Below are 57671 nucleotides of genomic sequence, written 5' to 3' on the forward strand. Positions count from 1 at the left end.
GATGTCGGCTCATCACATCCTGGGGCTGAAGTAGGTCCCAAGGGTTCGGCTGTTCGCCGATTAAAGTGGTACGTGAGCTGGGTTCAGAACGTCGTGAGACAGTTCGGTCCCTATCCATCGCGGGCGGAAGAAACTTGAAGGGGGCTGCTCCTAGTACGAGAGGACCGGAGTGGACGAACCGCTGGTGTACCAATTATCCTGCCAAGGGTACAGTTGGGTAGCTACGTTCGGGACGGATAAACGCTGAAAGCATCTAAGCGTGAAACCAGCCTTGAGATGAGGTTTCTCATAGCGTAAGCTAGTAAGATCCCATGTAGACGACATGGTTGATAGGCCAGGTGTGGAAGAGCTGTGAGGCTTGGAGCTGACTGGTACTAATAGATCGAGGGCTTTACTTAAAATAGTGAACCAAATTTACAGAATTGTAAATGGAAGTTACTACTTTGTAGCGAATATAGCAAACTTCAATAAATAGAAATTATCTAATGTGTAACTTACAAACATCTACACTTCTATGTGGTTTTCAGAGTACAAGCTCTGACAGATTCAGTGGCGATAGCTACGAGGGTCCACCTGTTCCCATCTCGAACACAGTAGTTAAGCTCGTAAACGCCGAAAGTACTTGGCTGGAAGCGGCCTGGGAGGATAGGTAGTCGCTGATTAATAAAAGCAAAAGGGTCATACCAAAAGGTATGGCCCTTTTGCTTTTACTGATGAGGTACTATGTACCTCATCAGGCTAGCGTTCAGCCAATATTGTAGAGGTAACTCAATCGGTATTAGTAGAATAGAAGCGGTCCTGGTATGCAGAGAGCATAATTTATAGGAGCAAAGCAACACATAAATTATTGCGATAAGTAGTGAATTGATTTTTGAGGACCACAGAGACGAAAAAATGAATGAATCACTTAGGTCGACAATTAAAGATTTACGAAGTAAATCCTGTTAGTCGAGCAGAAACCTTTGTTAGCGTAAGATTTCTCGAAGAGAAATCCACAGCAACCGAACGGACGCATTTAAATGTAAGTGGGAACTGTAAGCAGAGCGACGCACAAACATGTGTGAATCTTTTAGTTCGCAGCGTAAAATTCTTCGAAGAAGAATTCACAGCTGACGAACAGATAGGGAAGAATATGGTATTTTAGGACTTGTATCACTATGTACCTCATCAGGTTAGCGTCCAGCCAATATTGTAGAGGTAACTCAATCGGTATTAGTACAATAGAAGCGGTACTGGTATGCAGAGAGCATAATTTATAGGAGCAAAGCAACACATAAATTATTGCGATAAGTAGTGAATTGATTTTTGAGGACCACAGAGGCGAAAAAATCAATGAATCACTTAGGTCGACAATTAAAGATTTACGAAGTAAATCCTGTTAGTCGAGCAGAAACCTTTGTTAGCGTAAGATTTTTCGAAGAGAAATCCACAACAATCGAACGGACGCATTTAAAGTGTAAGAGGGAACTGTAAGCAGAGAGACGCGCAAATTGTATTGCATCACTTTCTTGCGAAGCGAGTGAAACGAGGTGAAGTATGATAGGTAGTCGCAAAGGATGACGTACTAAAACTTATATCTATCTGCTGGTTGCTGAATTGATAAGAAAAATAGTGTATTAGTACATTGGTATTGTTATTTATTTAATCAGAAGTTCAATACAATTGCGATATTTTAGTTTATACGTGTTTTTGGTCCATTCATATATAGAATGATATAAAGTGTAAAAGTATCTCTTATAATTAAATTAAAGCTATATAGAGATTATGGTCATATTTTTAAATTTACATTTGACATTTACTGAATCTTTTGTTATTATATTCTAGTATCAAGTGTGACTTGATGTACATAGGGGTATAGCTCAATTGGTAGAGTAGCGGTCTCCAAAACCGTTGGTTGTGGGTTCAAGTCCTACTGCCCCTGCCACAATATAGAAAGCGGCCGTAAAGGTCGCTCATTCTATTGTTTAATAGAATTTTAATTGTTTAAATTAAAATTCCGCTTGCAATGAACACTAGGTTGTGGTATTATATTCGAGTGGCAAGTTATGACTCAGTAGCTCAGCTGGATAGAGCGTTTGACTACGAATCAAAAGGTCGGGAGTTCGAATCTCTCCTGGGTCACCATTTTTGCTCACATAATAGAATATTGATATGACTCAGTAGCTCAGCTGGATAGAGCGTTTGACTACGAATCAAAAGGTCGGGAGTTCGAATCTCTCCTGGGTCACCATTTAAACCACATGTATATGTGGTTTTTTTATTTATAGAAAAGGGCTTTACTGGGTAAATTATATATGATTTATCTATCGATTTATAGGAACTTTTTAGTAGGGAATTATCTATTCCTTCTTTTTTTATTCGTTATTCCTTAATTAGACAGATGTACCTGCAAAATGCACAAAATGAATTTCAGTTTGTTGATAAAAGATGATATAATATTATATATAAAATAACAAAATATCAAATAATTATGCAAGAAATACTTTTCAGAAATACCTGAAAAGTATTTCTTTAGAAAGAAGAGGATGTGTATGAGTCGGATTAAAGCTTTTTTACAATCTCCCTCTGCTGGTGGTATTTTATTACTAGTTTCTGCAGCATTAGCTATTGGAGTCGCTAATTCAGCGTATTCAGATCAGTATTTTCACTTTTTAAAATTTCCATTAGGTCCATTTGCCGTTGAAGCATGGGTTAATGATGTGCTTATGGCGATTTTCTTTTTGGGTGTCGGTCTGGAAATTAAGCATGAAATGATTAATGGTGAGCTTAATACCAATGCTAAGCGTATATTGCCTACAGTAGCTGCTTTTTGTGGCGTAATGGTGCCGGCAGTTATTTATTTTATATTTAATCATGGTAATCCTATGTACCATCGTGGCTGGGCAATACCAACCGCTACTGATATTGCATTTTCCATTGGTGTCGTATCTTTATTAGGTACGCGAGTCCCTGTAGCGATGAAAGTATTGTTGACAACTCTTGCTGTTGTTGATGATTTGATTGCTGTTGTCATTATAGCTGCTTTTTATACGGAAAGTTTACAGTTCTTATATATGGGGATGGCAGTTCTTATTTTTATACTTCTTATGATTTTAAATAAGCGAAATATATTCCATCCACTGCCTTATGTTGTGTTAGGGGTTGTGCTATGGTACTGTATTTTTAAATCTGGCTTACATGCTACTTTATCTGGTGTATTTTTAGCTATGACGATTCCGTATCGCGCACAATATAGCTCTGGTAAATGGATTTCTCCAGTGATGCAATGGAATTCAGCGCTTATTAAATGGATTACATTTTTAATCTTGCCGTTATTCGGTTTTATTAATGCAGGTGTCTCCTTTAGTGATTTTTCGTTTAATGATTTATTCCACCCAGTTGTACTCGGTGTTTCGTTAGCCTTATTTATTGGCAAACAAGTAGGGGTATTTAGTACAGTATATATTTTAGTAAAAACTAAATTAGTAGATATGCCTGTACATGCAACTTGGTCACATGTGTATGGAATTGCTGTATGTTGTGGGATTGGTTTTACTATGAGTTTGTTCGTTGATTTACTAGCATTTCCACCAAGTCATGCGCAAGAAATGGCAAAAGTAGGGATTTTCATTGGTTCTATATTCTCGGGGGTCATAGGTTATGTAGTGCTTCGTTATTTTACACCTGATGTATCAGAGTTAGAACGTAAAGATGATTAATACTTAGAATAATGCAAATTATTAAAAAAGACTCATCAATCAATTGATGAGTCTTTTTTAGGCTCTTTGTCAAATTTTGGGGCGCTAAAGAGATTATGCACTCTTGGAAAGGACATGCGACACAGTTGTTGCGTGTCCTTTTTTAGCATTAATGAATAAAATCCGGTTACGAAATCGTTCAAAGTTTTGTAAACCAAACGAACACCGCTTTAGTACTTTTATTTTGTTGTTACAACCTTCTGTAAAGCCATTGGAATAGGGTAATGTTAAGGCATTAATAATTTCGGTTCTCCAAAATGTAAATGTTTTTAAGAGTGATTGAAACTCAGGTAATTCAGAAGCCTCAACTAAGGATAGCCATTGATCAATGGCCCATTGAATATTTTCTTTATCTTTGAATTTTAAAACATGAGAAAAGGATTGTTTTAGTGTATAGGCACGATGTAATCGGGGCGAATAATGAAACATATCCATAAGCTTAGTGAACTCTTTGTCTGTTAATGATTCAAAGCGTTTAGTTAATACTCGTTTATTGGCTTTAAAGGTACGACTTACATTGCATAATAGATTTTGCTCTACTTTGCGTACCCGTTCTAAGGCAAAGGTAACTAGCCGTATTAAGTGAAATCTATCAACTACAATTTCAGCTTGAGGGAACCAAGTTTTCATAACCGAACGAAATTGAAGTGACATATCCATTGTGATGTATTTTACATTATTTCGTATATATCTAGGGAATTGAGCAAAGTATTTCGCTAGTTCCGTAGTATCTCGTTTAGGCAGAATATCTAGTATTTTATGCGTTTCTGGATCAGTAAGAATGACTTGGTATTTTTGACCAGCTGCATTGCCTTTGAATTCATCAATAGATAGTACAGGTGGTAGTGTTGAGGGGCGACTATAGTTAATTTCGTTAAAGACTCTTAGTACTTGGTTTACGCTTACATGGCAATGCTTAGCCACAGCTTTGTAAGATGTTACTTCAGAGAGTTGTTGACATATTACTTCACGAAGTCTTGGGGTTGTTCTAAGATAGCGAGAAGAAAACTCTGTTTTTTCATTGAAAGTGCGTCCGCACGTGCATATATAACGACGTTGACGATATAAGAGAAGAATGGTTTTTTCATTGGTTGTAGTATGCTGAATTTTTCGGTTAGTATAGCCTTTTATTCGTGTAGTTTGTGAATGGCAATTAGGGCATCTATGAGGACGTACAGGACTTTCTACGTAAAGTAAGTATTCTGAGCTAGTTTCACGCATATTTTTTATATATTCTGCTTTGATTCCGAGTAAATTTCCTATATAATTAAGTGTAGACATATTGAGTAAACATCCTTTCATAATGGTTTCGTCGCTTTTATTGTAACGGATTTTATTCAATATGTCTTTTTTTATATAAAAAAGTAGGCGCCAAGAGGACACGCAGTTTGCGTTTCTCTTTAGCGCCCCAAAATAAATTATAGAACCCTTTTTTAATTGTGTAAACCTTATTGCCAGCTTATTTTTATTTAAGGTATAATATTATCTGTAAGCTTATAATTTATAAATATAATTAACATAAAAATTGGTAGTTATAAGTTTGTTAAATGTTTTATATGTAAGGTAGTTTGTAAATAAAGAAGTAGAAGAGAGTGATTGTATGAGTCGAATTAAAGAAATTTTACAGGCCCCGGCAACGGGTGGGATTTTATTATTAGTGGTGTCAATTATAGCCGTTATTATAGCTAATTCAAGTTGGTCTGAAGGATATGAAGCATTTTTACATGCCATGATTGGCCCCTTATCAGTATCACACTGGGTTAATGATGCATTGATGGCTATTTTCTTTTTAGGGGTAGGCCTTGAAGTCAAGCACGAAATGTTAGAAGGCGAGCTCAATACACATGCCAAACGTTTTTTACCGACCATAGCGGCCTTAATGGGTGTTATTGCACCAGCCCTAGTATATTCCATTTTTAATTATAGTAGTTCCGAATTAGCAAGAGGCTGGGCTATTCCAACTGCTACTGATATTGCCTTTTCAATTGGTATCATTTCTTTGGTAGGTACGAGAGCTCCTCTAGCAGCTAAAGTTTTCTTAACTACTTTAGCAGTAGTTGATGATTTAATAGCTGTTATTATTATAGCGGCTGTTTATACAACGACCTTTAACTTTGCTTTTATGGGTGGTGCTCTTGCTTTATTTGTTCTCTTATTAATTTTAAATAAAAAGAATGTGGTGAATCCTTGGCCTTATATTATTTTGGGCGTTGGGCTTTGGTTCTGTATTTTTAAATCAGGATTACATGCTACTTTAGCTGGTGTGATTTTGGCTATGACTATTCCGTCTCGTGTATGGCAAGGTGAAAAAGAGATTTTGCCACTTAATCAATGGCATCATGCGCTTGCTATGTGGATTACATTTTTGATTGTACCTTTATTTGGTTTTGTGAATGCTGGTGTATCATTTGGTGATTTCCAAAGCAGTGATTTATTCCATCCGGTTGTATTAGGTATTGCCTTAGGATTATTCTTAGGTAAGCAAATTGGTATTTTTGGCATTATGTTTGTATTAGTAAAATCTAAGTTAGTGAAATTGCCAAATCAACTTACTTGGACCCATATGTATGGTGTAGCACTTTGTTGTGGCGTAGGTTTTACGATGAGTTTATTTGTAAATCTATTAGCATTGGCTCCTGGTCATATGCAAGAATTAGCTAAGGTAGGTATTTTCTTAGGTTCAATTGTATCTGGTCTATTAGGTTATATAGTTCTTCGATATGTGGCACCAGAACCTAGGGTTATTGAAACCGATGAATTCTATGAGTAATTGATAATGATATAAAGAAGTTGTTTAAAATGAAGGTAAGAGACTTTGTTTTAGACAACTTCTTTTTTAGTAGTTTTGAAAAAAGAATAAGTTGGTGGGAAAAGAGCTTAAATTAAGGGGTTAAAGTGGTGGTGAGGAGCTGTAAAAAGGGCTGAATTTTGACAAAAAGCCCAAAATAAGGTAAAATAAGGGTGCATTTAGATACGAGGTGGAAATATTGAGAAAACTTAGAATAGTAACAGTTCTCTTAACGTTTCTAGTGGCTTGTACATCTATCGTACTAGCCGATGTAGGACGCGGTGATCGCGGTAGTGAGGTACAGTTAGTACAGCGTTTGATGATAACGCAAGGGTACCTTATAGACCAAGCTGATGGTATTTTTGGTAATAATACTGAGTATGCGGTAAGTGCTTTTCAGAAGCAAATGGGCCTTACGGCTACAGGTCGAGTTGATGGCGATACCTTAGCAGCGATGAAGGAGAACAACAAACTATTTGCAGCAGCGCAACAGTCTCGCAATGTACGCAATAATGTGGAAGTTTCACGTTTTGGCGATCGAGGTCGTTCCGTGTCTGACTTGCAAATTCGTTTAGCTAGTAGTGGCTATTCACCAGGAGCCATTGATGGTATTTTTGGTGATGGTACGGCTAGTGCATTAAAGCGTTTTCAAAAGGCTAATGGATTAGCAGTAACGGGTGAAGTAGATAATAAGACAATGACATTATTGTCTAAGCAACCAGGAGTTCCTACAGAGTATAAGAAGACTCTTACGATGAACGCGACTGCTTACTCCGCCGATGATCCAGGGAATACAGCGTATACTGCTCGAGGCAATTTATTGCGACGTGGTTATGTATCAGTCGATCCAGATGTAATTCCTTTAGGTACGGCCTTGTATGTAGAAGGATATGGGTATGCTGTAGCCGATGATACAGGTGGTAGCATTATAGGGAATCGCATTGATTTAGCTATGGATTCTCATGGTGAGGCCATTCAATTTGGTCGACAAACGGTTACGGTGTATATATTAGAATAATGAGGATATAATTTTAGAGAAGAGTTAGTACTTTGTAATTGTTCAATTATTAACATCTAAAATGCAGCAAAAAGCCTTCGATAGCATCGAGGGCTTTTTGTGTTATGCGAACGTTCGATATATTTTAAAGTACAACGTATGGATTTTTCTGGGAAAAGTATATATTTAAAATCTATTTTGTGGTATTCTTAAAGAGAGAAAAGAGTTGTTAGCTGAGGCGACAACGTTATTTTTTTGTATAAGGAGGTATACAGTGGAAAAAGTGCGACGCGTCGAGCGCATGGTAGCGCTTACTAAACTGTTAGTGGATTCTCCGCAAGAATTGATATCTTTACGCTATTTTTGCGAATTCTTTGATATTGCTAAATCAACATTGAGCGAAGACTTGAGCAGTGTAAAAGCATCATTACAACATTTTTCATTAGGCACCATTGAAACAGTGGCTGGTGTAGCAGGCGGTGTTCGTTTTATTCCGTATCGCCAAGGTGAACGGGCCTTTGCCGTTCTTAAGGAAGTGCAACAACGTTTACAGGAACCTGACCGAGTTATTCCTGGAGGCTTTTTATATATGTCTGATATTTTATATGATTGGCATATTACGAGTCGTTTAGGGGAAATCTTTATGACTCGTTTTGCGGAACGTCAACCGGATTATATTATGACAGTAGAAACGAAGGGGATTCCTTTAGCTGTTATGGTAGCACGAGCTTTTAATAAACCTCTTGTAATTGCTCGCCGTGATAGTAAGGTAACAGAAGGGTCGTCGATTAGTATTAATTATGTAACGGGCTCATCGCGACGTATTCAAACTATGTCACTGACTAAACGTGCTATTCCACCTAAATCAAAAGTATTACTTATCGATGACTTTATGAAAGCTGGTGGAACGGCTAATGGTATGAAAGAATTGGTTACCGAGATGGGTGGCACTGTTGTAGGTACGGGTGTTTTAGTAGCAACGGCGACACCAGGCCCTAAAGTAGTCGGTGATTATGAAGCTTTATTAGTATTAAATGGAGTTGACGAAGTGACTCGCACAGTTGATATAGAACCTGTATATTGTAAGCCTGATGAGGAGGCCTAATGATGAAACATATAACATCTTTAATTTTAGCAGCGGGTAAGGGAACTCGCATGAAGTCCAAATTGCCAAAAGTATTGCATCCAGTAGCCGGTAAAGCTATGGTGGAACGTGTGTTAGATACAGTTAAAACGCTAGGTACAGAACGGAATATTGTCATCGTTGGTTTTGGTGGTGAAGCCGTACAAGCGTACTTAGGTGATCAAGCTGAGTTTGTGACACAACAGGAACAAAAAGGAACGGGGCATGCCGTAAAACAGGCGAAACCATTACTTGGTTCATATGATGGAACCATTTTACTACTTTGTGGAGATACGCCACTAGTGACTAAAGAGTCGCTAGACGCTTTATTAGCCGAACATGAAGCAACCGGTGCGGCTGCTACGGTGTTGACAGCTCATATGGCAAATCCTACAGGGTATGGTCGTATCATTCGTGATGAGTCTACTGGTAAAGTACTACGCATTGTTGAACAGAAAGATGGCAAGCCAGAAGAGTTAGCCGTCCAAGAAATTAATACGGGTATGTATGCTTTTGATAGTCAGAAATTATGGCCTTGCTTAGAACAGTTATCTGATGATAATGCACAAGGTGAATTGTATATTACGGATGTAGTAGGAATTTTAGTTAATCAGGGCAATCGTGTAAGTGCCTATATGATGGATAATGAAGAAGAATCATTAGGCGTTAATTCAAGAGTTCAATTAGCGGAAGCAGAACGCATTTTACGAAACCGCACAAACCGCTACTTTATGGATCAAGGAGTTACGATTATTGACCCCAATAATACATATATTGCACCTGAAGTAAAAATTGGGGCAGATACAGTCATTTATCCAGGAACTATATTAGAAGGTGAAACTGTAATTGGTGAAGGTTGTGAAATTGGGCCTCATAGTCGTTTTACCAATGTAATCGTAGGTGATGAGGCAGTTATTCACTTTACTTATGCTCATGATTGTGAAGTTAAAGCGGGGGCTGATATTGGACCGTATGTTCATTTGCGACCTAATACCGTGATTGGTGAACGCGTTCATATTGGTAACTTTGTAGAAGTAAAAAATAGTATTGTTGGGGAAGGTACCAAATTCCCTCACCTTTCGTATATTGGCGACAGCGATGTAGGCAGCGGTGTTAATATTGGTTGCGGTACCATTACAGTTAACTATGATGGTAAAATTAAACATCGTACACATATTGGTGACGGTGCCTTTGTGGGCTGTAATTCTAATCTAGTAGCCCCTGTATCAGTCGGAGATTATAGCTATATTGGCGCAGGTTCTACGATTACTAAAGATGTACCAAACAAGGCGTTGGCCGTGGGACGTGCGCGTCAAATCGTAAAAGAAAATTGGGTTACTGACGATACGTTTAAGAAAAAGTAAAAAAAGTTGATTACTTTTTTGCAATGTAGGTAGCAAATAGTATACAATAATAAAGAATGAGGTTTGCTAGGAGCAACGAAGTTATTAATAAGCAAAAGGGGTATTGAATCATGGCATTTGAAGACGGTAAGAAACTTAAAATTTTCACAGGCAATGCAAATCCAGAGTTGGCAAAAGAAATCTGTGATTACTTAGGCTTACCTTTAGGCGAAGCATTTGTAGGTCGTTTTAACAATGGCGAAGTTCAAATTATGATTGATGAAAGCGTACGCGGTAAAGATGTTTTTATCGTGCAACCTACAAGCTATCCTGTGAACGATAATTTAGTAGAATTGTTGGTAATGGCGGATGCATTAAAACGTGCGTCGGCACGCCATATTACAGCAGTTGTACCTTATTATGGGTATGCTCGTCAGGATCGTAAAACACGCGGTCGTGAACCAATTACAGCTAAATTGGTAGCTGATTTAATGCAAACAGCAGGGATTACTCGTTTGGTAACGATTGATCTTCATGCAGGCCAGATTCAAGGCTTCTTTAATGTACCAGTGGATCACTTATTTGGTGCTTCTATTTTGGCTAAATACATTAATGAAAAGAATATGGAAGATTTAATTGTTGTATCGCCAGACCTTGGTGGGGTTACTCGTGCTCGTGATTTGGCTGACCGTATTGGTGCGCCTATTGCGATTATTGAAAAGAAACGTCCTCAACCAGGTGTAGCTAAGGTTATGAATTTAATTGGTAATGTAGAAGGTAAAAACTGTATCATTATTGATGATATTGTAGATACAGCTGGATCTCTTGTAGAAGGGGCTAAAGCACTTAAAGAATTTGGTGCTAAATCAGTTATGGCCTGTGTAACGCATGCTGTCTTGACTGATCCTGCTTGTGAACGCATTGCTAATTCAAATATTAAAGAATTGATTGTTACAAATACAATTGATTTACCAGAAGAACATAAATTACCTAATATTACTTCATTATCGGTAGCGCCTTTATTGGGTGAAGCGATTATGCGTATCTTCCACGAAGTATCGGTAAGTAATTTGTTTGATAAATAATACGCCTACTGACTGTTTATATCAGTTGTAGTGCGTTTACTATGAGTATATAAGGATTTAAACAGTGAAAATGGTAGTAGGTCTGGGCAATCCAGGCAAAGAGTATGAGAAAACAAAACATAATATAGGTTTTATGGTAATTGACGCAATGGCAGCTAAAGAGGCGCATACGCCATGGCGTGAAGATTTTAAAGCATTGATTACAACGATTACAATAGATGGTGAGAAGATTTTATTGGTTAAACCACAAACATTTATGAATGCTAGTGGTGAGTCAGTGGGTCCCTTGATGCGATATTATAAGATAGCACCAGCAGATGTGTATTGTGTCTATGATGATATGGATTTACCCGTAGGTAAGCTTCGTATTCGTCCTAATGGCAGTGCTGGTGGGCATAATGGTATTAAGTCATTGATTGCCCATATGGGCACTTCCGAATTTCCTCACTTCCGATTTGGTATTGGTCGTCCCTTGCCACAGTGGACAGTTATAGATCATGTGTTAGCCCCATTTCCAGAAGACCAACAGGAAAAGGTAACTAAAGGTATAAAGGCAATGGCGGAGGCTATTTTAGGCACGTTAGAAGTAGGCATTGATAAAGGCATGAATTTATATAATCCTAAAAAGGGGCGCCGACAATAATTGTTGATTAAGATTGCATTATAATCATAAATATGTTATAATTCCTATCTTTGTAATATAAACCACTTGACAACTTCTATAAAATTCGATATAATTATTCTATTATCCGGAATAGATTGTCAGTGTTAATGCTTGAGGAGGATGAACTTTAAACCCAACAACGTCATAATCTTGAACATTCCTGAACAGTCGAAATGGGTATGTGGTAATAACCCAACCACTTTTGAGCAGTTGGTTTTAACCCAAACCGCTGTAAGACATTATTACAAGGAGGTTCGATTATGAACAAAATTAAAAGTTTATCGAACCGCTTATCGGTGCTGGGATATAGTGGTTTCGAGATTTCTCACATTATTAATAACGCCTCAAAAGGCAAAGAATTAACGACATTAAGTGGCAGACAGCTACGACATGTTATTCAGCAAATGGAAAAATATGTAACGCTTGGTACGCAATATGCGGCCGCTTATAGCAAATAAGATAGCGTAAGACACAGGAGACTATACGGAGTTATAGTCTCCTTTTTTCGATATAAATAATTAACTAATATAGCATAAATTAACTAATATACATAAAATAATTAATATACATAAAATAAGTAAGCGAAGGAATATAATGGAGGATTGCATGTTTATACGACAAAATACTAAAGTTCGTAAACAGCGTTCGTTGCCACCAAGGACACGCCGAAAACCTCGAATGGGTATGTCCGTGAAATGTATGATTTTTTGCGATGGTGATGTATTGCTTTTACAAAAAAAAGATAGAGAAGGACTGAGACCTTGGGAATTTCCTGGTGGTGGTCTTGAATTTGGCGAAGATTTACATGATGCGGCTTTACGAGAAGTGCGAGAAGAAACAGGACTGACTGTTGAATTATTAGATGTAGCCGGACTTTGGTCGTATAAAAGGACTAAATTACAGTTTTTGACAGGCGTTATTTTTATTGCTAAAGCAACGAATCGAAATGTTATATTATCTGATGAACATACTGATTTTGCTTGGGTTAAACCGGTTGATTTTCATAAATATCGGTTACAAGAGTCCTTGCGCCAAGCCTTAGAGCGGATTCAAATGAGTAATGAGCGGGGGCAAGAATTACGACAGTATTTTGTAGAGACCTTTAAATAATGAGTAGTCAGATAGACTATTCTAATAAGACGATTTAATGTAGAGAGTATAGTTATCATGGATAAAAGGAAAGAAACTGTGTGGCATAATAAGACAACATCCAGGTCTAAGGTGAGGGCTATGATGGATATATCACAAGAGCGAATGCCCTTTGTAGAAGCTTTAGAAGCTTATACAAAGGCTGGTTTTACAGCGTTTCACACACCAGGCCATAAATTAGGCGTAGGGGCACCTAGTACGTTAAAAGAATGGATGAATCCTGCGTTGCCTTATGATTTAGGGGTTATGTATGCTTTAGATGATTTGCATGAACCAGAAGGTGTGCTAAAGGAAGCTCAAGATTTAGCGGCTCAGCTGTATGGCGCTGAACAAACTTGGTTCTCTATTAATGGCACGACAGCTATTATTGAAGCTATGATTATGGCTGCAGTTGGTCCTGGTGATACGATTATTATACCTCGTGAAGCACACCGCTCAGTGATGGGCGGTTTACTTCTGAGTGGCGCTAAACCAGTGTATTTAGAAGGGCGATTTGATGAACGCTGGGGTGTTCCTTTAGGAACGACCGCTGCGGAAGTGGAAAGAGTGTTTACAGCGCATCCCGAAGCGAAGGCGTTGCTACTTGTTAATCCTAATTATTATGGAATTGCTATTGATTTAGAAGCTATCATTGAGATTGCACATGCTCATAATGTAATCGTGCTAGTGGATGAAGCTCATGGAGCCCATTTACCATTTGGTCGTAATTTACCCCCAAGCGCCTTGGCTTGCGGAGCTGACATAGTGGCACAAAGTACCCATAAATTAGTTGGCTCCTTGACACAAACTTCGATGCTTCATTGCCAAGGGCCAAGAGTAAATCGACGGCGTTTGACACAGGTTCAGCAGGTATTACAGAGTACAAGCCCTAATTATATTTTCTTAGCTTCCTTGGATATGGCGCGTCATCAATTGGCTACAGAAGGCGCTAAATTAGTTGGACAGGCTGAGGCATTGGCGCATCAATTACGGCAGGCTTTGCAGGCTATTCCAGGCATTGCTGTACCAGAAGCAAGTGATTTTTCAGATATTTTTGCGTATGACCAGACTAAAGTATTAATCGATTTTAAAGCGTTAGGCTTAACCGGTGGTGAAGCGGAGCGTTTACTTCGTCGTGAAGGTATCGAAGTGGAATTAGTGCAAGGCTACCATGTGCTTGTATTAATTACTATCGGTGATACATTAGGTTCAATAAATCAGCTTGTTGAGGCGGTTCGTCATATAGCGTATAGGGTAATTTCACAAGAGACTGCTGAAATTAATTCAGATAATCAATCGTTCACAAGTGTAGATGGTGAAATGAAACAGACACTAAGTGGTGAAGATACGCCACAGGATGTGGCGATTGAGAGTACTAAACTACCGGTGCCAGAGGTTGTGCTGACACCACGTGAAGGATTTTATCGTCCTGTTATTAGTGTGCCATTAGCGACTGCAATAGGTCGTATCTGTGGTGAAACGATTAGCTATTATCCGCCTGGTATTCCCTTCATTGCTGTAGGTGAACGGATAACGCCCGCTGTGGTAGAATATATAAGAGAACGGCAAGCCTTAGGATATATACCTAATGGTAGTGCTGATAAATCATTGACGATGATTCAAGTAATTGAGGATATATAGTGAGGTGTAATATGGGTCGACTAATCATTATCGAAGGTGGTGACGGTAGTGGTAAAGCTACACAAACTGCATTATTGCAAGAGCGTTTAGTAGCTGAAGGATATGCCGTGAAAGCAGTGAGCTTTCCAAACTATGACAGTCCGGCTGCTATGCCCGTAAAAATGTATTTAGCAGGTGATTTTGGTAAAAATCCCAGTGATGTGAATCCATTTGTGGCAAGTAGTTTATATGCAATCGATCGCTTTGCCTCATTTCGTATGGAGTGGCAAACCTTTTATGAAGAAGGGGGCATTATTTTAGCAGATCGCTATACGACTTCTAACATGGTACACCAAATGGTAAAGTATGAAGAGGCGGTAGCGAGGCGTGAGTTTTTAGATTGGTTGGAAGATTTTGAATTTGTGAAGTTTGGCTTACCAAGACCCGATTTAGTGTGTTTATTAGATATGCCGTTGGCCGCTAGTGAAGCGTTAATGCGTGATCGCAAACATAAGACGGGAGGGGCTACGGGAGATATTCACGAACGTGATCATGAATATTTAGTACGTGTTCATGCGGCCTATGATGAATTGGTGGCACGATATGATTGGCAACGGATTGCTTGTACTGATGAAGCGTATTCCTTGCGCTCCATAGAAGCTATTCATGAAGATGTATATGAGAAGGTAAGTGCTGTATTAGCTACACTTTAATTGATTATTTTAGTGATATCTTGGCTCCTAGATGGACATAGCTATTCGGGAAACGAACTTAGTTGCCACTCAGTAGGGGTTTCCCTTTATCGGTTGTTTTTTAGGGCCTTTACGGTATATAATAATATATTGTAAAGGTCTTTTTTATGAAGATTTTACAAGGAGAAACATTGCGTAGGAGGGGCTATGTCGTATTTTGATCAAGTCATTGGGCAACGTTCAATTATTACTCATTTAACAACATTGGTTGAACGTGGCACATTGCCACATAGTTTATTATTATATGGTGAACAGGGCTTAGGTAAACTAAATACGGCAATCGGCTTGGCGTCCTTATTGATAGGTCGTCCTGTTTTTTCACCTGATGGAGGGGCTACTTTTTTAGAAGCCGTATCATCAGCCCGTATGACCGATGGTGAATCGGAGAAGAAAACAGAAGCCGAAGGGTTACCTCTTTATATTGATCATGGTGAAGCCTTTTGGTTGCGTCCTATGAAGTCTGTATTAAAAGTAGAACAGTGGTACGAGTTGCTTACCTCCTATTTAGGGCGGACTAGTGAAAGTCGTCGTGTGGTTATTGTAGAGGATTTTCAGACTGCTAATGCGGTGATGGCTAATGCGATGCTTAAGACGATTGAAGAACCACCAGCGAATGTTTTTTTTCTTATTATTACGAATCAAATAGCTACGGTATTACCTACTATTAAGTCGCGTTGTATGTTAGTTCCGTTTGGCCCTGTGTCTGATACTGAGATTGCCACAGCTCTTGCCAAAGAGGGCATACAAGGTGATTTAAGACAAGCTTTAGGGGCTGGACAAGGCAATCCAGCACTTGTTCGTGAATTGGCGTTAAAAGGGTCGTTACCCCTTTTAGAACAGGCCATGAAGATTATGGAAGGATTACCGAAGCGATTATTTTTTACGCAATTAAGTTTGCAAACTGAGGCATTAAATCGTGATGACATGCGTGAATTGATGGGGTGGTTACGACTGTTAGCTCGCGATATGATGGCATTGCGTGTTGGTGCCCCTGATGAAGTATTACAGTGTCCTTTGCAGAAAGCACGAATGTTGGCTATTTTAGATAGTTGGCGTGTGAAATCATTATTGGCGGTAGAGCGTGAAACTTTAGCCGCTGAAGAGGCACTTCGATTATATGTAAAAGCAGGTTTAGTCATGGATGGCGTGTTGATCGCGCTACGACAAGCCCTAAAGGAGGACACCCAGTGACTACCATTGTTGGAGTTAGATTTAAAAAAGCGGGAAAAATTTACTATTTTGCTCCCGGTGGCGCCAATCTAAGTTTAGGTGATGGCGTTATTGTAGAGACAGCTCGTGGACTAGAGTTTGGCGATGTGGTGATTGCCCCACGACAAGTAGAAGCTGAGTCAGTAGTACAACCGCTAAAAAGTGTAATTCGTAAAGCTACGCCTAAGGATTACAAGCAAGTAGAGAAAAATAAGCAACGGGAAGAGAAAGCATTTGAGATTTGCTTAGAAAAAATTGCTAATCGCAAGCTACCTATGAAATTAATCAACGTAGAATATACCTTTGATATGAATAAAATTATCTTTTTCTTCACCGCTGATGGTCGTATAGACTTTCGTGATTTAGTTAAAGATTTAGCTACTGTATTTCGTACTCGTATTGAATTGCGTCAAGTAGGGGTGCGTGATGAAGCTAAAATTTTGAATAGTATTGGTGCTTGTGGACGCCCGCTATGTTGTGCCACATTTTTAGGTGATTTTACGCCCGTATCCATCCGCATGGCGAAAGACCAAAATTTGAGTTTGAACCCGACAAAGATTTCAGGTGTTTGTGGTCGTCTCATGTGTTGTTTAAATTATGAAAATGATTTGTATGCTAAAGGTGGCGACTTATATACTCAAAAGGCCAAAGTTGTCCCTGTAGTGGTTGAACCACCTGGGATTGGCAAAGACGTGGTGACTGATGAAGGTATGGGGAAAGTACTCAAAATTAATCGTAATAAGAAAACGGTTAAAGTTCAGTTAGAGGAAGGTAGAACCATTGATCTTCCTTGGACAGAAATAGTGTTGCCTGATGAAGAATAGTGAAACTTTGTATGAGCGACTCGATGATTTATTAATTGAAGGCATGCAATTGTGGCAGCGGACTGACCAATTTTGTTTTTCCATTGATGCTGTTATATTAGCTCATTTTCCTAAGTTTCATGAAAAACGAACCTATGCTGACTTAGGGACGGGTACCGGTGTGCTTCCTTTACTGATGACGACGCGTGGGGCTAAGCAGATTACAGCCATTGAGGTTAATCCCTTGATGGCTGAATTAGCGGTTCGCAATGTTAAGCTGAATCAAAAAGAATCTTTGATTGATGTCGTAGAAGCAGACTATTGTACATTACGTGGCTCAGACTGGACTGGTCGATTTGATGGTATTATTATTAATCCACCCTATTTTAATGAGCAACAAGGAAAACAGCCTAAAACAGATGATGTGAGTTTGGCGCGTCATGAAATGTGTTATACTTTAACTGATATAGCAGCAGCGGCTGCTCGTTTGGTTAAATTTCGAGGGCAAGTATGGTGGATTTATTCGGCTGAACGTCTAGTCGATTTAATGGTGGCGTTACGGCATGCTAAATTAGAACCTAAACGACTTCGGTTTGTCCATAGCTTTTTAGATACGAAGGCTAAATTAGTTTTGGTAGAAAGTACTAAAGGGGGCCAACCAGGTGTAATTACAGAAGCCCCATTATATATTTATAAACAGCCTAATGTGTATAGTGAGGAGGTGCGTAGTTGGTATGAACGAAACTAAAGGAACCTTATATTTGGTGCCTACGCCTATTGGCAATTTAGAAGATATGACGTATCGTGCGGTGCGGGTACTAGAAGAAGTTCACACCATTGCAGCAGAAGACACACGTCATAGTGGGCTGTTATTAAAACATTTTGATATTAAAAAGCCCTTGATTTCGTATCATGAGCATAATAAGGCGGCTAAGGAAGAGCCTTTAATGGAATTATTACTTCAAGGTCATGATGTGGCTCTTATTAGTGATGCAGGCATGCCCGCCATATCAGACCCAGGAGCCGAACTTGTTCAAGCGGCTATTGAAGCGGCTGTTGATGTGGTACCTTTGCCAGGGCCTAATGCAGCACTAACCGCACTGATTGCTTCAGGGCTTGATACTCGAGAATTTACTTTTTTAGGTTTTTTACCTAAGAAAAGTAGTCATCGACAGGCTGTATTAGAGCGTGTCGCTACTTATGAAGGGACATTGCTTTTTTATGAAGCACCCCATCGTTTGCAAGCTTCGTTACAGGAGTTATATAAATATTTAGGCAATCGTCCCATTGTGGTGGGTCGTGAGCTAACAAAGAAATTTGAGACCTTTGTACGCACTGACTTAGCGGCTTTGCAACAAGCAGATAACTGGTTGACGATTAAAGGTGAATTTGTGTTAGTTGTTGGTGGCGCTGTTCATGGTAAAGTGAGTGAACAGGAAGAAAACCCCATAGCTGCCAGTGATTATGTAAGTGCTGTGACGATGCTTATGGAAGAAGGAATGGCAAAAAAGGAAGCCATCCGAGAGATAGCTAAGCGGACCGGTGTTTCAAGGCGGGACGTTTACAATGCAGTGGAATTAGCCCTGCGCGATTAAGAGGAGGTTATTGTATGACTGATACAACTAATAAACGTTTTTATATTACTACCCCAATTTATTATCCAAGTGCAAAATTGCATATTGGTCACACATATTGCACAACGATTGCGGATACGGTAGCTCGTTTTAAACGCCGAGCAGGCTATGATGTGCGCTTTTTAACAGGGTCCGATGAACATGGTCAAAAAATCCAACGGGCTGCTGAAGCTATGGGGATTACACCATTGGAATATACGACAAAGATTGTAAATGGCTTCCAAGAATTATGGAAAGCATTAAATATTTCCAATGATGATTTTATTCGTACTACAGAAAAACGCCATGAAAAAGTAGTGCAATATTTGTTCCAAAAAGCATATGACAATGGGGATATTTATAAATCTAAGTACAAAGGTTGGTATTGTACACCTGATGAAACGTTCTGGACAGAACAGAAATTAGGGCCTAATCATACTTGTCCTGATTGTGGCCGTCCAGTGGAAGAAGTAGAAGAAGAAAGCTACTTCTTTAAAATGAACAAATATGCAGATCAATGGCTTAAATTTATTGATGAAAATCCTGATTTTATTCAACCAGAAGCACGCCGCAATGAAATGATTCAATTCGTAAAACAAGGCCTTGAAGACTTGTGCGTATCTCGTACTAGTTTTGACTGGGGGATTAAAGTACCATTTGACCCTAAGCATGTAGTTTACGTATGGTTTGATGCGTTAGTTAATTATATTAGTGCTTTAAATCCATTGGAAGACGATAAGAGCTTATTTGAAAAATTCTGGCCGGCTGATATCCATTTAGTAGGGAAAGAAATTGTACGTTTCCACTCCATCATTTGGCCAATCATGCTCATGAGCTTAGATCTTCCAATTCCTAAGAAAGTATTTGGTCATGGTTGGCTCGTTGTTGACGGCACTAAGATGAGTAAATCGTTAGGGAATGTGGTGGATCCAATTCCTTTAATTGATATGTATGGCTCTGATGCATTGCGTTATTATTTATTGAGCGAAATTCACCTTGGTAATGATGGCAACTTTACGCTTCCTAATTTCGTACAGCGAGTAAACTCTGATTTGTCTAACGATTTAGGGAATTTATTAAACCGTACGATTGCGATGATTGAAAAATATCATGGTGGTGTGATTACAGCTATGCCATCAGTGAGTGAGTTTGATAAAGATTTAGCCGCTATGGCAGAACAGACTGTTAAAGATTACGAAACCTACATGGAAGCATTTGATTTAAATCGGGCGTTGAAAACAGTATGGGCTTTCATTGGTCGTACCAATAAATATATTGATGAAACAATGCCTTGGGTATTAGCTAAAGGTGCTAATGAAGGGGATGCGGAAAAACTACAGACCGTTATGTATCACTTAGCAGAAGCGCTTCGGATGATTGCTATTTTAGTGGATCCTGTCATTCCTACAGGGGCGCCTAAGATTTGGGAACAATTAGGGCTAGCTGGTTTTGCTGACGCTAAATTAGATGATGTACGTCAATGGGGGGCTTTGCCAACAGGGACTCACGTTGTAAAAGGAGACCCAATTTACCCTCGTTTTGAAGTGCCTGAAATGATTGAAGCACCAGTAGCCGAAGCAAGCACAACGTCTGACAATGCGGATACAGCAGAGGTGGCACAAGAAATTCCCCCAATTAAAGAGAACATCGAATATGATGATTTTGCTAAATTAGATTTACGTGTGGCTAAAGTTATTTCTTGTGAAAAAGTAAAAAAATCTAAAAAACTCTTAAAATTCGTCCTTGATGTAGGTGTTGAGGAACGCACTGTTGTGAGTGGTATTTCACAGTACTATGAACCAGAAAGCATGATTGGTAAAAAAGTAATTTACTTAGCTAACTTATCACCTAAGAAGTTAATGGGGATTGAATCCAGTGGGATGATTTTATCGGCGTCTGATTTTGCGGATCATTTAGAAGTGACCAATATTGAATCCTTAATTCCAGGAAGCTTGGTGAAATAAGATGCGTTTATTTGATACTCATGCGCATATTAATGATAATCGCTTTGATAATGATCGTCAGTCCATGTTGGATGATTGTTTAGCTCAAGGCGTAGAATATATTATGTGCCCCGCTGTGGATCGTGAAACCGCTGAATCAGCCATCGCCTTGGCTGCTAAGTATGATTATGTCTATGCGGCAGTGGGGGTGCATCCTCACGAATCAAAAGATGTGACTGAAGAAGACTATGAATACTTTAAAGACCAAGCCTTACATAATGATAAAGTAAAAGCAATTGGTGAAATTGGGCTTGATTATTATTATGATTTTTCTGACCGTGAAACGCAGATGCGTGAATTTAAACGGCAGTTAGAGTTAGCTCGTGAGGTAGATTTACCGATTATTATTCATGATCGTGATGCTCATGGTGATATTATGGATACCTTGCGTACTTATGGTAAAGATAATTACGGTATTTTTCATTGTTATTCGGGCAGTTGGGAAATGGCTAAAGAATGTATTAAAATGGGTTTTTACATTTCTTTTGCTGGCCCTGTAGTATTTCCAAAGTCAACGAAGTTAAAAGAAGTGGCTAAAGAAGTACCTTTAGATCGTTTGCTTATTGAAACGGATTCGCCATACTTAACACCGCCACCTTTTAGAGGCCGTCGTAATGATCCGAGCAAGACTCAATTTGTTGCTCAAGAAATCGCTAGCCTCAAAGGGATGGATGTCGATGAATTAGCGGCTATTACCTTAGAAAATGGGAAACGTATATTCAATATTAAATAAATGACTCATTAGCTGCTTGAGCGGATTTCTTGAGGACTATTTGATAGAGTCATAGTGTAAATGAGGCTCTCTTCGCCATAAAGCGGAGAGAGCCTTTTGTATAAAACGCGTAAAGATTATGTAATATTCTTGAAATACCCTTTCAGTTTCGGTAAGATTAAGGTAACATATTGTTTTAGAGTGAGAGGTAAAAATATGAAACGTGTTTCGTTTATTGATTTAGGATCTAACTCCGTTCGTTTTGTTATTATTGAGATTAATGATAATGGGAGCTATCAGCTTATATATCAACAAAAGGAAAGCATTCGTTTAAGTGAGAATATGTGGGAAAAAAATCGTCTCACTGAGGAAGCCATTGAACGTGCTATTTTAACGTTAAAGGGGTTTGCGCATATGGCCGAAGCTATGGATAGTCATGAGATTTATGCTGTAGCGACTGCTGCCGTACGGTTAGCTAAGAATGGAGATGACTTCATTCGTATCGTAAAAGAGCGCACTGGTATTGATTTAGAATGTATTGATGGTTCTGAAGAAGCTTTTTTAGGATTCCTTGGCGTTGTCAATACGATTGGTCTGGAAGATTTTATTCTGTTTGATTTAGGCGGTGCCAGTATTGAAATCACCTTAGTCAACAATCGTAAAGTGAAGCAAAGTGTGAGCTTACCGATGGGGGCCCTTACATTAACGGGGAAATTTCAAAAAGGCGAAGAGATGAGCGACAAAGAGCGTAAGACATTGCTCTCATATATTCAAGAGATTTTAGGTAAGGAAAAATGGCTAAAAAATAAGCAATTGCCATTAGTTGGTATTGGTGGTACTGTTCGTAATTTAGCTAAAATCGATCAACGTGCTCACAACTATCCGATTGCCAAATTACATAACTATGAATTAACCTATGAACGACTCGATGAAATTTATGACATGGTTTGTGATAAAACACTTGAACAACGTCGTAAGATTGCCGGTTTATCTGTAGAACGAGCAGATATTATTATTGCTGGTACAGCGCTTATTCGTGAACTTATGCAGTTTGTTGATGCTAATACAATTCGGGTCAGTGGTTGTGGTCTTCGTGACGGGATGTTTTATCGGTATTACGGGCAACATTACATGAATCCGAGTGGGATTATTGATAATATTTTAACGCACTCGGCTGAAAATGTATTGCTTGGCATGGTACAATGCGATTTAATTCACGCAAAGTATATTACTAATTTAATGACCATGTTGTATGACCAATGGAACGCTCAATATCAGTGGGGCGATCGCATGCGTGAACTCATTCAAGTAGCGGCTTTACTTCATGATTTAGGTAAAAGTATTAACTATTATGGCCATGCCCGTCATAGTGCATATTTAATTGTGAATAGCAACTTATATGGGCTTTCTCATCGAGAACAAGCTATTTGTGCATTTATAGCAGCCAATTCGCATGGGGCTAATAATAAGTTTATTAAAAGCTCACCATATGGTCATTTATTGAGTATTGAAGATAAAGCAATGCTTACGCAAGTTTCACTGATGTTAGCATTAGCCGAAGCGATTGATGAAAGTCATGAACAATCGGCTGTTTTAGTAGATACTGATTTTAATGATAAAACGATTACTATTACGGTATGGAAGAAGCCCGGTGGCAATACATCTATGGCTGAGGTGGTGATCAATAAGTTAATTAAACAATGTAAAAAAGATTTTAAAAAGAATCTCATTGTAGAATGGCGGGAAGCCTTGTAAGGAGGTATTATGGCCTTAGATAAGCCGCTCTTGTATGGAATTATCCATTTAGGGGCTAGTAGCATGAGCATGACCATTGTCGAATATACAACCATTGATGATGTTAAAATAATTGAATATGCTTCTCGTGATGTAACCTTTGGGGAAGAACTATTTCACAATAAACGCCTGTCTTTTCAAACCATTGAAGAAATATGTCGTCTGTTAAAAGGCTATAAGCGACTTATGAAAGAAAATGGTGTGACTGATTATACGGTATATGCCACCGCTATTGTACGTGAAGCGGAAAATCGCCGAAGCATTATGGATCAGATTTTTGTACAAACTGGTTTTAAAGTAGAAGTCGTGGATATGCCAAAAGAAATCTACTATAAATATTTTGGCTTGTACTATCGTATGATGCAGCAAGGGTTAACTAATACAGATGATGCTGCTTTATTTTTGGATATTACTTCTGGGGGTGTAGGGATTACCGTTTGGAAGGGTGGTGCCTTATTATTTCAGGAAAATGTCCATTTGGGCACCTTACGTGTTATGGAGTCCTTTAACCGTAATCAACGATCGTCCTTATCATTTCCTGATGCGGTAGGTGAATATTTGCACAGTATGTTACAGCCTGTTGAGGAAGAAGTTCGGCGCTTTAATGTAAAATATTTTGTTTTATCTGGTGATGAGGCTCGTGAAATTGCCAATTTAATGGGATTTAAAACGCATGGCAAAGAAACTATGGCATTACTGCCAAAACAGTTTGAAGAATTTGTTGACTCTTTTCATGGTGTCACAGCGACTAAGCTCGTAAATCGTTATGATATACCAGAACATCGCGCTAATATATTAATGCCGACTATTGTGTTATATTCTGAATTGTTAAAAATGGTGCACCCACAAAGTTTACTAATTAGTTCCTATGGTTTTGTGGATGGCGTTGTTTTATATTATGGAGCAGAGATTGAAAATAACAAGTTTTTGTATATGATGCGTGAACAAAATCTACAGTTAGCACGGGCTATTGCCGAGAGTTATCAGGTAGACACTTTACATGCTCGTGAAGTGGAACGATTCTCTTTGCAGCTATCTAGAGCTTTGGCTGATTATGGTATTACGGATCGTATGATATTTGTGCTTCAATTGGCGGCTATTTTAGCAGAAGTAGGGAAGTTCGTTAGTCTTCGCAATCACAGTGAACATGCATACCATATTATTATGGGGACAGATTTATTTGGGTTATCAGATAGTGAAAAAGAGGTCGTTGCTAATGTAGTGTATTATCACTATAAGGGTAAACCTGATGATGATGATGAAAACTTCCGTTATTTAAAAGAATCACAAAAAGTATGGGTTATGAAATTTGTAGCCATATTACGTTGTATGCGTGCTTTAGATGTGAGTCATAAACGAAAGATTTCAAAATTGGGGATAAAGCGAGATGACAAAAAAATAGTTGTAAACGTACATACAGACCAAGATATATCATTAGAAAAGTGGACCTTTGAGCGAGAAGCTGAGTTTTTTAGTGAAGTTTTTGGCTTAGAGATGGTCTTACGCATAGGAGGTAAATAAGGAATGTTTAATAATTATAAATATTACTTTAACCGTGAATTATCTTGGCTAAAGTTTAATCAACGAGTACTACAAGAGGCTATCGACAATACCAATCCTTTAATGGAAAAATTACGCTTTATTGCTATTACAAGCTCTAATTTAGACGAATTTTTTATGATTCGTGTAGCCGGCTTACGACATCAAGAGGAAAGTGGCATTGTCAAATATGATGCAGCTCATATGGATGCTAGAGCTCAATTGAAGGCTATTGATGAGTCGGCTAAACGTTTGGTGCGTGTTCAGTATACTTATCTGAATCATGTGATGGAAATGTTGGCTAAGGAAGGGCTTCACTTCGTGAAACCAGAACATTTAAATGGGGAACAATTAGAATGGCTGCGTATGCATTTTGAACGTGTTGTATATCCAGTAGTAACACCTTTGGCAGTTGACTCAGGACATCCTTTTCCATTTTTAGCCAATAAAACAATCAACACAGTGGTTCAAATCAAGCGCTCTATTGTAGAGACCGAGGAAGATGCGGAAGCAAAGATAGCTATTTTACCGATTCCATCCGTATTAGATCGTATTATTGAAGTACCAAGTAGTGAAGGGCAGCGTTATTTCCTATATTTAGAAGATGTGATTACCTACTATGCTAATATGTTCTTTGTGGGGTATGATATTTTAAAATCTATGACATTCCGTGTGACCCGTGATGCGGACTTAGAAATAGATGAAGAGGAAGCACAAGATTTATTACGTGAAATGGAAGAATCGTTGCGTCGTCGTCGTCGTGGGGCTACTGTCCGTTTGGAAGTGGCTGGTGAACCAGATGATGAATTATTACATTTTATTCTATCTAGTTTACAGCTAAAACCTAAAGATGCCTTTATGGTGCATGGGCCTTTAGATTTGTGTATGTATTTTAGCTTCTGTGATTTGCCGGGGTATGAACATTTACGTTATGTACCCTTTGAGTCTTGTGAGCCCGCTGATTTAGTGGGGCATGAAGAAGAGAACATTTTTGATCTTATAAAGCGCCATGATATTTTTGTTCATCATCCGTTTGAAACGTTCCAAACCGTAGAAGATTTTGTGGCACAAGCAGCGAATGATGCTAATGTATTGGCTATTAAACAGACGTTATATCGCGTAAGTAGTAATTCACCTATTATTTCGTCATTAATTAAGGCGGCTGATAATGGTAAGCAAGTAACGGTACTTATGGAAGTAAAGGCTCGCTTTGATGAAGCCAATAATATTTTAATGGCTCGCCGTCTTGAAAAATCTGGTTGTCATGTTATCTATGGGTTAAAAGGGTTAAAAACTCATTCCAAAATTACTATGGTCGTGCGTCGTGAAGATGATGCGATTCGGCGGTATGTGCATTTAGCAACCGGTAACTATAATGGTAAAACGGCGCGTTTATATACGGATTGCGGGATTTTTACTTGCAATGATGAATATAGTGAAGATGCCTCGGCATTTTTTAACTTAATTTCTGGCTATTCGGATCCACCAATTTGGAATAAATTTATTGTGGCACCGCTTAATTTGCGTGAGAAGATTATGGAGCAAATTGATGAAGAAATTAAGTATGCTGAACAAGGTGAAGAGGCCTATATGATTGCTAAGATGAATTCTTTGCTAGATAGAGAAGTGGTGGCTAAGCTATATGAAGCTTCTTCGAAAGGGGTAAAAATTGATCTTATTGTTCGTGGTATTTGTACCTTGCGTCCTGGCATTCCCAATGTAAGTGAAAATATTCAAGTTCGTTCTATTATTGGTCGATTCTTAGAACATCATCGCTTATTCTATTTCCGTCATGGTGGCAGTGACCGTGTATTCTTATCCAGTGCGGATTGGATGCCACGCAATTTAAATGAACGTGTAGAATTGATGATTCCTATTGAAGATAAAGATCATAAAGAACGGATTAGAGGCATTTTGGAATTATATTTACAAGACAACCAAAAAGCTCATGTAATGCGTGCGGATGGTTCGTATCGTAAACTTGTAAGTAAGGAAGATCGTATTTCGGCGCAAGAAGTGCTTATGAAAGAAGCTAAAAAAGCCTGTGAACGTCCTCAGTTAACAGTTATTGAGCGAATGCAACCTATGTATAAAGAGTAAATTTATTACTTTAGTTGGCAAAATACTAGAGAGAAATGGAAAAATATTTACACGAATCGTTTAATCAATGAGCAGAAAATATATTCAATTGATTTTAGGTAAAAATTATTAGGTAATTGGAAAAAATTTAATAAAAATAAATAATTTTTCTGACTATGTAAAGAGCATTATTTTGATACGAGGTTTATTTTATCAAAATAATGCTCTTTTTTGTTAAGCGTTTAGTAGCTTAAGTACCTCTTTTAATATAGGGTTTTAGAGGCTTGTCTTGGTTTTGACAGGGTATTATTACTAAACTGAATAAAAAATGAATGATTGATTTAGCAAAAAAAGTTATATATATGATGATAACTCAATTGTGTGCTTTGCGAGTGGACATATAAGGCATGAGATATAAATTTAAAAGAATATAAGAAGTCAATGAATATAAGACTTTTTCTTGTGGGTTTGCGGTAAGATTGACGTTGAATATCTCTTTGTGGTAGAATAGGCAAGCAGGAGGGATTAGATGACAAAATATCTAGTAATTCAGAAAGAGAATATGACGAGTCTTATGAAGCGTCATACAGGTCTTATTCTGTTACTCTTAGCAATGGTGTTTATTACTATTTCTGGTTTTGCTTGGAATGTAAAGTCAGTTACAATTACAGCTGATGGCGAAACACGCATTGTTAAGACACACCTCAACTCAGCGGATGGGGTTTTACGTGATGCGGGCATTACGCTTGGCAGTAAAGATGCTGTTTTATTAAGTACAACAACTGTTCAAAATGGTACGGAGTTAACAGTATTGCGCGCATTTCCAGTAAAAGTAATCGTTGATGGCGTAGCATCAGATGTGATGACTGTGCAAACAACGGCCCAAGGCTTAGCTGATGAGTTGGGATATAAGGCACCTAATTACGTACCATTGGGAGATAGTCAAGCTCATTTACAATCAGGTAGTGAAGTGGCTATAGCTCGCGTAACTAGTCGTTCTGTTAAATCGTATGAACAACCTGTAGATGTTCAGGTTATTCATCAGCGAGATGATACTATGCGCAAAGGTGAGCAAGAAGTGGTTCAAGAAGGATCCGCTGGTCTTATCGCTGTGCAAGAAGAAATCTTGTATCAGGATGGCAAAGAAATTAAAAAGCAAATTATTAGTCAGAATGAAATTAAACAGATGGTACCAACAATCATTAAAGAAGGGACTCGTGATGTTGTTGAAACATCGCGTGGCGTTGTACGTTATCGCGAGGTACTGACAATGGAAGCGAGCGCGTATTTACCAGGTGATGGTGATGGTCGAGGTATCACAGCTAGCGGTATGGTAGCACAGCGAGGCGTTGTCGCCGTTGATCCGAATGTTATTCCACTAGGAACACGTTTATACATTCCAGGTTATGGTATGGCCATAGCGGCGGATACTGGTGGTGCTATTAAAGGGCATCGTATTGATTTATTAATGGATTCATATGGTGAGGCCATGGAGTTTGGTCGTCGTTCTATTGAAGTCTATGTGTTACAATAAGTAATTTAGTTTATAAATTATATATAGCCAACACAGCGTAAGAAGCGGCTCACAGATTTGTGACCGCTTCTTTATTATTTGCTCAGAATTTGGTAAAATTAAATAGCTAAAACAGTATTTACATGACTGGAAAACTATATTAAAAATTTGAAAAACGTAGTATTAGGCTATTGTGGAAAGGACATACTTATGTTAAAAGAAGTCATTGTAGTAGAAGGTAAGTCGGATATTCAACAAATTGCCAAAGCTATAGAAGCTGATTGTATTGCCACAGAAGGTTTCACATTACGTAAAGGCGTACTAGAGCAGATTCAAGTAGCCTACGACAAACGAGGTATTATTATTTTTACAGATCCTGATACAGCGGGTGAACGAATCCGTCGTTTTTTAGCTAAGAAATTTCCTAATGCACAACATGCATTTATATCCCGTGATTTAGCAACCGCCAATGATGATATTGGCATTGAACAAGCTGAACCGGATGCCATTCGCGAAGCTCTAGGAAAATTACACACCCATAATTTAGAGTCTTCAGAAGAATTTACTATGCAGGATATGGTGGCTCATAATCTGTCAGGCTTTCCACGTAGTGCTGATAATAGAGCCATTGCAGGGGCTAAATTAGGCATTGGTTATGGAAATAGCAAACAATTTTTATATCGTCTGAATCATTATGGTGTGACTCGTGAAGACTTTAATGAAGCTATGCGCGATATTATGCTTGGCTAATAGATTGCCAGTTATATAATTTTGAAAGGTACTATATGTTAGAATCAATTATTGCAAGTCCAGAGGTAGTACATTATATATGTAAACGCTTTGGCATACACATGAGCAAAAAGTTGGGGCAGAACTTTTTAATTTCTCGTCATGTGGTGGATGATATTGTAAAAGCGGCTCAATTAATTCCTGGGGAGCCTGTTCTTGAAATTGGGCCTGGTATAGGCACTTTAACGCAAGGGCTGGCTCAGAGCAAGGCTGATGTGACTGCCGTTGAATTAGATCGGCGCTTACTGGAAGTATTGGATACTACATTAGCTGGTTATGAGAATGTACGCATTATTCATGGTGATATCTTAAAAGTAAATATTCCTGAACTAATGAATAATCAGCCTTTTAAAGTGGTGGCTAATTTACCGTATTATATTACGACACCTATTATTATGTCGTTGTTGGAAATGAAATTACCTATTGAACGTCTTGTTGTAATGGTTCAAAAAGAAGTGGCTGAGCGAATGGTAGCTAAGCCTGGTTCAAAAGCGTATGGTGCTTTGTCTGTAGCTGTACAATATTATACGGAACCAGATATTGTCTTTGAAGTATCGCCTAAATCATTTTTGCCACCACCAGAGGTGACCAGTGCCGTAATTCGTTGTCGTTTGCGTAAAGAACCACCAGTACAAGTGACGGATGAGAAATTATTATTCCGTGTTATTAAGGCTGCTTTTGCGCAACGTCGCAAAACTTTCAGCAATACGATGAAAACAACAGGGCTTACAAAAGAACAAATTGGAGCTATCTTAGATAAGGCGCAAATTGATGGTAATTTGCGTGGTGAAACATTTACCTTAGAAGATTTTGCTCGATTAGCGAATGCTTGGCATGCGTTATACGGTCAAGCAAAATAATTTGGCCCTATTTTATAAGTTTCATATTTAGTAAAAATATAATTGGTACTATTACTTAGTATAGGAGCAAGATAGATGCTGCAGAAAGTTCTAAAGGGAATCGGCATTCTAGTTGTTTTGATTGCGTTTATTATAGGAGCTTTTTATGTAACGGCTCCTATATATTCTTTACGGGGGATTCCTGTTTTAAATTATCATCAAGTGAATGATGAAAAATTTTCGCCATTAACCATGAAAACATCGGATTTTGATGCGCAAATGGCCTATTTACATAATCAAGGTTATCATGCCATTACCTTAAATCAACTTTATAATTATTTACAGCATAATGTTGCACTCCCTGAAAAGCCGGTTGTGATTACTTTTGATGATGGGTATGTGGACAATTATGAAGAGGCAATGCCTATTTTACAAAAATATGGTATGAAGGCAACTTTATTTATGATTGGTGATTCCATTGGGGCCCCAGGATTTTTAAATGCTGAGCAACTAAAGGCAATGGAGTCGAATCATATTTTTGATGTAGAATCACATACGTATACGCATAAGGATTTACGGAGTATGTCGGGGGAAGCTGTGATTACAGAATTTACGAAGTCTAAGCAGCTATTAGAATCTGTATTAGGCCATCCTGTAGAATATATAGCCTATCCTTGTGGGTTTACAACACCTCAAGTTGATCAGCTGGCACAAGCTACGGGCTATCGTTTAGCGTTTACGGTGGATACGGGTAATGTAAATCAAGGGGAGAATGATTTTAATTTAGATCGAGTACCCGTATTTGAAGGGGATAACCCACTGTTAAGTATGAAACTACGGTTGCATTATGTAGAAATTATTGGGGGGCTTTGGGCACTACGAGATTTTTTGCGTGACCATAATCAGCCAACCTTAGCAGCATTAGTTCCTTTATTTTAAAAGACAATTAAACAGTAATACGACGATAGAAAAAGAACCTATCCGAGGAGGGCGCAATACCTTTGGCTACGTGTAGCAGGTTTGCGAATCGGATAGGTTCTTTTATTGTTTAGTAATTCTATTATTGTTTAGTAATCACGTACTATTCTTGGTTCATCACTTTTAGAAGAGATTACTCATTTACATGTTCATTCAGTGGTGGTGTTTCAAGGAACGTTACATCAGGATTTCGTTCAATAACCCAACCCATTTGCCATTCATTACTGATTAAGATGACTGTACGGCCGCGATTATCTTTAACGGCCATCGCATTGTCTAGGCCTTTGAGTTGTTTAATATCTACATTGCCTTTTACCCAGCGTGCTACACTGTAAGGTAAGGAATCAGTAATTGGTTCTACGCCGTATTCGTTGCGTAAGCGATATTGTAATACTTCAAACTGAAGCATACCAACAGCGCCGACAATGAAAGAGTCAAGCGAATGTGGTTGTTCGAAAATCTGAACAGCCCCTTCTTGCGCCAGCTGCGTCATCCCTTTTTGGAATTGTTTACGTTTCATCGTATCTTTAGGACTAACGCGGGCAAAAAACTCAGGTGGGAATACAGGGAAGTCACCAAACGTTACTTTGTGGTTAGCCGCACATAAAGTATCGCCCACGCCCATAGTGCCGGCATCAAAGACACCGATAATATCACCAGGATAGGCTTCATCAATAATGGTACGTTCAGTGGCCAAAAATTGTTGAGGCTGTGCTAAACGAATAGTTTTACCTGATTGACGATGTAAAACGGACATACCTTTTTCAAATTTACCAGAGCAGATACGCATAAATACAATGCGGTCATGATGGTTTGGATTCATGTTAGCCTGAATTTTGAAAACAAAGGCGGAGAAGTCTTCAGAAGAAGCGTCTACCGTTTTTTCTAAGGCTTGACGAGGCGCAGGAGATGGCGCTAAATCAAGGAATTTTTCTAAAAATGGTTTAACACCAAAGTTAGTCATCGCTGAGCCAAAGAACATCGGTGTTAATTCACCAGCACGGACACGGTCAAAGTCGAATTCATCACCAGCTACATCAAGGAGTTCGATATCATCAATCAATGATTGATGGACTTCATCGCCTAACAGTTCACGGAATGCTGGATCATCTACGGATTCTTTAGTAGAGGCTAATTTTTGTTGACCATGCGTTTCATCTTTAGCAAATAAATCTACTGTGTGGGTTTCACGGTCATAAATGCCTTGGTATTCACCATTAATACCAACAGGCCAATTCATAGGAACAGCACGAATGCCAAGGGAATTTTCGATTTCTTCCATTAAGTCAAATGGGTTACGGCCAAAATGGTCAATTTTGTTAACAAAGGTGAAAATAGGAATGCCACGTTCTTTACAAACAGCAAACAGTTTTTTAGTTTGGGCTTCTACGCCTTTGGCTACGTCGATGAGCATAACCGCGCTGTCAGCCGCCATAAGAGTACGATAAGTATCTTCTGAAAAGTCTTGGTGACCAGGGGTATCCAAAATATTGACACGACAGCCATCATAGTCAAATTGTAGTACGGAACTGGTAACGGAGATACCACGTTGTTTTTCAATTTCCATCCAGTCAGATACTGCATATTTTTGTGTTTTACGGGATTTTACAGAACCAGCTAAGTGGATGGCACCCCCGTAAAGGAGTAATTTTTCAGTTAATGTAGTTTTACCGGCGTCAGGATGCGAGATGATCGCGAAGGTGCGCCGACGTTTCACTTCTTCTAAGAATGTCATGTTGTCACCTCATACAAATTATCTATCCTTAAAATTATATACTACATTGTGCGTGGTTGTCATTAAGGAAGTGGTAAACTTTTATGAAAGGGTAAGATAGTGTATAATAGAACAGATAAAGGAGGGCCTATGAGATTATTTATTGCCGAAAAGCCGAGTATGGGGCGAGAGATAAGTAAATATTTGCCAGAACAAAGTCGGGTGCAAAAACGTGACGGTTTTATAGTGCAAGGCGATGATGTAGTCACATGGGCCTTTGGTCATGTACTTGAGCAAGCCGAACCAGGTGATTACAATGAGCGGTATAAACGCTGGAATGCAGCTGACTTGCCCATTGTGCCAGAAGAGTGGCGTTTATTAATTACCAAGAGTAGTGAAAAGCAGTTTCATACGATTAGAAAGCTGATTGAAGAGGCTGATGAAATTGTCAATGCTGGTGACCCGGATAGAGAAGGGCAATTATTGATTGATGAAATTTTACTGTTTGTCAATAATACAAAGCCGGTAAAGCGTATATTACTAAATGCACTTGATGAAAAGTCGATTCGCTCAGCTTTGGCTGATTTGCGAGATAATAAGGATTTTTATAATTTACAACAATCAGCTTTGGCAAGGGCGCGGGCTGATTGGTTGATTGGGATGAATTTGTCTCGAGCATATACATTGCAACAGCGTCGACAAGGTAATAAAGTTACATTTCCAATTGGGCGGGTGAAGACACCTACACTAGCATTGGTGGTACGACGTGAACGAGAATTAGAAAACTTTGTCCCCGTTGATTATTTTACGTTAAAAGTATTATATGAACATGCTAATGGGAGCTTTTGGGCGACGTGGCAACCAAAAGATGAACAGGTCGGCTTGGATCCAGAAGGACGGTTACTAAATAAAGCCATTGCTGAAGAATTGGCAAAACGGTTAGTCGATAGTAAAACGGGTGTAATTGAAAAGCGCGAAAAGACGAAGAAGAAAGAACCTCAAAAGTTACCTTTGTCCTTGTCAGCGTTGCAAGTAGCAGCGGGTAAAGCTTATGGGTATGATCCGCAACAAGTATTAGATACTGCTCAGAAATTATATGAAAAAAAATTGACGACCTATCCTCGTTCTGACTGTGATTATTTGCCAAACAATCAGTATGGTGATCGTAAAGCTATATTGCAGAATTTAAGTCAAAACAGTGGCGTTATTGGTGAATGGGCGAAAGGAGCTAATCAGTCGATTAAATCTCGCGCTTGGAATGATAAAAAAATTACTGCTCACCATGCTATTATTCCGACTACTGTAGCCTGTAATATATCGTCATTACCAACGATGGAGCGGAATATCTACTTTTTGATTGCTCAGTCTTATATAGCACAATTTTATCCTGAACATGAATATGAGCAAACACGCTTAACCGTAGGGCAAGAGGGTGAACAGTTTGTTGCCCATGGACGTGTGATTACGGTGCTTGGTTGGAAGGCTTTGTTTCAGAAACCTAAAAAAAATGAATCGAATACGGATGAAATGGATTCAGATAATTCGGATGTGGAAAATAGCGAGAACGCTAGTGAGATTACCAGTGCTGGCAAGAAAAGACCGGCGATTGAAGAGAGTGGTGAACTCCCAACGGTAAAAAAAGGCGATACGTTGGTAATGGATAATTATGCGATTGATCCTAAACAGACGAAGCCACCAAGTCGTTTTACGGCAGCTACGTTATTGCAAGCTATGAAAGAAATTCATAAATATGTGAAAAATGAAGACCTTAAAAAGCAGTTAAAGGCTGTATCGGGCATTGGTACGGAAGCAACGCGAGCGACTATCATTGATGAATTAATTAATCGTAAATTTATGTCTGTAAAAGGTAAAAAGAAAATTATTCAGCCTACCGAGTTAGGGTATCTATTGGTTGATGCCTTACCTGAAGAAATGCTATATCCTGATGAAACCGCTCTTTGGGAAGAACGGTTGGCTGCAATGAGTGAAGGGGCCGATACATTAGATTCTTTTTTGACGGATCAGATTGCCTTTTTGAAACGCCTCATTGAAAAGGCCAATAATGGACTTACCGTGGATGGACTTGATACAGATGGTTTCAATATTGCGAGTACCGTACGTACGGTGAAGCGTCAGGCCCCGTTAAATGGAAATAAGGGTACTAATAATGATTCAACATATGCTGCAGTACGTCAGCCTTTGAGTGAGGAGGAACTTAGCAAACTTGCAGATTGTCCAGCTTGTGGTCAAGGAAAATTACAGTTGCGTAAAGGTAAATTTGGTGAGTTTTATGGTTGCACAGAATTTCCTAAATGTCGGTATACGCAGCCAGTAGGTGGGACTAATCAAAATAGGCAAAACGGTGAAGGCCGTACTGCTAGTGGTACTAATTCACTTGATCCTCAAGTATCGATGGCTTTACAAGAGGCTCAAGCTAATGGCACTTTGGAATATAAGTGTCCTCGTTGTGGTGAGGGCTATTTAGTCCCTGTTAATCGCAATGGGCGCGTGAATTGGACCTGCTCGAACCAATTACAGTGCCGAACCATTGTGGCGGACGTGGATGGAAAACCTATTAAATTTTCTACCTGAGTATTATAAAAGGCTGTATCGTCTTGTCGAAACCTGCGTTCTTACGAACAATGGTTTTTTACAAGACGATACAGCCTTTTACTAATGAAGCTAGTAGAGAAATTTAATAGGCGTTCTCCCTTTTTCCCTGCAAGACGGAGATCGCTCTTTGATAAAGGATAAGGAGTTTAATGTTTAGCAAATTATGCCCTATCTCTTAGTAGGGTTTTATTGATGAGAAGAAAAGGGTTCTTGAGAAGGTATTTGAATAAGTAAATATAAAAAGAATGGCCCCACTCTTTAAGAGCCACATTGTTCGTTAGAACGCCAGTGGCTTGTAAGAGTGGGGCCATCCTTTTTATGCTAATAAGATAAAACAAGAACCTTTTCTTTTAGTTATAAATACCCTGGGAGATAGGGCACTTATTTACAGTCACATCCTTTACCGAGAGCGACGCCGTCTTGTATTCGCGCCTTTATGTCCAGTTGCTTTATGTCGTTTAGCTTTAGTCGCTTGATAATTAGATTTAATGGATGGTTTTTTAGTAGTTGTTGCTTTTTTAGGGGCTTGAGCACGACCTTTTGTTTTTACTTGCCCATCGGTTGTATATTTGGTTAAGGTAGCTTCAATAGCCCGTTCAATGCGGCGTAGCCAAGGCTCATCAGCTTGCGTAGCATAGGTAATGGCAATTCCACTAGTACCAGCACGGCCAGTACGGCCGATACGATGGATATAATAATCCACATCGTGAGGAACATCAAAGTTGTAGATATGACTAATTCCTTCAATATCAATGCCACGAGCCGCAATATCAGTGGCTACTAAAATTTGTGTACGAGCACGAGCAAAGTCACGTAAGATTTGAGTGCGTCGACCTTGTGTTAAATCGCCATGAAGTTCGCCAATATTGAAACCAGCGGCCGTTAATTCATAGGAAAGACGAATGGCTCCTTCTTTTTTATTGCAGAAAACAATAGCTAAATAAGGATTGTCTTCTTTAATTTGAGCCATTAAGCGCTCTAATTTTTCTTCAGGTTTTACCATGATAACACGTTGTTCAATTGTATCTAAGGTAACATTATTGCCTTTTACGGTGACGGACATTGGTTTTTTCATGTAAGCTTTGGCAAGACTGCGGATGCGGTCAGGTACGGTGGCGGAGAAAAGCAGTAATTGGCGATTGGCATTCGTTCGTTCAATGAGGGATTCTACATCAGGTAAAAAGCCCATGTGAAGCATTTGATCAGCTTCATCGAGTACGATGCGTCGAACAGTATCTAAAATTAAAGAACCTCGAGTTGCATGATCGAGTAAACGACCAGGTGTGCCAATGATTACATGAGGACGGCGGCCTAATTGCTGTAACTGCCCCTCGATAGTACGTCCACCAATCAGTGGAAGTACATCAACACCTAATATATCACCAATATTTTTTGCTTCGTCTGCAATTTGTTTGACTAACTCGCGAGTAGGGGCTATGATAAGCGCTTGCTCTTGAAAGACATCTACGTGAATACGTTGTAAGACTGGTAATAAAAAGGCTAACGTTTTGCCTGTACCTGTTTGGGCCATAGCGATTAAATCATGACCTTTAAAGGCTGGTGGAATGGCTTGCTCCTGAATTGGTGTAGGTTCTTTGATTCCCTGTTTTGCTAAGGCTTCAATTAATTCAGGTACTACACCAAGGGTTTGAAATGATTTCATATGAAAACTCCTTTATATGGTTACAGATAATATTTGAAATTTTAAAATGAGTATAGGAAATGGCACATATTAGAATTTAGAAGTTTGGTACATATAAGTTATGAAATGTGCCATATTATAAACAAAATAAATAAAATTATACGTTTATTATAGCATAAAATATATAGCCTGCGTTATAGACGTAGTTTTGGTGAAGTTATTATGAGTCATTTTAATGCATGGAATTTCAAAGATTGACCTAATTCGTTTGAAATTTGATATTGGTTAAACATTAAGTGAATACGTTAAATGATAAATTTATATATTAAGAATAAATTGAGAACTATTCTTTAATTGATAATGATTTGATAAGTGATTAAATTTAGGATTATTTTTAGATAAAGAGAAATTATATCAAATGAGAATGATAAGAATAGAGTGTAAGTACTTTATATATAGTTGCTAAAATAGTATATGATAATGAAAATTGAAAGAATTCTATATATATTGACATGATTCGATATTGCAAATCATTATTGAAATTATCCTCTGTTGTGATATAATTTAAGTGTAATTTTTTATCAGTATGTGTGGCGTTGTAGAACTAAACTTATGATAGAGATGAGTTTGTTTAGATTCAACCACAAGGAGGTGTAGGACTGTGATCAAATCGTTGGCATCGATGAAACCAGGTGAAGCAGGTGTGATTAAGAAATTGCATGGATCTGGTAACATCAAACATCGTCTTGTTGACATGGGGTTAGTACCAGGGACTTTTGTGCGCGTTATGAAATTCGCGCCCTTAGGTGACCCAGTAGAAATTAAAGTGAAGAACTTTGATTTAGCCTTACGTGTTAGCGAGGCAGAAACTATTGACATTGAAGTAAGTCAGGAGGCCTAGGATGAGTGAGCAAAATACCACATCCATCCGCATTGCATTAGCGGGGAATCCGAATTGTGGTAAAACGACAATTTTTAATAATATTACCGGTGCTAAGCAGCATGTAGGTAACTATCCCGGTGTAACCGTGGAAAAGAAAGAAGGGGAATGTACTTTTAGCGGTAAAGATTTACTCTTTATTGATTTACCAGGTACATATAGCTTAACAGCCCGTTCCTTAGATGAATTAGTAGCTCGTAACGTCATTATCAACGATGAACCAGACGTGTTAGTTAATGTTATTGATGCCTCTAATTTGGAACGTAACTTATATTTAGCGGCGCAATTATTAGAATTGGAACGCCCGTTGGTTATGGCTCTTAATATGTCTGATGTGGCTAAAGATATGGGCGTAAACATTGACATTAAGAAATTAAGTGAATTAACAGGCGCTACGATTGTTGAAACCATAGGCCGTGACAATGTGGGTACTAAAGAATTGTTACAGGCAGTTATTGATGTAGCGAAAGAGGCTAAAAAACCAAGTGCTACTATTGATTATGGTCCAACATTAGAACCAGCAATTGATGAAGTTATGGTGGAGCTTGAAAAAGCGGGAACTATTTCGTATCCATTGCGTTGGGTAGCCATTAAGTTATTAGAAGCTGATGCAGACGTAGTAAAAAAAGTACAAGCTTTTGATCATACTGAAGCAGCTTTGGCTAAAGCAGAACAGTGGCGTGAAATATTAAAAGATAAAGTAGATTTAGAAATTATATTCCAAGAATTCCGTCATAGTTTTGCTGTAGCTACTTATAATGATTCTTTACAAGGCACACCGAAAGAAATTGAAACAAAATCGGATCGTTTAGATAAAGTGTTGACACATCGTGTGTTAGGTTTGCCTATTTTCATGATTGTTATGTGGTTATTGTTTAACTTCGTTAATGAAGTGGGGGCGTATCCACAAGGCTGGATTGAAGATGGCTTTACTGCTTTAGGTGAATGGGCGACAACGGTGATTCCAGAAGGACAGTTACAGTCGTTAGTTGTGGATGGTATTATAGCTGGTGTTGGCGCCGTATTGAGCTTTGTACCATTAATTGTATTATTATTCTTGGGGATTGCCTTCCTTGAAGATACTGGCTATATGGCGCGAGCAGCGTTTGTAATGGACCGCATCATGCGTGCTTGTGGTTTACATGGTAAATCCTTTATTCCACTTTTGATTGGCTATGGCTGTAGTATTCCTGCTATTATGGGGGCCCGTATTTTAGATAATAATCGAGATCGTATGATTACGATTTTAGTGTCGCAGTTTATGACTTGTAGTGCGCGATTGCCAGTATATACTTTGTTTATTGGGGCCTTCTTCCCAGTAGCGCAACGTGGTACGGCACTATTTGCCATTTATTTTGCAGGGATTATCTTAGCCGTTGTTATGGCTAAAGTATTCCGTAAGTTCTTATTCCCAGGTGAGTCTGAACCATTTGTAATGGAATTACCACCTTATCATATGCCAACTTTGAAAAGTGTGTTAATGCATATGTGGGAACGTGCTTGGTTATATGTTAAAAAAGCGGGTACATTTATTTTAGCCGCTTCCGTGTTGATTTGGTTCTTAGCATCCTATCCTCAAGAGGTTCAATACTCTGAAGATTTCGATGCAGCTCGTGAACAAGTAACACAGGAATATCAGGCGAAAGACGATGCAACCTTGTTACAATATGGTATTGCTACTGAAGCACAGAAAGAACCAATTATGGCTCTTGTTGATCAGATGACAACCATTCAAGAAGAGCAGGATGCAGCAGCTGAAGAAGCTGGCGTAGAAGAAGAGGAAATTGGTGATGAAGGGTTGAATGGTCAAGTGGTTGAAACTTCCACAGAAGAGGAAGTAGCTCCAGAAGTACCTGATTACTTTAATGATCTTCAAGTAGCTAATGCAAGCGAATTTCCAGTTGCTTGGGCCATTTACTTAAATAACCAAGATAAAGAAGAAGCTCTTGGTGAAATCGATCAAAAAGAAGCGTCTGAAAAATTAGAAGGTTCTTATGTTGCTATGATTGGTAAAACGATTGAACCAATTATGCGTCCACTAGGGTTTGATTGGAAGATGAGTGTATCTTTGGTAACAGCTTTGGCTGCTAAGGAAGTTATGGTAAGTACACTCGGCACAATTTATGCAGTAGGTGCTGATGAAGAAAATGAAAAACCATTACAAGAGTACTTACGTACTGATCCATCCTTTACACCACTTGTTGCGGTAGGTTTAATGATGTTTGTGCTTATCTATCCACCATGTTTTGCGGCTATGGCTGTCTTTAAACGTGAAGCTGGTGGCTGGGGCTGGTTAGGCTTCTTTATGGTGTACTCAACGGCTCTTGCTTGGGTGGCAGCATTTATCGTATATAATGGTGGTCACTTACTTGGACTTCATTAATAAAATATTGATTTATTAGATTTAATGAATTGAAATGGTTAGGCGCTGTTCGTTAAGTAATTAGTTAGTTTCCATTAATTGTTAAATGAGAATTAACCGATGATACTCATTGAGAATGCTTATACAGACAAGCTTTTCTCAAAATTATTTTAAAGTGGTATTGATAAAATGAGAAAGATGGTGTATGATAATGGAGAACCTAATAGTTTATCTTATCGGATTAATCGCTGTATTATTTGTTATTCGCAAAGCTTACAAGACTGTATCTGGTAAAGGCGGTTGTGGCTGTGGTTGCGGTGGCAATAGCACTGGCAAGAAGGATCATGAATCATCCACTGGTTGTGGTTGCGGTTGTGGGTGTAGCGGTAGCAAATAAATAAAATATTACAGTAAGTACTGGTGAATACAGGGTATTCCGAAGATTTACGGCAGAAGTAGCCAAGGTTCAGTGAGGTGAGCCTTGGCTATTTTTATAAACATAGGGAGTAAAACATTTTAGTTTCACTGTAAAATGTTTTACTGAGGGTATAATTTACTGAAAGAGAAAGGTGAGATTTTTATGTTTAACGTAGACAAAAACAAAGTAAAAAATGCTAATTTATTTGCAGCTGGTTTAGCGCTTGGTACAGTAGGTTTAAAAGTATTAACCAGTAAAGATGCTAAAAAAGTATATGCTAATGTAGTGGCTGCTGGTCTTCGCGCTAAAGAAAGCGTTATGGAAACAGCTGAAAAAGTACAAGCTTCTAGCGGTAGTATTTTAGCAGATGCTCAAGAAATTAACGAAAATCGTCGTAAAGAAGAAGCGTTATTTGAAGAAGAAGAAGAAGAAAAGGGTGAATAATTAATATGTTGAAGTTTTCGGTTATTCAACGATTATCGAAACGTCTTCATGTTAGATGCACCGGTCGCTTATTTAATGATGCAGAAGCTGCCTATGTAGAGAGTATTTTAATGCAGCAACCTGCGATTGAAAAAGCACAATTCTTTACTCGTTCACGGGATTTAATCATTCAACATACTGGTGATGAAATTGCTGTGCGTGATGCTTTGGTAGCTCTTAATACATTAGATTTTACTCAGGCCCCCGCATTGACAGAATATTCACCAAGATTGGTTAATAAAAAGTATAAAGAGTCTATGCTTAATCAGACCCTTGTGTACTTAGGTAAGAAACTACTATTGCCAGCACCCATTAATATGGTTTGGTCGTGGTTTAATGCCTTGAAGTTTGCTAAAACAGCAGTGACTATGCTATGGCATCGTAAATTAACCGTTGAAGTACTAGATGGTGTAGCGATTACTGTATCCTTATTGCGTGGTGACGTTTCAACCGCTGGGGCGATTATGTATCTCCTTGGTATTGGTGAAACTTTAGAAGAGTGGACGTTACGTAAATCTGTACTTAATTTAGCTGAAAGTATGTCTTTAAATGTTGATAAAGTATGGGTTAAAGTTGATGGCGTAGAAGTGAGTCGTCCGGTTGCTGAGGTAGTAGAAGGTGATCAGGTGGTACTTCGTCAAGGTGAAGTTGTGCCATTAGATGGCGTAGTGCTTGAAGGCGTCGTACTTGTTAATGAAAGCTCTATGACAGGTGAACCTGAACCGGTTCGTCGTGATGAAGGTTGTTCTGTTTATGCGGGCACAGTCGTTGAAGAAGGCACTTGTGTTATTGAAGTGAGAGGGAATTCTAAGTCTTCGCGCTATGAACAGATTGTAGCTTTGATTGAAGAGTCGGAACAGATGAAATCGGGCATGGAACAAAAAGCCTTTCATATGGCCGATAAATTAGTGCCTATTAGTTTTGCAGGGACTCTTTTGACCTATCTTTTAACGCGTAACACCATGAAAGCATTATCCTTCTTAATGGTGGACTTTTCATGTGCTTTAAAACTGAGTATTCCATTGGCGGTATTGTCGGCTATGGAAGAAGCCTCTAAACGCGGAATTACCGTTAAAGGTGGTAAATATTTAGAGCAAATTGCAGCCGCTGATGTAATTGTATTTGATAAGACGGGCACACTAACAAAAGCAGAACCTGTTTTTGAAGATATTATTACCTTTGATGGCAATGATGCCGATGATATGCTTATGCTAGCGGCTTGCTTAGAGGAACATTTCCCTCATTCTATGGCAAAGGCTGTTGTGAATGCGGCTGAACAACATAATTTACCGCATAAAGAAAAACATTCCTCTAAAGTAGAATATATCGTAGCACATGGTATTGCTTCTAAAGTGGGCAATCGTAAATGTCGTATTGGGAGCGCTCATTTCATTTTTGATGATGAAAAGACTGTGATTCCAGACGGAGAACAAGATAAATTTGATAATTTACCAAGCGGTTTCTCTCATTTATATTTAGCTATTAGTGGTCGTTTAGCGGCTGTGTTACTTATTAAAGATCCAATTCGTGAAGAAGCTAAACAAGTCATTCAAGATTTACATGATTTAGGCATCAAAAAAGTTGTCATGATGACGGGCGATAGTCAGCGAAATGCTGAACGAGTGGCTCAAGAAATTGGCATTGATGAAGTACATGCCGAAGTATTGCCTGGTGATAAAGCCGCCTATGTAAAACAGGCGAAAGAAGAAGGCTATACAGTGATGATGATTGGTGATGGGATTAATGATTCACCAGCTCTATCAGAAGCACATGTAGGCATTGCTATGAATGAAGGGGCTCCTATTGCGCAGAAGATTGCGAATGTAACAGTATCTTCTGATGATTTAAGTAGTATTGTTGACTTACGTCGTATTGCTATGAAATTGATGGATCGCATTCAGTTTAATTATAATTCTATTGTAGGGGTAAATGGCGCCTTAGTTGGATTAGGTTTATTCCAAGTATTGACACCAAGTACGACTGCATGGATGCATAATATGTTTACGCTAGGCATTGGTCTGCGTAGCATGACACCATTATTACCAGCTAAAAAAGACAGTACTGATGAAATGGCTATTGAGACAGAAGCTCAAGTTGTAGCGTAAGGGTTATATATGGGCGGGTTTTCTTCGGAAAGCCCGCTATTTTTGTTGAGTTTTCAGGGCGCCTATAGTAGAATAAAACTATTGAATTGTTGATTTGGGAGGTTTTGACATGAAAGTCCTCGTTGATATTTTGGGGCGCACCTTTTTTATGAGCTTTTTTATAATACTCGTACCCTTAGGTGCCTATACAATACATAATGGCTCTAGCGCAATGGTAGCCTTGGTTAGTTATTTAGTGTTGTCTTTGTTAGTGCCCATTGCATATTTATCTTCAAAACGAAGTGGTTTTGGGCCTGAGGAGAAGCGCGTGAGTCGTCTTGCGTATATCGTTGGTTGGATATTAGTCCAATTAGGAACTTATCAGAGTTTCTTTGTAGGAGATTTTTCTTTTTTATGGGCGTTGCCAAGCGTGGGCCGTGATGTAGCCTTTGTCATTGTTATGTATGTGCAAGTGGCCCTTTCATTAACGGTGGGATATATACTAAATAGCTTAGTTCGTAGGAGTGCAACAAAATGATAAAAAATTTATTTCGTATGTTTATATTGTGCGCTGTTATTATTGTGCCAATTTCAATGATTGTATTGGCTACGCAAGGAGCGACCTTAGGCATGGTGGCATTTTTGATACTTGCTTTATTGGTGCCATCTATTTTGCGTCGTCATAATCGTTTAGAAGGATTAGTGACGTACCCTTGGCGCAGTGGGCTATATGTATACAGCTGGCTTTGGTGTTTGACATTTTTCTTTTTAGGGGACAGCGTCATTCCTTTTACAGTAGCGGCTGATAATACAGCGTTGGTCATTCTGACTTGGGTTGGCTTATTTGTAGTCGCGCTCTTTGCTATGATGTTAGTCAATGTGATTTTAACTATGTTTTTTAGTCGTCCTCGCTTTAATCGTTGGTTAGATGATTCATTAGATATGGCTGTTTATTCCTTGCCAGTGCCTATGTTGCTTTTAGGGGATGTACTCTTTTTAAATGTGCCAGATCCTGCATTGGCTGCTCAAATTAGTCCACAAGTCTTTGGATTTTTACAGTTATGGCTATATGGTTTTGTTATTTGGACTATGGCTGTGATTGCTATCTATTTACATCCACGATTTGGTGAAAAGCAGGGCTTACGTTTAGGGCGTATTATGCTAACCGCATTGGCTTGGTTAGCCATTAATGGACATTTAATGTATGGCTGGAAACCTGACTTTGCTATGGAGTTGTTATACTTTTTGATGCCTGTGTTCCAAGGAAATTTGCTAGTTTATATTACCCCAGGGGTACTTGAATTTATTGTATTAGCACTTTCTGTAGGATTGGGCCTTCGTTTGGAAGATGGCATTGCTAATTGGCAAGCTAAACGAGCTGCTAATAAGTAAAACCTTTGACAACGCGCTTTAGCTTGACAGAGCGCTTTATATTTAATAATATAGTAGATGATTTGCTAGTCGGTGACTGTCTGTATCGCAGATATTACATATGAAACGAACAGAACGATAACCAGAATAGGAATCATCTATTTTTTATTCGACTTATATCCATGGTGGAATAAGAACGGAGGAAGTACATGTCTAAAATAAACAATGAAACAACTAGCGATACGAATAAGCCGGTGAAAAATCCGTATGCTAAACAACGTTTTAGTTTACGCCAATTGACTGTTATTGGCTTATTATCTGCTTTAACTGTAGTCTTAGGGGTAACCGGTCTTGGTTTTATTCCCATTCCGCCAATTAATGCGACTATATTACATATACCAACATTAATTGGGGCGCTCTTAGAGGGACCAAAGATTGGTATGGTGATTGGCTTTATATTTGGTTGTTATAGTTTAGTCCAAAATATGATTCAACCTAATATAATGTCATTTGTGTTTTTAAATCCGATTGTATCTGTGTTACCACGCATGCTCATCGGTCCACTTAGTTACTTAGTGTATCGCTATTTACCATTTAAAAGACCTGTATGGCGAGTTATGCTAGCGCTATTTATGGGTACAATGATACATACTATTTTAGTAATGGGTTTAATTTATATTATTTATGCAGAACCATATGCAGCGGCTAAAGGAATTCCTGTGGAGAATGTGGCGAATATTGTTATTGGTGTTGCCGTTTTCCATGGTCCATTAGAAGCTTTAGCGGCTGTTGTGGTAGGGACTCCCGTAGTGATGGCGTTACGGGCTAAACTTAAGAAAGCTTAATAAAACTATGACTAAGACTAGCCCTGACGTGTTGTAAGGGCTTTTTTTATGGATATATTGATAAATGAACAAGTATTGGTTTGTCGTAATTTGAAAGGGTGATAGTATGAAAAAATGGCGAACGATAGGTCTTACGGCTGTATTAGCGGTAGGCGTTGTACTGGGGAGCGTATTATTAGGTGGTTGTGGCTCTAATTCGACAGAGTCTACCAAGAATGGATTAGCAGTTGTAACCACGGTGTATCCTGCGTATGATATAGCAAAACAAGTGGGCGGTGATAAAGTTAATGTGACTATGTTAGTACCACCAGGCACGGAACCTCATGATTGGGAACCAACAGTCAATGATTTAAAAGCTGTGGGGAAAGCAAAATTATTTATTTATAATGGCGCTGGATTAGAACCAACAGAAAAACTATTGGCGGCTGATATTATAAAAGAAGCAAAGCCCGTTGAATTATCGAGTGTAGTTGACGTGTTACCGAGCGCTACTACAAGCCTCGATAGTGAGACTGAAGCTATGCATCATAGCCACGAAGGGAATGGTGCAGAGGCGCATCATCATGAACTAGGGGCTAAACCAATTGCGGGAGAACACGAGCATCATCATGATACGGTAGATCCTCATGTTTGGTTAAATCCGATGAATGTGGCAAAAGAAGTAGATTTAGTTGTGAAAGCATTTAGTGAAGCAGATCCTGCTAATAAAGAGTATTACGAAGCCAATGGCAAAGCCTATAAAGAAAAATTAATAGCGTTAGATACGGCATATCATACGTTTGCTTCGCAAGTGGCTACTAAAGAATTGGTAGTGACTCATGAGGCCTTTGGTTATTTAGCAAAACAGTATGGGTTTACGCAGCTGGGCATTATGGGGGTAGCACCTGATGCAGAACCAACGCCAGAACGGATGGCTTCTATTATTAGCTTCGTAAAGGCCCATAAAGTGCAAGCTATTTTTAGTGAAGCCTTGGTTAATCCTAAATTAGCTAATGCTATTGCTGGTGAAACGGGCGCTAAGGTATATATGCTAAATCCAGTGGAAGGCTTAACAGAAGAGCAAATGAAGGCAGGTGAAAATTATTTGACTATTATGACACAAAATTTAACGGTACTTCGTGAAGCATTAGGTGTTAACTAAGAGCTTGTCTATTTCTCAATGTTATGTTCGTTATTGATATTTATCATTACAAACCTATTGCCCATTAGTATTTGACTATGATAAAATATGAGTAACAGGTAATAGTAATTTTAGGAGGTTGAAGCAAATGGCTAAACGTATTCGTACAATCAACACTGAATCTTTACAGAAAACTGCTAAAACTGGTGGCTGTGGTGAATGCCAAACTTCTTGCCAATCCGCATGCAAAACAAGCTGCACTGTAGGCAACCAAGTTTGCAAACAAAAATAAGATTTAAAACACGATAGTGATGAGAACGGACCTAATTGTTACAATGTAATGATTAGGTCTTATTCTCATATAACAATTAGGTTTTACCATATAATTGTGAAAGACTTGTTCTTATGTAATTCTTTCATATATGGTAGAACCTTTTTTTAAGACTCAAAATCAGATAGATGTAGTATAATATAGATGTAGTAATAACTATTAAATATATGGAGGTACCATGTTAGAATTAAAACCAATGATTCACAAATTCAAGATGAAGGATAAGTATTTCTGTCTTGATGTAAATAGTGGCATTATTCATGTAATCGATGAATTAACAGATCGCGTGCTAGATATCTATGATGGCACAAACCGTGCTGCAGTTCACGAAGCGTTAGATAGCGTCGAGTCGCCAGCTGAGCTTGATGAATTGTTAGATGAAATCGATGGTTTAATCAAAGACGAGATGCTCTATGCGCCAATGTCTGAAGATTTTAAACTCGTAGCCGCTGAGAAACCTATTGTAAAAGCCCTTTGCTTAAACATTGCTCACGACTGCAACTTAGCTTGCAAATATTGCTTTGCTAGCCAAGGGGATTACGGTGGTGTGAAACGTGAACTCATGAGTTTTGATGTAGCAAAACGGGCCGTTGACTTTTTAATTTCCATGAGTGGACCTCGTCAGCATTTAGAAATTGACTTCTTTGGTGGCGAACCATTAATGAACTGGGATGTAGTAAAACAGACCATTGAATATGCTGAAAAAGTAGGCGCTGAACACAATAAGATTTTCAAAATGACCATGACTACGAATGGTGTTCTTTTAACGCAGGAGAAAATTGACTACTTAAACGAACATAAATTAAGTATGGTCTTATCCATTGATGGGCGTGAAGAAGTGCATAATCACATGCGTCCAAGTGCTGGTGGTACCGATACGTATAAAACTGTAGCTAAGAATCTGATTAATGCTGTAAAACAACGTAATGGGCTAGAATATTATGCTCGTGGTACATATACTCATAATAACTTAGATTTCACAAAAGACGTGATAGCTATGTCCGATTTAGGCTTTGAACATTTATCTATGGAGCCGGTAGTAGGACAAGAAGGGGAGTATGTACTTCGCGAAGAAGATTTGCCAGCGTTAATGGAAGAATACGAAAAATTGGCTGATTTGTATTTAGAACGTCAAAAAGAAGGTTGGGGCGAGAAATTTAATTTCTTCCACTTCCGTATGGACCTATATCGTGGGCCATGTATGGCTAAGCGTTTGCGTGGTTGTGGTGCAGGCCATGAGTATATGGCGATTGTGCCAAATGGTGATATTTATCCATGTCATCAGTTCGTTGGTCGTGATGGCTATGTATTAGGGAATGTATATGAAGGACTTAAGAATTTTGATATTCCTCGTGAATTCCGTAATACACATGTATTTACGAAACCAACGTGTGCTCAATGTTGGGCTAAGTTCTTCTGTTCCGGTGGTTGTCATGCGAATAATGAAACTTTTACTGGGACTATTCATGAGCCATATGCTTTGGGCTGTGAATTACAGAAGAAACGAATTGAATGCGCTATTATGATTCAGGCAGAATTGGATGAATTGCGTGAACAAGGGATTGTGCCAAAAGAGGATCCAGCGTTTCAGGAGCGTAAACAACATAATTGGATGTAATCGTAACAGGACTAAGTAGCATAAGTAGTAAAGGAACTATGTATGAAACGACAAGGTATACGATTTACAGGCATTGTACAGGGGGTCGGCTTTCGCCCCCTTATTGCCGTTATAGCGAGAGAGTTACATTTAGTAGGCTTTGTATATAACGATGATGCGGGGGTATATACGGAAGTTCAGGGCAAAGATGAAGCCATTGATTTTTTTGTGGAACAAGTCCAGACTCGTAAAGGGCCATTAGCTCGTATTGATACTGTCACGGTAGAAGATTTACAATTAGGGGAAGAAACACTATTTGTTATAGCGCCGTCACCAGCAGGTAAACAGCCCGCTACTTTTATTGGGGCCGATACGGCACCTTGTGAAGCGTGTCGTAAAGAACTGCATGATCCTATGAATCGTCGCTATCATTATAGTTTTATTAATTGCACTCATTGTGGGCCAAGATATACAATTGTTGAAACGGTGCCTTATGACCGTCAGTTTACATCGATGAAGACATTTCCGTTTTGTCCAGCTTGCAAAGCTGAATATGAAAACGAAAGTGATCGTCGCTATCATGCAGAACCTAATGCATGTCCTGTTTGTGGCCCTCAATATAGCTTATATGAAGTAGTAGATGGTCAATGGCAATCGGTTAAAAGTGCTTCCGTTAATGATGGTACTAGTAATAACGCTAGTCAAGATGTGGATGAGATAACAGAAGGCTGGTCTTCAGTACAAATAGATCCGTTAACTTTGGGCCGTGATTATGTGATGACAGGTCATATTATAGCTTTTAAAGGGGTTGGTGGTTATCATTTAGTCTGTGATGCTACGAATAAAGAAGCTGTACAGCGTTTACGAATTCGCAAACAAAGACCGCATAAACCCTTAGCTGTTATGGTAGATTCTATGGAAACAGCGCATCAAATTGCGCACATAACACCGGAAGAAGAGGCTTTGTTAACATCGTCTGCTAGACCGATTGTATTACTACCACAGAAAAAAGAAGCGCCCGTTGCTTGGCAGGAAGTGGCACCTAACAATCACTATATTGGTGTTATGTTACCCTATGCACCCGTTCATGAAGTGTGGCTACCACCAGGCGCTATTTGGGTGATGACCAGTGGAAATCATAGTGGTGAGCCCGTTATTTTTGAAGATGAACAGGCAAAAGAGAAGCTTATGAATGTAGCCGATTATTTTTTGGTACATAATCGGCGTATTGTGGCATCTGTAGATGATTCTGTTATTGAAGTGGTAAAAGGAGAAACCTTACCCATTCGACGGAGTCGTGGCTATGTGCCTACTTCATTTAATGTTCGCTTGCCACAACAAGGCCACAAAACAGTGCTCGCTATGGGCGGGGATTTAAAAAATGCCTTTGCTATGAATCGTGGTGAAGCGGTGCTTATGGGTCCCCATATTGGCGATTTAGCGAATGAAGCGATGAATAACAGCTTAGTTTTTACGATTGAACGCTATAAAGATTTATTTGGGTTAGAACCACAAGCGGTTGTGGCTGATTATCATCCGCAATATTTTTCTAGTCAATACGGAAAGTCTTATAGTGAAACCCATGATATTCCATTTATTCAGGTGCAACATCATCATGCCCATGTGGCGGCCGTTATGGCGGAATATGGGTTGCAAGAAGAACCTGTTCTCGGTATATGTTTTGATGGCACTGGCTATGGCCTTGATGGAACAATTTGGGGTGGTGAATTTTTACTCTGCCAAGGTGCTACTATGCAGCGGTTGGCCCATGTTCATGGGGCGCCATTGCCTGGTGGTGAAGCGGCGGTAAAAGAACCGTGGCGCCAAGCTCTGTGGTATATACGTGCTACTTATGGAGAGAATATACCAACTTGGTTAGAACCGTGGCTCAATCATTTACCACTAAATTGGCAATTGTTAGATCAAATGATGACCCATGGTATGCCTATGGTACAAGCGAGTAGTGTTGGCCGTTTATTTGATGCCGTAGGCTCTTTGTTAGGCCTTGGCAATGTACATACCTTTGATGGGCAAATTGCTATGAGTTTAGAACAATTAGCTTATGGTGAGAGAGGTAAAATTAAGGAATTTACTTTTGATGGTGAAATTCTTGATTTTAAACCATTAGTACAAGATATTATAGGCCATTTAGGTGATGGTATTTCTAAGCGAGTACTGGCGGCCTCTTTTCATAGGACCTTAGCGTATGGAATTACAGAGACTATGGAATATCTCTGTTCGTTATATAACATTAAACAAGTTGTTTTATGTGGTGGTGTATTTCAAAATCGGCGCCTCATAGAAGAAATGATGAATATTAACCATGATCAAGTCATGTTATTGCCACGGCAAGTACCGCCTAATGATGGTGGTTTGGCGTTAGGGCAACTATGGCTTGCTCATCAGCGGTTAGTGCATACATAATCGGTTTAGGTTTATGTATCACTAGCAGATAGTTAGGAGGCAATATTATGTGTTTGGCAGTACCAGCTCAACTCATTAAAGTGAATGAATTTATTGGCACTATTGAACTAACGGGAGTTACCCGTGATGTAAATCTTATGTTGGTGCCAGAAGCCAAAGTAGGTGATTACGTACTTGTGCATGCTGGTTGTGCCGTGCAAGTAGTGGATGAAGAAGAAGCAAAAGCTACAATGGATGCATTTAGGGAGTTGGAAGAACTTGAAGAAAATTACTTTGCAGGAAAAAACGCAGGTCGCTAAGGAACTGCTTAAGGAAATAGAAGCCCTTCATACACATGGTGAAACGGTACGTTTCATGGAAGTGTGTGGCACCCATACGGTAGCTATTTTCCGCGAGGGCATTCGTCAATTATTGCCAAAAGGCATTGAACTTGTTAGTGGTCCCGGTTGTCCCGTATGTGTAACCGATCAAGTCTATATGGACAAAGCGTTAGCATATGCAGCTATGGATGATGTGATAGTCGCTACCTTTGGTGATATGCTTAAAGTGCCTGGCACCCATAGTAATTTATGGGAAGCGAAGAGTCAGGGCGCCCACATTCATATTATCTATAGTCCGATGGAAATTATTGAACTCGGTAAGGCAAATCCTAATAAAAAAATTGTTTTTCTAGCCATTGGGTTTGAAACGACGATTGCTGTTATTGCGGCGGCTGTAAAAGCAGTGGCTATGTCAGGGCTTACTAATGTCTTTTTCTTAGTGTCGCATAAATTAGTACCACCAGCATTGCGTGCCTTGGCGAAGCAAAAAGAAGGTCATTTAGACGGCTTTATTTTACCTGGGCATGTGAGCGTTATTATTGGGGAAGAACCCTATGGATTTATTCCTACGGAATGTCATATGCCGTCTTGTATTGCAGGCTTTGATGGTCTTGAAATTTTAGCGGCTGTTCGCGATTTATTAGCTCAACGTAAGAGTGGCCATTTTTATGTAGGTAATCAATACAAGTCCGTAGTAGCTAAAACGGGAAACCCTGTGGCGGTCAGGTTAATGGATGAGCTCTATGAAGTAATTGATGATACGTGGCGTGGTATTGGTGTGATTCCCCAATCTGGTCTTCGGTTGAAGGGGGCGTATGCCGCTTTTGATGCAGAAAAAGCAATTCCTTTAGGACCGATAGAAAGTGGTGGTGTCCCTAAAGGCTGTCAATGCGGACGGGTGTTACAAGGTTTAATTCGTCCAGATGAATGCGGTTTATTTGGTAAACTTTGTACAGCAGACCATCCAGTAGGGGCTTGTATGGTATCTGTGGAAGGTAGTTGTGCAGCGTGGTATAAATATGGTCGTGCCAGTGGTGGTATGACTTGGGAAGAATAGGAGGCTAAGTATGGAAGAAACAATACGTTTAGTCCATGGGAATGGTGGTCGTTTCAGTCATGAACTGATGGAACGGTATATTATGCCTCATTTTAAAAATGATACCTTAGCTAAACTTCATGATGGGGCCCAGTTTGCTGTGCCTGCTGGCCGTATGGCCTTTACAACAGATTCTTATGTAGTAACACCCCAATTTTTCCCTGGCGGTAATATTGGGAAACTCGCTGTTTGTGGTACCGTCAACGATTTAGCTATGAATGGGGCTAAGCCTTTATACCTTAGTTGTGGGCTGATTTTAGAAGAAGGGCTATCTGTAAAGATACTAGATACCGTATTAGCTACCATGGCACAAATGGCTAAGGAAGCAGGTGTGTCTATTGTGACCGGCGATACTAAAGTAGTTGAAAAAGGCGCTGTTGATGGACTCTATATTAATACGGCTGGTGTTGGGATGATTCCTAACCACATTCATATTGATCCCGTTCGTGTTAAGCCAGGCATGAAAATTATTGTGTCTGGTTCTCTTGGTGATCATGCTATTGCTGTTATGGGCAGCCGTTATGATTTGGCGTTGCCTGAAACGATTAAAACTGACTGTGCGCCACTTAATCATATGGTAATGGCTGTACTGGATGCTATAGGTGATAAAGTAGCCGTTATGCGTGACCCTACTCGTGGTGGTTTAGCTACGACTTTGTATGAAATAGCGGAACAGGCGCAAGTAGGTATTCGAGTCGATGAAGATACTTTGCCTATTCATGAGGAAGTTGTATCTGTGTGCAGTATTTTAGGCTATGATCCATTGTATCTTGCTAATGAAGGCAAAGCCGTATTTGTAGTTGAGGCTGAGGTCGTTGATGAAGTGCTAGATATACTTCATCATACAGAGTATGGTCGTGAAGCGGTGTGCATTGGTGAAACCTTGAGTGCGAATGCAGGTAAAGTAGGCCTTAAAACTGCTTTGGGTGGAGTACGCTTGCTCGATCAATTGGGAGAAGATCAAGTACCGAGAATTTGTTAACGCGTGTTTAGATATATATTGGAAAAAGTTAACTATTGTAGATTGGCATAGGTTATAGTTAAAAAATGAATAATTTTTGAAAAAAGAAGTTGTAAATCAGTGTTTGCAACTTCTTTTTTTGTTTATAAATTAAACGATTCGTGTAATTATTATTTGGTGTACGTGAAGTATGGATGATATAAAAATTATAATGAATACAAGTTTTATATAGATTGTGATGGATATATTTAAATAAATAAATTTACTAGTGTACACTGGAAAAATACAACGGGGGGGGTAAACGTCTACTGGCAATTGACTATATCGAATCAATTAGTTTATGATAGAAAAGTAAAGATGTGTGAATTTTTAGTTAAGTGATTCATACGACATATGATTTCATAGATAGTAAGTTATTCTGAACCTTTAATAAAGTTATGATGAATTAATGATAGTTGGAGGGGATGGTATAAGAGGTGGAAGATAAAACGGATTTTTTTATCTTTTAGTTGTGTGTTAAATTGAAAGGAGTTTTAGCGTGGCTAAAAATTCTAAAAGTTTTAGAAAAATTGGTGTTGCGTTAGCAGTTAGTGCCCTAACAGGCAGTGTAATTGGTACTACTTGGGCAGCTACTAATGTGGCTGGTACAGGGAATGGTGTGGCTTTAGGTGAAGGCGCTGCAGCCACATCTAACGACGCAAATACATCTATTGCCATTGGTAAGGACTCAACGTCTAAATATGATGGTAGCATAGCTATTGGCGATGGTTCAGAGGCTGTAGGAAATGACTCCATCGTTATTGGTAAAGGGGCATCGACTATCTCAGGCCCAGGTATTGCCATTGGTAGTGGTGCACATGCACAAAACGATGGGAATTTAGCTATTGGTGTAGGTGCTAAGTCTGTTGGAAAAAAGAGCATTGTAATTGGTGAGAACACTAGTGCAGGAAGTGGTAGAAGTATCGTATTAGGCTATAATACTCATACTTCAGGATATACAACTAATGCTATTGCCATGGGTGAGAATATTAAGTTGGATGGCAATTATTCAGACTTAATTTCTATTGGCTCTGAGTCTAATGCCCAAGGCATTGGTTCGATAGCGATTGGTGGAGATTCGACTATAGCGGCACCAGTTACTGGAGCAGTGGCATTAGGTTATGGTGCTGCTACAACTGCTGAAGGTGGCGTTGCTTTAGGACGAAGTTCTGTAGCTAATCGTTCTGCTGGTAGTTATGGTTACATTCCTCAAAGTGGCGATAAAATAGGCTATACAGGCCGTATCGGGGGTATTTTACCAGATCGTGAAGCTGTATTTACTGCTCAAAAGCCAGCTAATGTGGATGACTCTGTATATAAATCTACAGATGGTGCAGTGAGCGTTGGTAGAGAGTCTTATGTTGGTCAAAATGGTAATGTCGTGCCAGTTAGCACTCGTCAAATTACCAATGTGGCAGCCGGTGGACAAGATACTGATGCAGTTAACGTACGTCAGTTGAAAGATTTGAGTGCTGCTGTGGGGACACAGTTGGCAACTAAGTTGGATGCTAATGCCTTTCAGTATGTATCTATTAATTCTTCGGAAGCTGGCAATAAAGATAATAAAGGTGCAACAGGTGGTAACTCCGTCGCTATTGGACCTAATGCTACAGCTACTGCCGTATCCAATGTAGCCATTGGTGAAGACAGTGTTGCGGGTGGTAAGGGTTTCGCTACAGCATTAGGTTCTGGTGCAAAAGCTGAGAATACTGGTGCAGTAGCTATTGGCTCTAGTGCTAATGCCACGGGTTCAACAGGTATTGCTATGGGTTATGAAGCAAAAGCTACAGGAACTAATGCTGTTGCGCTAGGGATGCGTTCACAAGCAACTAGCTATGGTATTGCTATTGGGCAGGCTAAAGCATTATCTCAGTCGGCGATTGTACTTGGTGATGCAGCGAATATAGATAATGCTAGCGCATATGCAATCGGCATTGGTGATGGTGTTTCGGTAACTAATACTAAACAAGCGGTTGTTGCAGGGGTAAATGCTAAAGCTGATAATTCGCAGCAAGTGGTTTTATTAGGCTCTCAAGCAAATGCAACAAATTCTGGTAACTCTGTTGTTATCGGGACAAGTGCTTCCTCTAATTCTGTAGAGACTGTAGCTATTGGTAAAGGTACAATTATTACTGATAAAGCTGCATCGTCTTTAGCAATAGGTAACTCCGCCTATATTGGTGAAATGACGCCAGTTGATCCGGGTACTAAGCCAAGTGATACATCCAATCCAGGCTACCGTAATATAGGGACTAGCGAAGAAGTAATGACGAATCCATTGGATAAGAGTAAATATTATTTCTCTACAGCTGTAGGTACTGATGCTAAAGCTTTTGGCTATCAAAATACAGCATTTGGCGCTGGTGCTGAAGCACATAATACAAACTCCTTAGCCTTAGGATTTATTGCCGTAGCAAAAGGTGATTTTTCAGCTGCTATTGGTAGAAATACTAAGACTGATGGTACTTATGCTACTGCAGTAGGCTTTGATGCTGATGCTATTGGCGAGTCAACTCTTGCATTAGGTAGTCGTGCACGTGCTAATAAGGTAGCTGGTGTTGCACTTGGTACGGATTCTATTACTAATGTAGATAAAGGCTCTTTTGGTTATGATCCATCTGGTAAACAAGCAGACCTATCTGCATTCTTAGGTGATCAGAAATCAGTTTATGATACATTACAAACTGATATTGCTACAGCTCAAGGTGAAGTAGATACCGCTCGTCAAGCAGTGATTGATTTGCAAAACTCTAAAAACGGTAAAACTGCTGAAGAAATTGCTGAAATAGATAAAAACTTAGCTTCTGCGGAAACAACTTTAGATGAAAAGAAGGCAGCCTTAACAGCTAAAGTAACTGAAGCTAATAAGATGGTATCTACATGGCAAGCTACTGCAGCTGGCGTATCTGTAGGTGATAGTGAAACAGGATTAACCCGTCAAATTAATAATGTAGCCGCTGGTACATTAGATACTGATGCTGTTAACGTGGCACAGCTCAAAGCGGCCAAAGTAGAAGTGGTGGCAGGCGATAATGTAACTGTAGATACAGATACATCAGCAGGCTATACAAAATACACTGTAAAATCTGTAGATACTGATACAAAAGTAGAAAATGGCGCTGCTACTTATAATGCAGATGGTACAGGTTCTATTACATTGAATACGAACCAAAATGGTACAACAGGCACAGTTACTATTTCAGGTCTTCAAGACAAGTTCATTACTGGCGCAAGCATGTCTGGTAATACCTTGACTATTAATCGTAATGATGGTCAAGCTTTTACTGTTAACAATATTGCGACTAAAGATGATGTTACATCAGCACAAACTCATTATGTAAGTATTAATTCAACTGAATCTGGAAACAGAGATAATAAAGGTGCAACTACAACAGGTGCTATTGCAATAGGTCCAAAAGCTGGGGCAACAAATTGGTATGATATTGCTATCGGCAATAATGCTAAGGCATCCGGTAGCTGGAGTGTTGCACTTGGTGCTGATACGAATGCATCTGGCAGTGTAGCAACTGCTTTAGGTTATGGAGCTCAATCTACGAATGCCCAAACTATTGCTATGGGGTATACAGCAACTGCTAGTGGGCCTCAAGCGACAGCTATTGGTAGGGAAGCAAAAGCTACAGGCCTAGTGGCTATTGCTCTAGGAACGCAATCTAAAGCAAATGCTGATGATTCTATTTCGATTGGACGTGGCACATCTGTTGTATCTCAAGGGGTAAACAGTATTGCTATTGGTCAAAAGGCCTATATTGGTCAACAAACAACAGCAGGTGGCACTCCTGAACAAGGTGTGCCAGATCATTCCTTATCAATAGTAGATAATGATACAAGCTCTGGTAAGGCAGATCAAGAATATATGAATTCTATTGCAATTGGTAATACTACTAAAGCATTTGGTTATCAAAATACATCTCTTGGTGCAGGTGCAGAAACATATGATACCAATACTACCGCAGTAGGTGTTGCTGCTAAAGCTAAAGGTCATTATGCTACAGCTATGGGCAAACAAGCCTATGCTAATGGTGAAGAAGCTACTGCACTGGGACATTGGGCACGTGCATATGGCAATAATGCCATTGCTATTGGTTCAAACTCTATTACTAGCACACTTGATGGAACAGGTGAAGTTAATAATGGTATAGCTATTGGACAACAAGCTCGTGTAGCGTCCAATAATTCCATTGC

Annotated in this window: 44 protein-coding genes, 3 tRNA genes and 2 rRNA genes (2 of these 49 only partly in view); 46 read left to right on the top strand and 3 right to left on the bottom strand. The window is 39.1% G+C overall.

Annotation, left to right across the window (positions count from 1 at the left end; genetic code table 11):
• The 6 genes from DYE54_RS00965 to nhaA (DYE54_RS00995) form a co-directional block, all read left to right on the top strand.
• A 23S ribosomal RNA gene (locus DYE54_RS00965) occupies window positions 1-398 on the top strand; it begins 2535 nt to the left of the window's first position.
• A 147-nt stretch (window positions 399-545) separates the two neighbouring features.
• A 5S ribosomal RNA gene (rrf, locus tag DYE54_RS00970) occupies window positions 546-662 on the top strand.
• Between the two features lie 1186 nt (window positions 663-1848).
• Window positions 1849-1924 (top strand) — tRNA-Trp (locus DYE54_RS00980).
• Window positions 1925-2047: 123 nt separating this feature from the next.
• Window positions 2048-2124, top strand: a tRNA-Arg gene (locus DYE54_RS00985).
• A gap of 29 nt (window positions 2125-2153) precedes the next feature.
• Window positions 2154-2230 (top strand) — tRNA-Arg (locus DYE54_RS00990).
• A gap of 301 nt (window positions 2231-2531) precedes the next feature.
• Window positions 2532-3698: a Na+/H+ antiporter NhaA gene (nhaA, locus tag DYE54_RS00995; RefSeq protein WP_115309475.1), complete on the top strand. Its 1167-nt coding sequence runs from the start codon at window positions 2532-2534 to the stop codon at window positions 3696-3698.
• A gap of 93 nt (window positions 3699-3791) precedes the next feature.
• Here nhaA (DYE54_RS00995) and DYE54_RS01000 read toward each other — a convergent pair whose 3' ends face one another.
• On the bottom strand, window positions 3792-5018 hold the full coding sequence (locus tag DYE54_RS01000; RefSeq protein ID WP_115309476.1) for an ISL3 family transposase: 1227 nt from the start codon (window positions 5016-5018) through the stop codon (window positions 3792-3794).
• A gap of 319 nt (window positions 5019-5337) precedes the next feature.
• Between DYE54_RS01000 and nhaA (DYE54_RS01005) the strand changes: the two genes are divergently transcribed.
• From nhaA (DYE54_RS01005) to DYE54_RS01115, 23 genes are all read left to right on the top strand, one after another.
• Window positions 5338-6507, top strand: a complete 1170-nt coding sequence (gene nhaA, locus DYE54_RS01005; RefSeq protein WP_115309477.1) for a Na+/H+ antiporter NhaA — start codon at window positions 5338-5340, stop codon at window positions 6505-6507.
• Between the two features lie 208 nt (window positions 6508-6715).
• Window positions 6716-7543: a peptidoglycan-binding protein gene (locus tag DYE54_RS01010; protein ID WP_245935673.1), complete on the top strand. Its 828-nt coding sequence runs from the start codon at window positions 6716-6718 to the stop codon at window positions 7541-7543.
• A 253-nt stretch (window positions 7544-7796) separates the two neighbouring features.
• Entirely contained in the window at window positions 7797-8627 is an 831-nt protein-coding gene (gene purR, locus DYE54_RS01015; RefSeq protein ID WP_115309479.1) for a pur operon repressor, read from the top strand.
• 2 nt (window positions 8628-8629) lie between these two features.
• The gene (glmU, locus tag DYE54_RS01020) at window positions 8630-10009 is read left to right on the top strand and encodes a bifunctional UDP-N-acetylglucosamine diphosphorylase/glucosamine-1-phosphate N-acetyltransferase GlmU (protein ID WP_115309480.1); all 1380 of its coding nucleotides are present in this window, start codon (window positions 8630-8632) and stop codon (window positions 10007-10009) included.
• 110 nt (window positions 10010-10119) lie between these two features.
• A complete protein-coding gene (locus DYE54_RS01025) occupies window positions 10120-11073 on the top strand; it encodes a ribose-phosphate diphosphokinase (protein ID WP_115309481.1) in 954 nt (317 codons plus the stop codon).
• A gap of 64 nt (window positions 11074-11137) precedes the next feature.
• Window positions 11138-11716 carry an aminoacyl-tRNA hydrolase gene (pth, locus tag DYE54_RS01030; RefSeq protein ID WP_115309482.1) on the top strand — a complete coding sequence of 193 codons (579 nt, stop codon included), beginning with the start codon at window positions 11138-11140 and terminating at the stop codon, window positions 11714-11716.
• 281 nt (window positions 11717-11997) lie between these two features.
• Window positions 11998-12195 carry a hypothetical protein gene (locus DYE54_RS01035; protein WP_115309483.1) on the top strand — a complete coding sequence of 66 codons (198 nt, stop codon included), beginning with the start codon at window positions 11998-12000 and terminating at the stop codon, window positions 12193-12195.
• 148 nt (window positions 12196-12343) lie between these two features.
• Window positions 12344-12847, top strand: a complete 504-nt coding sequence (locus tag DYE54_RS01040) for an NUDIX domain-containing protein (RefSeq protein WP_245935674.1) — start codon at window positions 12344-12346, stop codon at window positions 12845-12847.
• Window positions 12848-12967: 120 nt separating this feature from the next.
• The gene (locus tag DYE54_RS01045) at window positions 12968-14506 is read left to right on the top strand and encodes an aminotransferase class I/II-fold pyridoxal phosphate-dependent enzyme (RefSeq protein WP_115309484.1); all 1539 of its coding nucleotides are present in this window, start codon (window positions 12968-12970) and stop codon (window positions 14504-14506) included.
• A gap of 11 nt (window positions 14507-14517) precedes the next feature.
• Window positions 14518-15198: a dTMP kinase gene (locus DYE54_RS01050; RefSeq protein WP_115309485.1), complete on the top strand. Its 681-nt coding sequence runs from the start codon at window positions 14518-14520 to the stop codon at window positions 15196-15198.
• Window positions 15199-15384: 186 nt separating this feature from the next.
• Complete coding sequence (locus DYE54_RS01055; RefSeq protein ID WP_115309486.1) at window positions 15385-16428, top strand: DNA polymerase III subunit; 1044 nt, start codon at window positions 15385-15387, stop codon at window positions 16426-16428.
• Window positions 16425-17270, top strand: coding sequence for a PSP1 domain-containing protein (locus DYE54_RS01060; protein WP_115309487.1), 846 nt, complete (start codon window positions 16425-16427; stop codon window positions 17268-17270). Before DYE54_RS01055 ends, DYE54_RS01060 begins: the two co-directional genes overlap by 4 nt.
• Window positions 17260-17997: a tRNA1(Val) (adenine(37)-N6)-methyltransferase gene (locus tag DYE54_RS01065; RefSeq protein WP_115309488.1), complete on the top strand. Its 738-nt coding sequence runs from the start codon at window positions 17260-17262 to the stop codon at window positions 17995-17997. Before DYE54_RS01060 ends, DYE54_RS01065 begins: the two co-directional genes overlap by 11 nt.
• On the top strand, window positions 17984-18844 hold the full coding sequence (gene rsmI / locus DYE54_RS01070) for a 16S rRNA (cytidine(1402)-2'-O)-methyltransferase (RefSeq protein ID WP_115309489.1): 861 nt from the start codon (window positions 17984-17986) through the stop codon (window positions 18842-18844). The genes DYE54_RS01065 and rsmI overlap by 14 nt, the downstream gene beginning before the upstream one ends.
• Before the next feature lie 14 nt (window positions 18845-18858).
• The gene (metG, locus tag DYE54_RS01075) at window positions 18859-20826 is read left to right on the top strand and encodes a methionine--tRNA ligase (protein WP_115309490.1); all 1968 of its coding nucleotides are present in this window, start codon (window positions 18859-18861) and stop codon (window positions 20824-20826) included.
• Window position 20827: 1 nt separating this feature from the next.
• On the top strand, window positions 20828-21598 hold the full coding sequence (locus DYE54_RS01080; RefSeq protein WP_115309491.1) for a TatD family hydrolase: 771 nt from the start codon (window positions 20828-20830) through the stop codon (window positions 21596-21598).
• 195 nt (window positions 21599-21793) lie between these two features.
• Window positions 21794-23332: an exopolyphosphatase gene (gene ppx / locus DYE54_RS01085; RefSeq protein ID WP_115309492.1), complete on the top strand. Its 1539-nt coding sequence runs from the start codon at window positions 21794-21796 to the stop codon at window positions 23330-23332.
• 9 nt (window positions 23333-23341) lie between these two features.
• Complete coding sequence (locus DYE54_RS01090) at window positions 23342-24892, top strand: Ppx/GppA phosphatase family protein (RefSeq protein ID WP_115309493.1); 1551 nt, start codon at window positions 23342-23344, stop codon at window positions 24890-24892.
• Between the two features lie 3 nt (window positions 24893-24895).
• Window positions 24896-27010 (top strand): RNA degradosome polyphosphate kinase, encoded by a 2115-nt coding sequence (locus DYE54_RS01095; RefSeq protein ID WP_115309494.1) that lies wholly within the window; start codon window positions 24896-24898, stop codon window positions 27008-27010.
• Window positions 27011-27518: 508 nt separating this feature from the next.
• Complete coding sequence (locus tag DYE54_RS01100; RefSeq protein ID WP_115309495.1) at window positions 27519-28523, top strand: 3D domain-containing protein; 1005 nt, start codon at window positions 27519-27521, stop codon at window positions 28521-28523.
• Between the two features lie 189 nt (window positions 28524-28712).
• Complete coding sequence (gene rnmV, locus DYE54_RS01105; RefSeq protein ID WP_115309496.1) at window positions 28713-29252, top strand: ribonuclease M5; 540 nt, start codon at window positions 28713-28715, stop codon at window positions 29250-29252.
• A gap of 35 nt (window positions 29253-29287) precedes the next feature.
• Entirely contained in the window at window positions 29288-30151 is an 864-nt protein-coding gene (gene rsmA, locus DYE54_RS01110; RefSeq protein ID WP_115309497.1) for a 16S rRNA (adenine(1518)-N(6)/adenine(1519)-N(6))-dimethyltransferase RsmA, read from the top strand.
• 75 nt (window positions 30152-30226) lie between these two features.
• Complete coding sequence (locus tag DYE54_RS01115; protein WP_115309498.1) at window positions 30227-31069, top strand: polysaccharide deacetylase family protein; 843 nt, start codon at window positions 30227-30229, stop codon at window positions 31067-31069.
• A gap of 172 nt (window positions 31070-31241) precedes the next feature.
• Here the strand turns inward: DYE54_RS01115 and DYE54_RS01120 are convergent, their stop codons facing one another.
• Window positions 31242-32843 carry a peptide chain release factor 3 gene (locus tag DYE54_RS01120; RefSeq protein WP_115309499.1) on the bottom strand — a complete coding sequence of 534 codons (1602 nt, stop codon included), beginning with the start codon at window positions 32841-32843 and terminating at the stop codon, window positions 31242-31244.
• Between the two features lie 129 nt (window positions 32844-32972).
• Here DYE54_RS01120 and DYE54_RS01125 point away from each other — a divergent pair, with 129 nt between their 5' ends.
• A complete protein-coding gene (locus DYE54_RS01125; RefSeq protein ID WP_115309500.1) occupies window positions 32973-35414 on the top strand; it encodes a DNA topoisomerase 3 in 2442 nt (813 codons plus the stop codon).
• A 421-nt stretch (window positions 35415-35835) separates the two neighbouring features.
• Here the strand turns inward: DYE54_RS01125 and DYE54_RS01130 are convergent, their stop codons facing one another.
• Entirely contained in the window at window positions 35836-37098 is a 1263-nt protein-coding gene (locus DYE54_RS01130; protein WP_115309501.1) for a DEAD/DEAH box helicase, read from the bottom strand.
• 661 nt (window positions 37099-37759) lie between these two features.
• On the opposite strand from DYE54_RS01130, the gene DYE54_RS01135 reads away from it, so the two are divergent.
• The 16 genes from DYE54_RS01135 to DYE54_RS01210 all read left to right on the top strand — a co-directional run.
• On the top strand, window positions 37760-37978 hold the full coding sequence (locus DYE54_RS01135) for a FeoA family protein (RefSeq protein WP_115309502.1): 219 nt from the start codon (window positions 37760-37762) through the stop codon (window positions 37976-37978).
• Window position 37979: 1 nt separating this feature from the next.
• The gene (feoB, locus tag DYE54_RS01140) at window positions 37980-40400 is read left to right on the top strand and encodes a ferrous iron transport protein B (protein ID WP_115309503.1); all 2421 of its coding nucleotides are present in this window, start codon (window positions 37980-37982) and stop codon (window positions 40398-40400) included.
• 190 nt (window positions 40401-40590) lie between these two features.
• A complete protein-coding gene (locus DYE54_RS01145) occupies window positions 40591-40776 on the top strand; it encodes a FeoB-associated Cys-rich membrane protein (RefSeq protein ID WP_115311061.1) in 186 nt (61 codons plus the stop codon).
• Window positions 40777-40959: 183 nt separating this feature from the next.
• A complete protein-coding gene (locus tag DYE54_RS01150; protein WP_115309504.1) occupies window positions 40960-41241 on the top strand; it encodes a DUF6110 family protein in 282 nt (93 codons plus the stop codon).
• 5 nt (window positions 41242-41246) lie between these two features.
• Window positions 41247-43385 carry a heavy metal translocating P-type ATPase gene (locus DYE54_RS01155; RefSeq protein WP_115309505.1) on the top strand — a complete coding sequence of 713 codons (2139 nt, stop codon included), beginning with the start codon at window positions 41247-41249 and terminating at the stop codon, window positions 43383-43385.
• Between the two features lie 109 nt (window positions 43386-43494).
• The gene (locus tag DYE54_RS01160) at window positions 43495-43902 is read left to right on the top strand and encodes a hypothetical protein (protein ID WP_115309506.1); all 408 of its coding nucleotides are present in this window, start codon (window positions 43495-43497) and stop codon (window positions 43900-43902) included.
• Complete coding sequence (locus tag DYE54_RS01165; protein ID WP_115309507.1) at window positions 43899-44756, top strand: hypothetical protein; 858 nt, start codon at window positions 43899-43901, stop codon at window positions 44754-44756. The genes DYE54_RS01160 and DYE54_RS01165 overlap by 4 nt, the downstream gene beginning before the upstream one ends.
• Window positions 44757-44944: 188 nt before the next feature.
• Window positions 44945-45580: an ECF transporter S component gene (locus tag DYE54_RS01170; RefSeq protein WP_115309508.1), complete on the top strand. Its 636-nt coding sequence runs from the start codon at window positions 44945-44947 to the stop codon at window positions 45578-45580.
• Between the two features lie 106 nt (window positions 45581-45686).
• The gene (locus DYE54_RS01175; protein ID WP_115309509.1) at window positions 45687-46721 is read left to right on the top strand and encodes a metal ABC transporter solute-binding protein, Zn/Mn family; all 1035 of its coding nucleotides are present in this window, start codon (window positions 45687-45689) and stop codon (window positions 46719-46721) included.
• A 127-nt stretch (window positions 46722-46848) separates the two neighbouring features.
• A complete protein-coding gene (scfA, locus tag DYE54_RS01180) occupies window positions 46849-46992 on the top strand; it encodes a six-cysteine ranthipeptide SCIFF (RefSeq protein ID WP_004693318.1) in 144 nt (47 codons plus the stop codon).
• A gap of 217 nt (window positions 46993-47209) precedes the next feature.
• On the top strand, window positions 47210-48649 hold the full coding sequence (scfB, locus tag DYE54_RS01185; protein ID WP_115309510.1) for a thioether cross-link-forming SCIFF peptide maturase: 1440 nt from the start codon (window positions 47210-47212) through the stop codon (window positions 48647-48649).
• A 42-nt stretch (window positions 48650-48691) separates the two neighbouring features.
• Window positions 48692-51052 carry a carbamoyltransferase HypF gene (gene hypF / locus DYE54_RS01190; protein WP_115309511.1) on the top strand — a complete coding sequence of 787 codons (2361 nt, stop codon included), beginning with the start codon at window positions 48692-48694 and terminating at the stop codon, window positions 51050-51052.
• Between the two features lie 47 nt (window positions 51053-51099).
• Window positions 51100-51351 carry a HypC/HybG/HupF family hydrogenase formation chaperone gene (locus tag DYE54_RS01195; RefSeq protein WP_115309512.1) on the top strand — a complete coding sequence of 84 codons (252 nt, stop codon included), beginning with the start codon at window positions 51100-51102 and terminating at the stop codon, window positions 51349-51351.
• Window positions 51311-52429, top strand: a complete 1119-nt coding sequence (gene hypD, locus DYE54_RS01200) for a hydrogenase formation protein HypD (RefSeq protein WP_115309513.1) — start codon at window positions 51311-51313, stop codon at window positions 52427-52429. The genes DYE54_RS01195 and hypD overlap by 41 nt, the downstream gene beginning before the upstream one ends.
• A gap of 10 nt (window positions 52430-52439) precedes the next feature.
• Entirely contained in the window at window positions 52440-53450 is a 1011-nt protein-coding gene (gene hypE / locus DYE54_RS01205) for a hydrogenase expression/formation protein HypE (protein WP_115309514.1), read from the top strand.
• Between the two features lie 517 nt (window positions 53451-53967).
• Window positions 53968-57671, top strand: the 5' portion of a protein-coding gene (locus DYE54_RS01210) for a YadA-like family protein (protein ID WP_115309515.1). It continues 3346 nt past the right edge of the window; the window shows 3704 of its 7050 coding nt (coding positions 1-3704); the start codon lies at window positions 53968-53970; the stop codon falls past the right edge of the window.

The sequence above is a fragment of the Veillonella criceti genome (assembly GCF_900460315.1).
Classification (GTDB): domain Bacteria; phylum Bacillota; class Negativicutes; order Veillonellales; family Veillonellaceae; genus Veillonella_A; species Veillonella_A criceti.

Bases quoted from the DNA above. Each gene is read 5' to 3' on its own strand.
- DYE54_RS01155 (WP_115309505.1), top strand. From the start codon at position 41,247: ATGTTGAAGTTTTCGGTTATTCAACGATTATCGAAACGTCTTCATGTT.
- scfA (WP_004693318.1), top strand. From the start codon at position 46,849: ATGGCTAAACGTATTCGTACAATCAACACTGAATCTTTACAGAAAACT.
- DYE54_RS01135 (WP_115309502.1), top strand. From the start codon at position 37,760: ATGAAACCAGGTGAAGCAGGTGTGATTAAGAAATTGCATGGATCTGGT.
- nhaA (WP_115309477.1), top strand. From the start codon at position 5,338: ATGAGTCGAATTAAAGAAATTTTACAGGCCCCGGCAACGGGTGGGATT.
- ppx (WP_115309492.1), top strand. From the start codon at position 21,794: ATGAAACGTGTTTCGTTTATTGATTTAGGATCTAACTCCGTTCGTTTT.
- DYE54_RS01170 (WP_115309508.1), top strand. From the start codon at position 44,945: ATGTCTAAAATAAACAATGAAACAACTAGCGATACGAATAAGCCGGTG.
- DYE54_RS01050 (WP_115309485.1), top strand. From the start codon at position 14,518: ATGGGTCGACTAATCATTATCGAAGGTGGTGACGGTAGTGGTAAAGCT.
- DYE54_RS01095 (WP_115309494.1), top strand. From the start codon at position 24,896: ATGTTTAATAATTATAAATATTACTTTAACCGTGAATTATCTTGGCTA.
- DYE54_RS01025 (WP_115309481.1), top strand. From the start codon at position 10,120: ATGGCATTTGAAGACGGTAAGAAACTTAAAATTTTCACAGGCAATGCA.
- metG (WP_115309490.1), top strand. From the start codon at position 18,859: ATGACTGATACAACTAATAAACGTTTTTATATTACTACCCCAATTTAT.
- scfB (WP_115309510.1), top strand. From the start codon at position 47,210: ATGTTAGAATTAAAACCAATGATTCACAAATTCAAGATGAAGGATAAG.
- hypF (WP_115309511.1), top strand. From the start codon at position 48,692: ATGAAACGACAAGGTATACGATTTACAGGCATTGTACAGGGGGTCGGC.
- nhaA (WP_115309475.1), top strand. From the start codon at position 2,532: ATGAGTCGGATTAAAGCTTTTTTACAATCTCCCTCTGCTGGTGGTATT.
- DYE54_RS01100 (WP_115309495.1), top strand. From the start codon at position 27,519: ATGACAAAATATCTAGTAATTCAGAAAGAGAATATGACGAGTCTTATG.
- DYE54_RS01040 (WP_245935674.1), top strand. From the start codon at position 12,344: ATGTTTATACGACAAAATACTAAAGTTCGTAAACAGCGTTCGTTGCCA.
- rnmV (WP_115309496.1), top strand. From the start codon at position 28,713: ATGTTAAAAGAAGTCATTGTAGTAGAAGGTAAGTCGGATATTCAACAA.
- DYE54_RS01160 (WP_115309506.1), top strand. From the start codon at position 43,495: ATGAAAGTCCTCGTTGATATTTTGGGGCGCACCTTTTTTATGAGCTTT.
- DYE54_RS01175 (WP_115309509.1), top strand. From the start codon at position 45,687: ATGAAAAAATGGCGAACGATAGGTCTTACGGCTGTATTAGCGGTAGGC.
- DYE54_RS01195 (WP_115309512.1), top strand. From the start codon at position 51,100: ATGTGTTTGGCAGTACCAGCTCAACTCATTAAAGTGAATGAATTTATT.
- DYE54_RS01125 (WP_115309500.1), top strand. From the start codon at position 32,973: ATGAGATTATTTATTGCCGAAAAGCCGAGTATGGGGCGAGAGATAAGT.
- DYE54_RS01115 (WP_115309498.1), top strand. From the start codon at position 30,227: ATGCTGCAGAAAGTTCTAAAGGGAATCGGCATTCTAGTTGTTTTGATT.
- DYE54_RS01065 (WP_115309488.1), top strand. From the start codon at position 17,260: ATGAAGAATAGTGAAACTTTGTATGAGCGACTCGATGATTTATTAATT.
- DYE54_RS01130 (WP_115309501.1), bottom strand. From the start codon at position 37,098: ATGAAATCATTTCAAACCCTTGGTGTAGTACCTGAATTAATTGAAGCC.
- DYE54_RS01080 (WP_115309491.1), top strand. From the start codon at position 20,828: ATGCGTTTATTTGATACTCATGCGCATATTAATGATAATCGCTTTGAT.
- DYE54_RS01120 (WP_115309499.1), bottom strand. From the start codon at position 32,843: ATGACATTCTTAGAAGAAGTGAAACGTCGGCGCACCTTCGCGATCATC.
- DYE54_RS01000 (WP_115309476.1), bottom strand. From the start codon at position 5,018: ATGTCTACACTTAATTATATAGGAAATTTACTCGGAATCAAAGCAGAA.
- rsmI (WP_115309489.1), top strand. From the start codon at position 17,984: ATGAACGAAACTAAAGGAACCTTATATTTGGTGCCTACGCCTATTGGC.
- DYE54_RS01145 (WP_115311061.1), top strand. From the start codon at position 40,591: ATGGAGAACCTAATAGTTTATCTTATCGGATTAATCGCTGTATTATTT.
- feoB (WP_115309503.1), top strand. From the start codon at position 37,980: ATGAGTGAGCAAAATACCACATCCATCCGCATTGCATTAGCGGGGAAT.
- DYE54_RS01150 (WP_115309504.1), top strand. From the start codon at position 40,960: ATGTTTAACGTAGACAAAAACAAAGTAAAAAATGCTAATTTATTTGCA.
- glmU (WP_115309480.1), top strand. From the start codon at position 8,630: ATGAAACATATAACATCTTTAATTTTAGCAGCGGGTAAGGGAACTCGC.
- hypE (WP_115309514.1), top strand. From the start codon at position 52,440: ATGGAAGAAACAATACGTTTAGTCCATGGGAATGGTGGTCGTTTCAGT.
- DYE54_RS01165 (WP_115309507.1), top strand. From the start codon at position 43,899: ATGATAAAAAATTTATTTCGTATGTTTATATTGTGCGCTGTTATTATT.
- DYE54_RS01090 (WP_115309493.1), top strand. From the start codon at position 23,342: ATGGCCTTAGATAAGCCGCTCTTGTATGGAATTATCCATTTAGGGGCT.
- DYE54_RS01035 (WP_115309483.1), top strand. From the start codon at position 11,998: ATGAACAAAATTAAAAGTTTATCGAACCGCTTATCGGTGCTGGGATAT.
- rsmA (WP_115309497.1), top strand. From the start codon at position 29,288: ATGTTAGAATCAATTATTGCAAGTCCAGAGGTAGTACATTATATATGT.
- DYE54_RS01045 (WP_115309484.1), top strand. From the start codon at position 12,968: ATGATGGATATATCACAAGAGCGAATGCCCTTTGTAGAAGCTTTAGAA.
- DYE54_RS01055 (WP_115309486.1), top strand. From the start codon at position 15,385: ATGTCGTATTTTGATCAAGTCATTGGGCAACGTTCAATTATTACTCAT.